The organism is Bacillus sp. JJ1533 (assembly GCF_036965045.1).
Lineage (GTDB): Bacteria > Bacillota > Bacilli > Bacillales > Bacillaceae_L > Ferdinandcohnia.
The window spans coordinates 57,672-115,342 of sequence record NZ_JBALOV010000036.1 but is presented as its reverse complement, the minus strand read 5'-3'; the positions used below and the strand labels follow the sequence as shown (position 1 = coordinate 115,342).

The window sequence follows — 57,671 nt, the reverse complement described above, 5'->3', positions numbered from 1 at the left end:
AAGGCGAGGTCACTCCTGAAACAAAGCTTCGTTTAGGGGCAAAGGTATTCCGTCATACTGCTGCATATGATGCAGTTATTGCTGAATTTTTAACAAATGCTGCAGGTGAGGAAAGTCCAGAAACCTTAACGGTGACGTATGAGAAGAAACAAGACCTCCGTTATGGAGAGAACCCACATCAAAAGGCTGCATTTTATAAAAAGCCACTGGGCTCGCACGTTTCGATTGCGTCTGCTACACAATTACACGGAAAAGAGTTATCTTACAATAACATTAATGATGCGAATGCTGCTCTTCAAATCGTTAAAGAATTCAATGAGCCAGCAGCAGTTGCTGTTAAGCATATGAACCCATGTGGTGTTGGGGTTGGAAATACGATAGAGGAAGCGTATCAAAAAGCATTTGAAGCGGATTCTACCTCTATTTTTGGCGGTATTATTGCCGTTAACCGTGAAGTTGACGCACAAACTGCTCATAAAATGCGTGAAATCTTCCTTGAAATTATTATTGCACCATCCTTTAGTGAGGAAGCTTTTGAGATTCTCTCTTCCAAGAAAAATTTACGTTTACTCACTGTAGATTTTTCAGATGATGGGAAGATTGAGAAGAAGCTTGTGTCTGTATATGGTGGTTTGCTCGTGCAAGATGAAGATGAATACAGCTTAGATGATGCAACAATTTCGATTCCAACCAAGCGCGAACCAACTGAACAAGAATGGGCAGATTTAAAGCTTGGCTGGAAGGTTGTAAAACACGTTAAATCAAATGCGATTGTATTAGCAAAAGACGATATGACAATTGGAATTGGAGCAGGGCAAATGAACCGAGTCGGCTCGGCGAATATTGCGATTAATCAAGCCGGTGAAAAAGCAAAAGGCTCAGCACTTGCATCAGATGCCTTCTTCCCAATGGGTGACACAGTAGAGGCTGCAGCAAAAGCAGGCATTACAGCCATCATCCAACCAGGTGGATCAATTCGTGACGAAGAGTCCATTCAAAAAGCAGACGAATACGGAATCGCAATGGTCTTTACCGGAGTACGTCATTTTAAACATTAATGTAATGAGGTGAATAAATGAAAGTACTAATTGTCGGTCGCGGTGGCCGTGAACATACACTTGCCTGGAAGGTTGCTCAAAGTTCAAAAGTAGACACAGTTTATGCCGCACCGGGTAATCCGGGGATGCAGACAATCGCAACCTTAGTCAACATCGATGAAAATGATTTTGACTCTCTAATTGATTTTGTAAAGAAAGAACAAATCGGCCTAACCCTTGTGGGGCCTGAGGTTCCATTAATCAACGGGATCGTAAACCGATTTCAGGCAGAGGGCTTAGCTATTTTTGGACCAACAAAGGAAGCAGCCCTCCTGGAAGGTAGCAAATCGTTTGCGAAGGAAATTATGAAAAAATACGATATCCCAACTGCGGAATATGAAACATTTACATCTTATGAAGCGGCCAAACAATACATCCTAAAAAAAGGTGCACCTATCGTAATCAAAGCAGATGGCCTAGCTGCCGGTAAAGGCGTGACAGTTGCTCTTACTTTAGAAGAAGCCCTATCAAGTGTGTATGAGATGCTGGAAGCGAATAAATTTGGCGAAGCAAGTGCTCAGGTTGTCATTGAAGAGTTTCTTGCTGGGGAAGAGTTCTCCTTAATGGCTTTTGTGGACGGAAAAACAGCTTATCCAATGGTCATATCACAGGACCATAAGCGTGCATTTGACAATGATGAAGGTCCTAACACTGGAGGAATGGGCGCCTATTCTCCTGTTCCGCAAATTTCGGAGGAAGTAGTGCAAACAGCAGTTGAAACGATTGTTAACCCAACCGTTAAAGCAATGGAAACAGAAGGACGATGTTTTACAGGGATTCTGTATGCAGGGTTAATTTTAACGCCGGATGGACCAAAGGTTATCGAATACAACGCTCGCTTTGGTGACCCTGAAACACAGGTAGTTCTACCACGTTTAGAGTCTGATTTTATTGAAGTCATCGAAGGGCTTCTTAATCAAAAAGAGATTACCCTCGAGTGGTCAAACCATGCAACTCTTGGTGTCGTCCTTGCCTCAAAAGGCTATCCTGAAAGCTATGAAAAAGGAGCAGTCATTGAAGGGCTCAATCACTTAGATGAAGAAGTCACCGTGTTCCATGCTGGAACAGATGTGGTCAATGGCCAATTTGTGACGAATGGCGGAAGAGTTCTAACCGTTGTTGCAAGCGGTGAAAGCTTGGAAGATGCACAGAACCTTGTCTACCAAGAAGCGGAAAAAATTCAGTGCTCCAATCTATTTTACCGAAAAGATATTGGAAACAAGGCTTTAGCTTATAGCGCAATTCCTATTGGTTAACGCGCAATTTCATATGATTAAAAAAGGTAAGAGGCTAGCCCTCTTACCTTTTTAACATTTATGATGGATTAACAGGAGGTAGCTCCTTTAGTGGTTCTAGATTTTCTTGCTTTCTTTCAACATATTCATAAAAGAGAGCTGTAAGCGGGCAAAAACGAGTGATCCCCTCAGCTACCTTCATTCCACCGAGCATTGCGACCACAATAAAGCTTTCGCGCCATGGCCGTTTCACCATTTTTGCCGTTGCCCACGCAAGCATCGTAAACCCACAAGTGATTCGGACAAGCGCATTTATAAGTCCTATGTTTGGTTTCATACGTTACCTCCATTCACATATCTTTTACAAATGTTAAAGACCTGCATTTTTTAATCAAATACGCTGAAGCATATTTGATTTAACTTTTACAAATTTTCACAAATTCTTTAATGCAGTAAATCGATTAATATGGTACTATAATGTAAAGCGCTTCCATTATGCTTTATGGAAGAGATTGGAGAGATGGTTAATGATTGGGCAACGCTACCGCTGGAAAAATAAGCAACTCCGAGAACATGTTGCTGTCATAGATGGAAAAAAATCACCAACAATTCTATTGAAAAATGTCACATATCTAAATCAAATGTTAAAAAAGTGGATCAACGCAAATATTTGGATTTACCAAGACCGCATTGTGTACGTTGGTCAGCAATTACCATCAAAACTAAATGACTGTGAAGTAATAGAGTGTGATGGGAAATTTGTGGTGCCGGGTTATATTGAACCACATGCACATTCTTTTCATTTATATAATCCCCACTCATTTGCTCAATATGCATCCCAAACAGGGACGACAACAATCATTAATGATAACCTAGTACTGGCACTACAAACGACTAAAAAGAAAGCGTTTTCTTTTCTTGAGGAAATGAAGAAACTTCCTGTTACGATGTACTGGTGGTGCCGATATGATCCTCAGACTGAGATTCACCATGAGGAACAAGCTTTCTCAAATGGGAATGTGTTAAGCTGGATTGAACATGACTCAGTTGTGCAAGGTGGAGAATTGACAGGATGGCCTAAGTTACTGGATGGCGATGACCTTATGCTCCACTGGATTCAAGAAACGAAGAGGGTTGGGAAAAAAGTAGAAGGCCATTTTCCTGGGGCTTCGGAAAAAACGTTGGCAAAATTGATGCTTTTAGGGGCTGATTGTGATCATGAGTCCATGACCGGAACTGATGTATTAAATCGTCTGCTTCAAGGATACACAACTTCCTTGCGCTATTCATCGATTCGTCCGGACTTGCCAAAAATTTTAGACGAAATCCATGAAATTGGTATTGAGGAGTATGATCATTTCATTTTTACGACAGATGGTTCGCCACCGGCATTTTACGAGCAAGGTATCATTGATAACATGATCAAAATTGCAATTGAAAAAGGCGTTCCAATCATTGATGCCTATAATATGGCAACGATTAATGTTGCGCGACATTACAATATCGAAAACCTCCATGGTATGATTGCAACGGGAAGAATCGCAAACCTTAACATTTTATCAGCAAAAGACAATCCTACACCTGAATCCGTTCTTGCTAAAGGTGTTTGGGTGAAACGAGACCATAAAGACATGAACGCATTTCCGGAATTCCCATTTAAGAGTCAAGGCTTTTCAAATTTGGCGACAAGCTGGGAGCTGACGCTTGATGATCTTCAGTTTTCAATGCCATTTGGAATGAAGATGGAAAATGCCGTCATTATGAAACCTTATTCCATATCTATCGACGCATCCTATGATGAACTTTCAATGGAACATGATGAGAGTTTCTTGATGCTAGTGGACCGGGAAGGAAAATGGCGAGTAAACACGATGGTAAAAGGTTTTGCGAATAGTATCTCAGGATTTGCAAGTTCTTTTTCAAATACGGCTGATTTTGTATTAATTGGAAAAAATAAAAAGGATATGCTTCTAGCCTTCAATCGGATGAAAGAAATGGGAGGTGGAATGGTCCTAACTGAAAAAGGTAATATACTGCATGAAATCCCATTAGACATAGGCGGACTGACGTCTTCCAAATCCGTGGCAGAATTAAGTTCGCTTGAAAAAGAATTCGTTCGTTTAGTGCGGGAACGCGGATACAATCATAGTGATCCAATCTATACACTGACGTTTTTGTCATCTACCCATTTACCCTATATTCGTATCACACCGCAAGGGATTTATGATGTCATGAATAAAATAGTACTCTTTCCGTCAATAATGCGTTAAAATATAAAAGGATTTAACTTTGGCGTATTAGATTTTTGCGAACAAATCCGCTTAGGCGCATTTAATTTAATTTAATAAAGGTTGTGTGCTCGATAATGAAAAAGATTGTATTCATTCTAGGAATTTTCCTATTACTTCTTACCACAGCATGTAGTAATAAAGAAGAAGCAGCGAAACAGCAGGATGAGCATGAACCAAAACAGTCTGAGCCTGTTGCTAAAGGGGAACCAAGCCAAAAGTTTGAACATGTTTTTCCACTAACCGGAATGGGAACAAACGACGACATCAACAATCGTCCATTTGCTGTTATGATAAATAATCATCCGCAAGCACGTCCACAATCTGGATTACACATGGCAGATATTGTGTATGAAGTATTAGCTGAGGGAGATGTTACTCGCTTCCTTGCCGTGTTTCAAAGTGAGAAACCAGAGATTATTGGACCTGTTCGTAGTGCGAGAGATTATTATATAGAGTTGAGCAAGGGCTTTGATGCTTTATATGTGGCACATGGATGGAGCCCAGAGGCCCAACAGATTTTAAACAGCGGCAAGATCGATAATATAAATGGAATGGTTTATGATGGCACTCTATTTTGGAGGGCTAATCATAATGTTGCCCCACATAACTCGTATATTTCTTTTGAAAATGTCGAGGAAGGGGCAAATAAACAAGGATATTCGATGAAAGAAGAAGTGCCAAGTTTTCAATTTTTATCGGAAGACGAAGTCGGTGGAATTGAAGGGACACTAGCTGAACATGTTCGTGTTTCCTATTCATCAAGAGACATTTTTGCGGCGGTTTATGACTTTAATCAAGATAAAGGAAAGTATGAGCGTTATAGCGGAGGCAATCAAACAGTAGACCGAGAAACGGATACACCGGTTTTACTGGATAATGTGCTTATCGTTGAAATGAATCATCGCTTTATTGATGAATATGGTCGACGTGAGATTGATGTAACTTCTGGAGGAAAAGGCTATTTACTTCAGAAAGGGAAAGCACAGGAAATTGAATGGAGAAATGTCGATGGACGAATTGTTCCTTTTGCGAATGGTGAAGAAATCGGCTTTGTTCCAGGAAAAACATGGATAAATATTATACCAACTTCACCAGGAATCGCAGGCTCCGTTTCGTTTGGAAATTAGATAACATTTTAAAAAGGGAGATACTAACGATATGCAAATTGATAAATTACGTGGGAAAGAACTCGATCAATTATTTAATGCAGTCCTCTCGCTCAAAGATCTTGAAGAGTGCTATCGATTCTTTGACGATTTATGTACCGTAAATGAAATTCAATCGCTGGCTCAACGCCTTGAGGTTGCAAGAATGCTTCAAGAAGGTAACACCTACCATAAGATTGAAACAGAAACAGGAGCTAGCACCGCAACAATTTCACGTGTAAAACGTTGTTTAAATTACGGTAACGATGCCTATCAAATGGCACTTGACCGCGTGAAGGAATTGAATAAATAATAAAGTATGGAGAAGTCGGAACCTTGGGGTTTCGGCTTTTTTATTTAAAAGATAAGAAAGTATAAAAATTTATTACATATTTTCGATGTCTAGCTCCAGGCGCCATCGGCTCGAGGTCATAAGCCAATCGCTTCGGAAGGCAAGAAGCGCCTTCTGTCAGCGCTCGTCTTATGCTTGTCGCCGATAGGCAGGCGCCTTGCGCTTTTCTTAAGGATAAGTACGAAAAACAGTATTCTTTGATTAACGACAGTATGTACAAATTAACAGCAGTAAACAGAAATTATGGTGAAATCCTTCAAGGTATTAATAGATGCGTGTAGTTTTGTTATAATGGAGGAATGGAAAGATGAATGGAGGATCTTCATGTACGATTTTAGAGAATGGAGACATGTTTTTAAGCTGGATCCGAATAAGGAAATTAACGATGAACATTTAGATGCAATTTGTGAATCTGGTACAGATGCGATTATAGTTGGTGGTACTGATGGAGTGACACTAGACAATGTCCTTCACCTAATGTCTCGAATCCGACGTTATACTGTGCCTGTTGTATTAGAAATTTCAAATATTGAGTCAGTCTCACCTGGCTTTGATTTATATTTTATTCCAACTGTTTTGAATAGCAGTGACACAAGATGGATGATGGGTCTGCATCATGAGGCAGTTAAGGAATATGGGGATGTAATGAATTGGGAAGAGATGATTATGCAGGGGTATTGCATCCTGAATGAAGACTGCAAGGCTGCTAAATTGACAGGTGCCGATACATCCTTGAGCAAGGATGATGTGGTAGCCTATGCGGCAATGGCAGAGAAAATGTTCTCGCTCCCTATCTTTTATTTAGAATATAGCGGGACCTATGGCGATAAGGAGATTGTCGAGGCCGTAAGCGACAATTTACAAACAACGAAATTGTTTTATGGCGGTGGGATTAAGACACCTGATCAGGCAAAAGAAATGGCTGGTTGTGCAGACACAATTGTCGTTGGAAATATTATTTACGAAGACATAAATACAGCTTTAAAAACAGTACAAGCTGTTAAGGGATAAGCATGGAATTTTTGTTACAACTCAGGTAAAATAGAACGTATGTACGACTTCGAAAAGGGACGGTGAAGAAATTGCAATTTCTCAGCAATAAATTGTTAACGGGATTAAACGAACAACAACAAGAAGCGGTTAAAGCGACAGATGGTCCTCTGTTAATTATGGCAGGTGCGGGGAGTGGAAAGACACGCGTTCTAACACACCGTATTGCGTATTTAATGGTGGAAAAGGAAATCGCGCCATGGAATATTTTAGCGATCACTTTCACAAACAAAGCAGCTCGAGAAATGAAAGAGCGTGTTCAAGCGATTTTGGGTGGTGCAGCCGAGGATATTTGGATTTCAACATTCCACTCCATGTGTGTGCGAATTTTACGAAGAGATATCGACCGCATGGGCTTCAGCCGTAATTTTTCAATTTTGGATACAACAGACCAGCTTTCGGTCATCAAGAATATCTTAAAAGAAAAGAACATTGATCCGAAAAAATTTGATCCACGTTCAATTCTTGGTAGTATTAGCAGTGCAAAAAACGAGTTACAAACACCTGAAGACTATGAGAAAACAGCGGGTGGCATGTATGAGCAAATTGTAAGTGATGTTTATACATTGTATCAAAAGCGGCTTCGCAAAAACCAAGCACTTGATTTTGATGATCTCATTATGATGACCATTCAACTATTCAAGCGGGTTCCTGAAGTATTAGAATTCTATCAACGTAAGTTTCAATATATCCATGTGGACGAGTATCAGGATACGAACCGTGCACAGTATATTCTTGTTAAGCTCCTTGCAACGCGTTTTAAAAACTTATGTGTCGTAGGTGATTCCGATCAGTCCATCTATCGCTGGCGTGGGGCTGATATCGCCAATATTCTTTCATTTGAGAAAGACTACAGTAATGCAAAAGTAATTCTGCTTGAACAAAATTACCGTTCAACGCAACGAATACTAAAGGCAGCCAATCAAGTCATTCAAAACAATATGAATCGTAAGGCAAAAAATCTTTGGACAGAAAATGATGAAGGAAATAAGATTTTCTATTACCGTGCGGACAGTGAATCCGGAGAAGCGCAATTTGTAGCTGGAAAAATCCGAGAACTCGTAGATGGCGGAAAACGTTCCTATAAAGATATCGCGATTTTGTATCGAACCAATGCACAATCCCGTGTAATGGAGGAAGTATTGCTCAAATCCAATATCAACTATCAAATTGTCGGCGGCATTAAGTTCTATGACCGTAAAGAAATTAAGGATATTTTGGCATACTTGCGCGTGATTGCAAATCCTGATGATGATATTAGTTTAACGAGAATTATTAATGTGCCAAAGCGTGGAATTGGTGCTACCTCCATTGATAAAATTGCAAATTACGCGAATGCTCAAGACCTTTCCATATTCCAAGCTTTACAGGAAGTTGAGCAAATTGGTTTAAGTGCGAAAATAACCAATTCATTACGTGAGTTTCGTGATTTAATCAATAATTGGGATCAAATGCAGGATTATTTATCGGTTACTGAATTAGTGGAGAATGTGTTAGAGAAAACCGGTTATTTAGAAGCATTAAAGACTGAAAAGACGCTAGAAGCTCAAAGCCGAATCGAAAACATTGAAGAATTTTTATCTGTTACCCAAAACTTTGAGAAAGCCAATGATGATAAGAGTCTGGTTGCGTTTTTAACAGACTTAGCATTGGTTGCAGATATCGATAAGCTTGATGAAGATGAAACTGATAAAAATAATGCAGTTGTCCTCATGACATTGCACTCAGCAAAGGGACTCGAGTTTCCTGTTGTCTTTTTAATGGGAATGGAAGAAGGAGTCTTCCCGCATAGTCGTTCCCTCATGGAAGAGGCTGAGATGGAGGAAGAACGCCGACTTGCGTATGTAGGAATCACTAGGGCGGAGGAAGAGTTGTATCTATCGAATGCTCAAATGAGAACTTTATATGGTCGTACTTCAATGAATCCAGTATCACGATTTATTGCCGAAATTCCAGAAGAACTACTTGAAGATTTAGGTGCCCAGCGCAGACAACAAATGCGAACTCCATTTTCTTCTACTTCCTCACCTTCAAGGCAGCCTGAACGAAGAGTATTCTCAAAACCAATTGCACAGTCAACTGGTGGAGATGAAATTGGCTGGAAGGTTGGCGACAAGGCCGAGCATAAAAAATGGGGAATTGGTACGGTTGTCAGTGTAAAAGGAGAAGGGGAATCGAAGGAATTAGATATTGCATTCCCTAGTCCAACAGGAATCAAACGATTGCTTGCAAAATTTGCTCCAATCACAAAGTCAAATTAGGAAAGCGAGGATTGGATGTATGGACAAAATGGTAGCGCAAGAAAGAGTTCAGGAACTCCATAAGCTTTTAAATCAGTACAATTATGAATACCATGTGTTGGATAAGCCCTCTGTACCAGATGCGGAATATGATCGGTTAATGCGCGAATTGATTCAGCTTGAGGAGAATTACCCAGAATTAAAGACAGGGGACTCTCCTACAGTCCGCGTCGGAGGACAGGTTCTTGAATCCTTTCAAAAAGTAGAGCATCGAATTCCGATGCTCAGTCTAGGAAATGCCTTCAATGAACAGGACTTACGTGATTTTGATCGCCGTGCGAGACAAGCAGTGGGTGATTCAATTTCCTATGTGTGTGAACTAAAAATTGATGGTCTTGCGGTGTCGCTTCGCTATGAGCAAGGGCGTTTTGTCCAAGGTTCAACACGTGGTGATGGAACAATTGGCGAAGATATTACGGTTAACCTAAAAACGATTCGTTCCATACCTCTTCGTTTAAAGAAGCCACTCGATCTTGAGGTTCGCGGGGAAGCATTCATGCCGAGAAATTCATTCGAAAGGCTAAATGCTGCAAGACTCGAGAAAGAGGAAGAGCCATTTGCGAATCCGCGGAATGCAGCGGCAGGGTCATTAAGGCAGCTTGACCCGAAAATTGCTGCAAGTCGTAATCTCGATATCTTTTTATATGCGATTGCTGACACAACCAATCTAGGCGTCGATTCACATAGCGAAGGCCTTAATATGCTTGATGAAGTAGGCTTTAAAACAAATCCGGAACGCAGAAAATGTGCGACTATCGAGGAAGTTCTCGAATATATCTCGGAATGGACAGAAAAGCGTCCAGCACTTATGTATGATATTGATGGAATTGTCATAAAGGTTGATTCATTCGACCAGCAGGATGAACTTGGTTTTACTGCAAAAAGTCCACGTTGGGCGATTGCTTATAAATTCCCAGCAGAAGAAGTTGTTACAAAACTAATAGATATAGAATTAAGTGTGGGTAGAACTGGTGTTATAACGCCGACTGCAATCTTAGAGCCGGTTCGAGTTGCAGGTACAACTGTTCAGCGGGCATCTCTCCATAATGAGGATTTAATCCGTGAAAAGGATATCCGAATAGGGGATTCAGTTGTTGTGAAAAAGGCGGGCGACATCATACCAGAAGTTGTAAATGTTCTTGTTGAAAAACGGACTGGCGAGGAGTCAGAGTTCTTCATGCCAACACATTGTCCTGACTGTGAAAGTGAGCTAGTTCGCTTAGACGGAGAGGTTGCTCTACGCTGTATCAACCCGAAATGCCCAGCGCAGATTAAGGAAGGCTTAATTCATTTTGTCTCTCGAAATGCAATGAATATTGACGGCCTCGGAGAAAAGGTTATTTCACAATTATTTGACGAAAAAATGATTGCCGATGTTGCCGATATTTACACATTAACAAAGGAACAGTTAATTAACCTTGAGCGAATGGGTGAAAAATCAGCTGATAATTTGGTAACTGCCATTGAAGTATCAAAATCAAATTCCTTAGAAAAGCTTCTATTTGGTTTAGGCATTCGCCATGTTGGGGCAAAGGCTGCAAAGACCTTGGCACAACATTTTGGAACAATGGAGAAGCTCCAGATTGCAACTCGAGAAGAACTGACGGAAATCAATGAAATCGGTGAAAAAATGGCTGATGCTGTTGTCACCTATTTCGAGCAACCAGAGGTGCATGAACTTTTAAATGAACTGCGTGAATATGGCATAAATATGGAATATAAAGGACCTAAGCTTGTATCAGTGGAAGATAGTGATTCCTACTTTGCCGGAAAAACCATCGTCCTAACAGGTAAGCTTGAGCAATTAACAAGAAATGAAGCAAAAGCAGAAATTGAGGCACTTGGTGGAAAAGTGACAGGAAGTGTAAGTAAAAGCACAGATCTTCTCATTGCAGGCGAAGCAGCAGGATCAAAACTAACAAAAGCACAAGATTTGCAAATTGAGATTTGGGATGAGGATAGACTGGTACAAGAACTAAGGAAGTAAGAGGTGTTCGAACTTGAGAAACCTAATCATTCTAGGTTTGGCTTTGTTGCTTCTCTTATCTGGATGTGCACCGAAATTTGACCAAGAGACAGAGGTTGTTCAAGATTCAGATAAAAAGGCAGAGAAAGCGATAATACCTAGATATAATATTTCAGATTCTTATTATAAAGCAGTAATCCCTTATAAAACGGGAAAGGCTAGGGGAATTGTCTCAGCATATATAAATAATCGTTTGGATATAGATGAATTTGAGACAGGATTGATGCGAATTGCTCAGGATTCATTTCCGTCAAATAAATACTTTTTCCAGGAAGGTCAGTATTTAGAAAAAGAAACGGTTCAAGACTGGTTAAAGCGAAAAAGATCCGATGCTCAACAAAAAGCGTACGAAACAGCAAAGAAGGCAAAAAAGGAATTACCAAATGAAGGATTAAATCCTGTTTTTGATACACCAGATACTGACGCAGGATATGAAGCAGCAATGCAAAAGAGTCCAATTTATATCGGAGCAATTACGGAGCAGAATTATTTAATCAAAAATAATGAGGATAAATTAGAACTTGGGGGGATAGTCATTGGGATTGGCATGAACTCCCATCACTATTATAACCTTCCTGCTTCAATGGGTGGTTACCCAAGAGATATTGAGATTTCAGATGCTGAAATCGAAAGAGAAGGAAAAAAAGCCGCCGAGGAAATCATTAACCGAATTCGAACACAGAATAAATATGAAAGTATTCGTGATATTCCAATCGTTATCGCTTTATTTAAACAAGAGGCAGCTAGCTCTGTAGCCCCTGGGAACTTTATTATGCAGGCGAAAGTAGATGCAAACTCCTCCAAAATTGGAAAGTGGGAAACGCTGAATGAAAAATATTATTTCTTCCCATCAAATGAGGCAAAAAACAATTATCGTGAAGATTCGTTAATGGTACAAAACTTTTCGGATGCAATTGCGGATTTCTTCCCGAATTTCACAGCAGTTGTCGGAAAAGGCTTTTACAAAGATGATGAATTACAAGAGCTGACGTTAACCATTCCGATGCAGTTCTATGGAAAAGCAGAGGTCATCGGATTTACTCAATATGTAACGGGCCTCATTATGGAGCATTTTGATAACTATATTTCACTTCAGGTCTATATTGAATCTGAAAGTGGTGCAGAAAGTGTCATCGTACGGGAAGCCGGGGAAGATGAACCAACCGTACATGTTTATAATTAAACTGAAAAACAAGACCTAACCATTTGCGGTGGGTCTTGTTTTTTTCGCTAACAAACAGGATAGAAAATGAAAACTTTTTCATTTGATGTAAGCGTTTTATTTTAGTAGAATGATATTGTCTAAGACTACAAGGGAGGCGAATGTAAAATGGTAGTACCTTATAAACATGAACCATTTACGGATTTTTCAATTGAACAGAACAGGAATGCGTTTGAGGCCGGCCTTAAAACTGTTGAAGGTTATTTAGGCAATGATTATGATTTAATCATTGGTGGGGAACGCATTTCAACAAAGGATAAAATCGTCTCTGTTAACCCTGCAAACAAGGAAGAAGTAGTGGGACGTGTTTCAAAAGCTAACCGTGAATTAGCCGAGAAGGCCATGCAAGTTGCGTATGAAACGTTCCAAACTTGGAGAAAATCGAGCCCGGAAATGCGTGCGAATATACTTTTTAAATCTGCGGCGATTGTTCGTCGTCGCAAGCATGAGTTTTCTGCCATTCTTGTAAAAGAAGCGGGTAAGCCCTGGAATGAAGCAGATGCGGATACTGCCGAAGCGATTGATTTCATGGAGTACTATGGACGTCAAATGTTAAAATTAAAGGATGGAATTCCAGTCGAAAGCCGTCCGATTGAACATAATCGATTTACTTACATCCCACTAGGTGTCGGAGTTGTCATTTCCCCTTGGAATTTTGCGTTTGCGATTATGGCCGGCATGACAACAGCTGCCTTAGTTTCAGGTAACACCGTCCTACTAAAACCAGCTAGTACGACCCCAGTCATTGCTGCAAAATTCATGGAAGTTCTTGAAGAAGCAGGACTGCCTGCAGGGGTGGTTAACTATATCCCAGGAAGTGGCTCTGAAGTTGGCGACTACTTAGTCGATCACGCAAAAACTCGCTTCATAAGCTTTACAGGTTCACGTGATGTGGGTCTGCGAATCTACGAACGTGCATCCAAACTAAATGAAGGCCAAATCTGGCTAAAGCGCGTTATCGCAGAAATGGGCGGTAAAGATACGATCGTCGTTGATAAAGAAGCAGATTTAGAATTAGCTGCTAAATCGATTGTTGCATCTGCCTTTGGATTCTCTGGACAAAAATGTTCAGCGTGTTCGCGAGCAGTTATAGTTGAAGATGTCTATGATGAGGTTTTAAATCGTGCTGTAGAACTAACAAAAGAATTAACAGTAGGTGACCCTACACAGAAATCAACTTATATGGGACCTGTTAATGACCAAGCTGCTTATGACAAGATTATGAGCTATGTTGAAATCGGGAAGAACGAAGGAAAACTTCTTCATGGTGGAGGAGGTGATGACTCCAAAGGGTGGTTCATCCAACCAACTATTTTTGCTGATGTTCGTGATGACGCACGCATCATGAAAGAAGAAATCTTTGGACCGGTTGTGGCATTCTGTAAAGCACGCGATTTCGACCATGCCATTGATATTGCCAATAATACTGAGTATGGTTTAACAGGCGCAGTCATCTCCAATAACCGTGCAAATATTGAAAAAGCAAAAGAAGATTTCCATGTCGGCAACCTTTACTTCAACCGCGGATGTACAGGTGCAATCGTCGGCTATCAACCATTTGGTGGCTTTAATATGTCTGGAACGGACTCAAAAGCAGGTGGCCCAGACTACTTAATCCTTCACATGCAAGCAAAAACAACTTCAGAAATGCTGTAATAAAAAAGAAACTCCCTCTCTTTTCGTAGAGTGGGAGTTTTAGTTTAAGTATTGAATGTATTATATGAAAAATCACTAAGTTGCTTATTCTGTATCCTCTTCTGCTCCATCCTCAGTTTCAGTTTGTTCAGTATCTGGCTGTTCCTGGTCAGTATCCGTATCTTCACTGCTGCATGCTGTCATTAAGAAAATTGCTAGTAGAGAAGCTCCAATTTTAAACAATAAATTCTTTTTCATTGTTTCCATACCTCCAGATAATTAATGTATTGATTGGTTGACTAAGCTCCAATCTAGTAACAATATACAATAGAAAATGTGCTAAATGACGTCATTTACAGTAAACGAACAAACTATTTACATNNACATTTTATAGAAAAGGATAATGGAATTGTTATTTAAAGTGGTAGAAACGTCTCTTGACTTTTTGAAAGAAATAAAAAAAGCGCGGTGAATACTCCGCGCCTAATATCCTTGCTTTTAATGGTGATGATGCCCTTTTTTCGGATTTGTAATTACAAATTGTTCTTCGGGAACATAGAAAAATTGAATCCAAATGCCATCTAAAAATTCTGCATCCCTCGTATCAAGAAGAACTTCAATGTCTTTATCGGTTTTAACAATCTCATCATGCTCTGTTGGGTTATCAAATTGCAGGGCATAATGGGCATGGTTGCCGTGGTGTTCTGTGATGACGACACGAAGCATTTTTCCTCCGGATTCTTCACTTTCAAGCATTTTCTTCATTACCTTTGCTGCATTACGATTAATTTTTACGTTCATACTGATTCTCCCATTTCCAATTAAAAATTTACGTTACTTATTTTCTCAGTATTTCTGAAAAATAACAAATATATAGCCTTTTTCTGAAAAAAGTTCGTTTTCATAAAACTAGATTTAAAAATCATAGAACAAAAGATTGAAAGCAAAAATAAAAGGCCGTTCCTTTTGCAGGTAACGGCATTCTTAAAGATAAGAAAGTATAAAAATTTATTACATAGTTTTCGATGTCTAGCTCCAGGCCCATCGGCTCTCTGGTCTAAGCCAATCGCTTCGGAAGGCAAGAAGCGCCTTCTGTCAGCGCTCGTCTTATGCTTGTCGCCTAAGGCTGCGCGCCTTGCGCTTTTCTTATGTTTAGATCCCTAAACCTTCAAGGTATTCATTTACTTGTTCAGGAGTTTTTGCGTTTGCACTGTGTAAGTGACCAAGCTTTTCCCCGCCTTTATAATAAAGGAGACTTGGTATTCCCATAACATCATATTTTTCTGCGATTTCAGGGAACTCGTCCTTGTCAATGCTGTACCAAGGAACACGGTTATGAGTTTCAAGAATCTCACCAATAAACGCTTCTAGGCGTCGGCAATCTGGACACCATGTTGTATCAAATTTTACAATTGCCCCTTCAGACTGAATAATTTCATTAAACTGTTCGACAGAAGTAATCCTTTCCATCTCTATCCCTCCACATCCTGTAATTGCAATCTTACTATAACAAATTACCTATCCAAAAGAAAAATAATCTGCCCGGCTGCATTCTTGGCTATGATTCTTGTCGAATTCGGGAAGAATGAGGGAGGAATTGTTGCCGAAAGTGAGTTATTTTTGATATTATCAGTATATTGTATGGACGGTGGAGGTGAAGGGAAATGTCGAGGATTTCGATTGAAGAAGTAAAACATGTTGCAAATTTAGCACGTTTAGCTGTAACGGAAGAAGAAGCAAAGATGTTCCAACAGCAGCTGGATGGCATTATATCGTTTGCAGAGCAATTAAATGAATTAGATACAAAAAATGTGAAGCCAACTTCACATGTTCTTTCCGTGAAAAATGTTATGCGAGAAGATGTCGCAAAAGAAGGATTACCTGTTGAGGAAGTATTAAAAAATGCACCAGATGCAAAAGATGGTCAATTCCGTGTGCCATCTATCATTGAATAAAGGGGGGAGAAAGGTTGTCACTTTTTGATCATAAAGTCTCAGAATTACATTCACTTTTACATAAAAAAGAAATTTCAGTATCTGACCTTGTTGATGAATCATTCAAAAGAATCAACACGGTTGATGATAAGGTACAAGCTTTTTTAACATTGGATGAAGAAAATGCAAGAGAATATGCAAAGCAATTGGACGAAGCACTTGGAAACAACCATGATTTAGGTCTATTATTTGGTATGCCAATTGGTGTCAAAGACAATATCGTCACAAAAGGCCTTCGTACGACGGCTGCGAGTAAGATTCTCGAAAATTTTGACCCAATCTATGATGCAACAGTTGTCCAAAAGCTTAAGTCAGCTCAAACGGTTACGGTTGGTAAACTTAACATGGACGAATTTGCAATGGGTTCATCAAATGAAAACTCTGGATTCAAGGTAACCAAAAACCCATGGAATCTTGACCATGTTCCTGGTGGTTCGAGTGGTGGATCTGCAGCAGCAGTAGCAGCAGGCGAGGTCCTCTTTTCACTTGGTTCCGATACAGGTGGTTCAATCCGTCAACCTGCAGCCTTTTGTGGAGTGGTTGGGTTAAAACCTACGTACGGAAGAGTTTCACGTTTTGGTTTAATTGCTTTTGCATCATCATTAGACCAAATTGGACCAGTTACCCGTACTGTGGAAGACAATGCCTTCCTTTTACAGGCGATTTCTGGTGTGGATCAAATGGATGCAACTTCTGCAAATGTTGATGTGCCAAGTTATGTATCTGCACTTACTGGTGATATTAAAGGATTAAAGATTGCGGTACCTAAGGAATACCTCGGTGAGGGTGTGAATGAGGAAGTACGCCAATCTGTACTTGATGCTCTTAAGGTTCTTGAAGGACTTGGAGCAACATGGGAAGAAGTTTCACTCCCACATTCCAAATATGCACTTGCAACTTATTATTTACTTTCATCATCAGAGGCTTCCGCAAACCTTGCGCGTTTTGATGGAGTTCGTTACGGGTACCGTACTGACAATGCAGAGAATTTGATTGAAATGTACAAACAATCAAGAAGTGAAGGCTTTGGTGATGAAGTCAAGCGCCGTATTATGCTCGGAACGTTTGCGCTCAGCTCAGGTTATTATGATGCTTATTATAAAAAAGCACAAAAGGTTCGTACATTAATTAAGAAAGACTTTGAAGATGTATTTGAAAAATACGATGTGATTATTGGACCTACCACACCAACACCAGCATTTAAGCTTGGTGAAAACATGGATGATCCACTTACAATGTATGCAAATGATATCTTGACCATCCCTGTAAACCTAGCAGGTGTACCAGGAATATCAGTTCCGTGCGGTTTTTCAAATGGGTTACCGCTAGGACTCCAAATTATCGGAAAGCATTTCGATGAAAGTACAATTTATCGTGTTGCAGATGCGTTTGAAAAAGCAACTGATCATCATAAACAAAAACCACAATTGTAAGGGGGGAAATCAGAAATGAAGTTTGAAACAGTAATCGGGTTGGAGGTTCACGTTGAACTTAAAACCGAATCAAAAATATTTTCAAGCGCGCCAAACGAATTCGGAGCTGCTCCAAATACATTAACAAGTGTCGTTGAATTAGGATACCCTGGTGTTCTTCCGGTTATAAATAAAAAAGCGGTTGAATGGGCGATGAAGGCCGCGATGGCTTTAAACTGCGAGATTAACCAGGAAACAAAGTTTGACCGTAAAAACTATTTTTATCCGGATAATCCAAAGGCCTACCAAATCTCTCAATTTGATAAGCCAATTGGGGAAAATGGCTGGATTGAAATCGAAGTGAACGGTGAAAAGAAGAGAATTGGGATTACTCGTCTTCACCTGGAGGAGGATGCAGGTAAACTCACACACTCTGGACGAGGCTATTCGTTAGTTGACTTGAATCGTCAGGGAACTCCATTGATTGAAATCGTATCAGAGCCAGACATCCGTACACCCGAAGAAGCCTATGCCTATTTGGAAAAGTTAAAATCAATTGTCCAGTATACGGGTGTATCAGACTGTAAAATGGAAGAGGGTTCACTCCGTTGTGATGCCAACATCTCATTGCGCCCAGTCGGTCAAAAAGAATTTGGAACAAAGACCGAGTTAAAGAACCTAAACTCATTTGCATTTGTGAAAAATGGTCTTGAATATGAAGAAATTCGTCAAGCGGAAGTTTTATCTGCAGGTGGCGTGATTGAACAGGAAACACGTCGTTACGATGAATCATCAAAATCAACAATTCTAATGCGTGTGAAAGAAGGTTCAGATGACTACCGTTACTTCCCTGAGCCAGATTTAGTAGAGCTTTATATTGACGATGAGTGGATGGAGCGGGTTCGTGCAGAAATTCCTGAGCTTCCAGATGCTCGTAAAAAGCGTTATATTGAAGAACTTGGTCTGCCTGAATATGATGCAGCTGTACTTACTGTGACGAAAGAAACATCTGATTTCTTCGAAGAAACAATAGCAAATGGTGCAGATGCTAAGCAAGCATCCAACTGGATTATGGGTGAAGTTTCCGGTTACCTCAATGCAGAACAGAAGGAATTACATGAAATTGCCTTAACTCCAGCAAGTCTGGCAGGCATGATCAAGCTAATCGAGAACGGAACGATTTCCTCTAAGATTGCAAAAACGGTCTTCAAAGAGCTAATTGAAAAAGGCGGAGACGCAGAAGCGATTGTGAAGGAAAAAGGACTTGTTCAGATTTCAGATGAAGGTGCCTTAACAAAAATTATCGTTGAGGTTATCGCGAATAACCCACAATCTGTAGAAGATTTTAAGAGTGGAAAAGGTAAAGCGATCGGCTTCCTAGTCGGTCAAGTCATGAAACAAACAAAAGGACAAGCAAACCCACAAATGGTGAACAAAATCCTTGTTGAAGAAATGAATAAACTGTAATTTTAGATAGAGACCTGCTGTAGAGTGGGTCTCTTTTTTTTTTGTTTAGTAGGGGGATGGCTAGTTGGTACATGTTTGAGGTCAAAAAGCTTTGGGCATGTGCTGCAAGATGGTTCTCCTGGTACACGCTCGTTTGAAAAAGTGGGGAGCATGTACTGCAAGAGTGATCTCCCGGTACATGCTCTGCAAAAAAAGCGTTAAGCGTGTCCCACAAGAGTAATCTCCCAGTACACGCTCGATTTACAAAGCGTTGAGCATGTCCCTCAAGAGGATTCAACCAGGACACGCTCAGCAAGGCATTGCTACCTAGCGATGCCTTTAATCAATAATTACATATAATATTCAACTAATTCATAGCATCTTTCCTCTGTTAGGTTTGCTGAAACAGCTGAATATTCTAAATGTTCCTGTGTACCACCATTAAATTTATGCGATGCTTCTAATGCAGTATCATCTCTAAATTTTATCCAATTCCGTTGCTCTTGCCTCAATTGGTCCATCTTCTCAGTTGGAAGTTGCTCATTTAGGACCCCATAAATTTCATTTAATAGTTCATCCCAAATATCCCATCGATCGTCTTCCACCTTTTTCAAAGCGTAGGTAGATGTATCGGTTGCTTCCATTTCATCCATCATTTTTTTAGTATCATTTAACCTTTGTAGATATTCAACCTTCAAACTTTCTGTTGCATTCGTAGATGAAGTTTCTTCTTTTTTAGGTACATTGTTTGATGTAATTGTTTTTTCGTTTGTTTCATTTTTACTTGTATCAATGGTAACTTTTTCAGTGTTGTCAGCGTTTGAAGTATTTTCTGTAGAACCCACATTAGAAGAATCGTCATTATTACTTTGAGATGTTTGCTTATTTTGGGATGGCTTGTCTAATTTGGCACTTGAATCTTCAGATGAGTTTTGACAAGCTGCCAATAAAATGACAGATACCATTGTAAGTATTGCTATTAAACTTTTTCTATTCATAATACGGCTTACCTCCTATGGTCAAAATATCTAATTTATACATATTTTAGCATAATATTTTATTATACCTTGTAAACTTGTCGTATATTGTTTGTAAAAAACTGAAGTTTTTTTGCTAACACATGAAACCTTCTCCGGGTACTATACGTAAACGAAGTATAAGTTGTTAAACTAAGGGGGAAATAATGATGGAAGACGGTTTTCTGTTTTATGTAATCGGTGGCATTCTTCTTCTTTATGTATTAGTGATGATTCCGATTCAGTACCGGAACATAGCCGCAACAAAGGAAAAATTCAAGAAAACGAAAAAAACACATAACGAAACCTATGAAGATATGTCCTTTGAAGAACAGCAATTACAATTCAATCTTCAAGGTAGCCTCATAAATTTACCATCAACCTTAATCGCAACCCTAATCTATAAAATCGTTCATCGTAATAAATAACTGATTCATCAGACCTTCGCTTATTGGAGGTCTTTTTTTCATGTTAAAAACTTTTTAATCTTTTTTTCATAAAACTGTAGGGTATAGTAGGTGTTAGTTCGTCTATATAGGTAGACAGGAGAGAAAGGGGGAGAGTGCAATTCAAGATGAGGTTCTAATTGAGAAGGCAAAAGCAGGGGATGAGCATGCTTTTCGCTTAATCGTTGAAAAATATAAGAATCTAGTATTTAAGGCTATTTATCCGGTTCTACGTCATGAAAAGGATGCTGAGGATGCTTCGCAGGAAGTATTTCTCAAAATCTATTATGCACTCCCCCAGTACAGTGCACAGGGCTTTAAGACGTGGATTACCCGAATTGCAGTGAACCATGCAATTGACCTGAAAAGGAAGCAGCAGAGACAACAGGAAGTAGTTTTAGAGCCAAATGACATTCCTGCACTCTCTTCGTCCGAGGAAATTGTCGTAGTCCCACTTTTACGAAAGGAACAAAGAGAACTTGTGAAAAACCGGCTAGACGATATGCCAGTGAATTATCGTAAGGTGATTGAGGCCTACTACATAGAAGAAAAAAGCTATAAACAAATCGCGCAGGAACAGCAAGTGGAGCCAAAAACGGTGGAAACGAAGCTGTACCGAGCGAGAAATTGGATGAGGAAACATTGGAAGGAGGATGATTTTTAGATGAGGCATTTCAGCAATGAAGAGTGGTTGTTGTATATAAAGGATGAATTAGAAGAATCAAAGCGGGAAGAACTCGAAAATCACCTGTTTTCCTGTGACCAATGTTTAGAAATCTATATGGAATTAATCGAAGTTCAGGCTGAAGAGGTACCTAACCTTGAAAATGATAGCTTTACAGATGAGGTTGTCACAAAGCTTCCGGAGAAAAAGGGAAAGCAAGGGAAAAGGTTTTTACAAAGTCCTATATTCCATTATGGTGTTGCTGCAGCTGTGACGTTGACTTTGATGTCGACAGGGGTATTCCAAAGTATGACAGGAATTCTCGGTACGGTAGAGGCCTCAAGTTTTTCAGAGCAGAAACAATCTGTTTCATCTAATTTAATGGAAAAGGCGTTATCGCTATTTGATATAGGAACAAATCATGAGGAGGGAGAACAATGAGCTATAATCCAGTGCTGGCATTTTTTCTATCATTCATCCCAGGTGTTGGACATTTTTATGTGAATCGAAAAATAAGAGGGTTTTTCTATGGAGTGGGTACGGTTGGTTCTATCTTAATCGGAATCCTTGGAACGTTTATGGTTGGGTATGAGGATCCGCTATTAGTAGGGCTGATTTTTGCATTTTTTATTGCGGTCATTAATGTACTTGATATGATTATCTTCCTGTTGCGAAATAACAAACATAATCAACGTCAACAAGCGATTCATACAGAAGAAGGTCAGGTCGTTGCCGTGCAGAATGATGAATCAGATCGATTCTATACGATTATTCTTTCATTTATCCCTGGATTAGGACATTTTCAACTTGGCTTGATTAACCGGGGTTTGACGTTTCTAATTGGTTTTTTTGGATTAGGAACAATGGTTGTGTTTATATCTGTTTTTACGAATCAAGGGGCATTCATGGTGTTTCTCGGGATCCTGCCAGTTATTTGGGTATACAACATGTTTGATGCGGTACAGCTTGTAGGTAAAAAACAGCGCGGGGAAGAATTGGTTGATAAGACAATTTTAGAGGATTTTGAGGAAACGAGACGTGAGCAAGGGCGTAAAAGCAAAACACTCGCAACTGTTCTAGCGATATTCCCAGGTGCTGGCCACTTGTATCTGGGATTACAAAAACGCGGAATTCAGCTAATGGCTGCCTTTTTATTCGCCATCTATATTTTAGATGTGCTTCGTCTGTCACTATTCTTATTTCTAATCCCAATCATATGGTTTTATAGCTTCTTCGATGCCCTTCAGAAGGTGTCAAAGCATGGCGAAGAGGAGCTTGAGGATGTTCCGGTTGTCTCTTACATCGTAAATCATCAAAAATGGGTTGGTTTCGCGTTAATCGCATTAGGACTCTACTATTTACTTGTGAATGTTGTATTACCAACAGTTGGGCCAATGGTTGCAAAAGTATTGCATTTTGACCTGCAGCACTTCTACTACACATACTTCCAAGGTACAATCATCTGTATCTTATTAATCGGTGGTGGAATCAAGCTAATGGTAGGAAGTAAAAAACGGAAGGAGAATGCGTAATGAGAAAATGGCGTGTGGGTTCTGTATCAATGGGTTTGTCGTTGATTTTACTGGGTGTTCTCCTTTTCGTCTCACAAATAAAAGGGATACAAATGATGGAGCCACTGCTTGTATGGTGGCCAATCATTTTGATAGTGTTAGGCATTGAGATTGTGGTTTATCTCTTTTTATCAAAACAGGAAAATCCGATTGTAAAATATGACTTTTTAAGTATTATCTTTGTAGGGATGATTGGGACGATTGGGATTGGATTTACCCTGCTGTCGTCTGTTGGTTTGGTTGCTGAAGTTCAAGATGTGATTGGAGCAGAGCATCGTTCCATGGACCTGCCTGTAGTCGAGGAAAAATTGGCGGATAACATCAAACGTGTCGTCCTTGAAACAAATGGGGTAACAAGTAAAATTGAAGGCTCCACCGCCAATGAATTACATGTATTTGGCATATACCGCGCAACGGTTCATCCGAAAGCAGAACCTATTATTTCAGAAGCAAAAGATTATGTATTAAAGAAGGTTGTAGGGGACACCATTTACGTGACATTGAAGGAACCTGTTGACCAAGCTGGACCTTTTTCTTCATCCGCAACAATAGAGCCAACGATTATAGTTCCGAGTTCAATTCAGTTAGAGGTTCGTGGCCAACATAATCAAGTTTCCCTCTACCCAGGGTCACTAGAAAATAATTGGGTCGTAGATGGAGCATCCAATGTATCGGTTCATGTAATTGAAAAGAGTAACATTCTGTTATCTGCTGTTTCCAATAATGAACTGAATGGAAATATGGCGTGGGATAACATCGATACAACCAATCGAGGTGGTATTGATGAGGTGTATGAGGAAAGCACAACAGAAAAATTGTATAAGGGCACGAAAAAGCTGGGGGAAGGTACATATAAGCTTTCCATTTTTAATAGCGATCTTGTTACAGTGAATCTTGTTGAAAAAATGTAGTAGTATTAAAAACGTGCGCTTTGGTTTTTGCCAAGCGCATCTTTATTAAAATAGGCAAGTTGAAGCAAATTAAAGAGATAATTGTGAAAAAATGGATTTTTTTGTTAGTGTCAAAATTGATTAAATCAAATGGATGAGCTATGATGGAACATAGATGATTGATTATCTTTATTATAGGATGATGAAAATGAAAAGGGCACGTATCATATATAACCCAACCTCTGGGAGAGAATTATTTAAACGACATCTACCAGAGGTGTTAGAAAAATTAGAAAGAGCAGGGTATGAAACCTCATGCCATGCTACAACCGGAGAGGGAGATGCAACAAATGCTGCCCGAATCGCGGTTGAAAGAAAGTATGATCTTGTTGTAGCGGCAGGTGGCGATGGGACCATCAATGAGGTTGTTAACGGCTTAGCTGAGCAGGAATATCGTCCAACCTTAGGGATTATTCCGGTTGGCACAACAAATGACTTTGCGCGCGCTATCGGGGTACCTCGGAATATAGAGGGTGCTTGTGACGTGATTATCGAAGGAAACTCTGTCCCGATTGATATTGGTCGGATAAATGATAAATATTTTGTCAATATTGCTGGCGGAGGAAGGTTAACCGAGTTAACGTACGAGGTGCCCAGCAAGCTGAAAACAATGCTAGGGCAGCTTGCGTATTATTTAAAAGGGATGGAGATGCTACCATCCATTCGTCCAACCGAGGTTAGCATTGAGTATGATGGAAAGCTGTTTGAAGGAGAAATTATGTTATTCCTTGTTTCCTTAACGAATTCCGTCGGCGGCTTTGAAAAGTTAGCACCAGATTCATCGCTAAATGATGGGTTATTTGATTTGTTAATTTTAAAAAAGGTAAACTTAGCGGATTTTATCAGAGTGGCAACGCTTGCGATTCGTGGAGAGCATATCAATGATCCGCATGTGATTTACACAAAAGCAAATCGCGTTAAGGTAAATCCGACTGAAAAAATGCAGATTAATCTTGACGGGGAGTACGGTGGTTTGCTCCCGGGAGAATTTGTAAACCTATATCAGCATATTAATGTATTGGTTTCGAAGGAAAAAGCGGAGAAGATGGATAAAGAGTAAGAAAAAAACTGGAACTATATTAAGAATGTCAATGCCAACATGAATAAGAAACAGATTTCTTAAGGGGTATCCATTACTGGAACTCCTTTTTATTGTGTTTATCACCCTAAGATTTGCCCCTTAAGATTGAAAAATATCAATAGGACTTGATGCAGATTGGCACAATACTCCGCCAGTATGTTACAATCAGTTCAGCATTTTGAACGTAAAGGAAGAATACATAATGACAAAACTGAAACCGCCAGTTGAAAAAAATACATACTATGATGTCACATTTGAGGACCTTACACATGATGGAGCGGGTGTGGCGAAAATCGAAGGCTTTCCTATTTTTGTTCCGAACGGTCTCCCAGACGAAAAAGCAAAAATCAAGATTACAAAGGTTCAAAAAAGCTACGGTTATGGGCGGCTAATTGAGCTCTATGAAAAAAGCAAATATCGAGTGGATGCACCATGTCCGATTTATAAAGAATGCGGAGGCTGTCAGCTTCAGCATCTTAGTTATGAGGGTCAATTGGTAGCAAAACAAAGACAGGTTCAGGAAGTGTTGACTCGAATCGGTAAGCTGCCACATATCGAGGTGCATCCCGTTCTTGGAATGGAGAATCCATGGCGCTACAGAAATAAAGCACAGGTGCCGGTAGCCGATAGAGAAGGCGGTCTTGTTGCAGGGTTTTATCAGCAGCGAAGTCATGAAATTATTGATATGCAAGCATGTCTCATTCAGCAAGAGAAGAACGATTTGGTCGTGCAAACAGTTAAAACAATCTGCGAGAAGTATGGAATTCAGGCCTATGATGAAAAAAACAAAAGGGGAACACTTCGCCATATTATGGCACGATATGGTCTTGTCTCAGGTGAAATAATGGTCGTTCTTATCACGAGAACAAAGGAGCTACCACATAAAAATCACATCATCTCAGCGATAACTACCGAGTTACCTGGTGTTAAGTCTATTGTACAAAATATAAATCCCAAACAGACAAATGTGATATTTGGAAAAGAAACAAATGTCCTTTGGGGAGAAGAATATATATACGACAATATTGGTGATATCAGGTTTGCAATTTCTGCTCGCTCCTTTTATCAAGTTAATCCAGAGCAAACAAAGGTACTCTATGATAAAGCGTTAGAATATGCGGAATTATCAGGTGAAGAAACCGTGATTGATGCATATTGTGGGATAGGAACAATTTCACTCTTTTTAGCTCAAAAAGCAAAAAAAGTGTACGGGGTTGAAATTGTTCCTGAAGCGATTGAGGATGCTAAGCGAAATGCAACATTAAATAATATCGATAATGCAGAGTTTGCGGTAGGAGAGGCTGAAGTCGTTATTCCTAACTGGTACAAGGATGGAGTTAAAGCGGATGTAATCGTGGTTGATCCTCCACGTAAGGGCTGTGATGAAGCGTTATTACAAACTATTTTGAAAATGAAGCCAAGGAAAGTTGTGTATGTGTCCTGTAACCCGGCAACACTTGCAAGAGACCTGCGGATACTAGAAGACGGTGGCTATGAAACGACAGAAGTACAACCAGTGGATATGTTCCCCCATACTGTTCATTGTGAAGCAGTCGCGAAGTTAGTGTTAAAACCCTAGTTGCTAATAGGGCGGCAAAATAAAATCTGTCAAAATACTGGAGGAGTAAAAAAAGTGACGAATTTAAAATTAAAATCTAAAATACTTGAAATTGTAGATAATCAAATTAAAATAAATGATCCCAAGTCTACAAAAGAAACCATGGAACGGTTACTCGACTTGGGTTATTCCGAAATAGAGTCTAAGGAAATGATAGGTCGGGTGCTTGTTGAAGAAATGTACGATATCCTAAAAAATCAAGTTCCGTTTAATGAAAAACGATATTCCGATAAATTAAATATGCTCCAATAGGTCTCTGGTTACAAATGCAAAAACCAATCTGTACTAATCGGCCATTTTTAAGAAAACCCATTTTCAAACAATCGTTTGTTTAATGGGTTTTTTCAGTTATATCAATAACTTTCGAATTCAATCATACGTTTGATTGAAATAAATTGATAGTGTTGAGGACAACAAAAAGCACGCTGTACTAGTCGATCTCCTTTAGCAAAGTTTCGTTTTTTACTCTATTCAATAATATAGGAAGAAAACGATTGATACTGGATTTATTTTCACATTTTACATAGAATTAAGCGCCTATCTACGGGAAATATAGTACCAAAGGAGGCTATATCATGGAATCACCTTACAAAGGTACAAATAAAATGATTATCGGGATTGTGTTCGGAGTTATTACATTCTGGCTATTTGCTCAAGCAATGGTGAATGTTGTACCTGCTGTACAAGAAGATTTAGGGATTTCACTGGGGACACTGAACATTGCAATCAGTTTATCAGCTTTATTTTCAGGCATGTTTATCGTTGCGGCGGGTGGTCTTGCGGATAAAATTGGGCGCAAGAAAATCGCCAATATTGGGTTTGTTTTAAGTATTATTGGATCGCTTTGTCTAGTCATAACGCAAGGATCTGCACTGCTCATTATTGGCCGTGTGATTATTGGTCTTTCAGCTGCTTGTATTATGCCTTCCACCATTGCATTAATGAAAGCATACTTCGAAGGGGCAGAACGACAACGAGCATTAAGCTATTGGTCAATCGGTTCTTGGGGAGGTTCGGGCGTTGCTTCTTTTGCAGGTGGTGCAATTGCCACATCATTAGGGTGGAGATGGATTTTCGTTTTCTCCATTATCTTTGCGGTTGTTGGGATGTTTTTACTAAAGGATACACCAGAAAGTAAGCAACCATCCTCGGGTAAGTTTAAATTTGATTACACGGGATTAGCTATTTTTATTGTGACGATGATTGCCTTGAATGTATTTATTACTTATGGATCAGATTTAGGATGGACAAGCCCGATTTCACTAGTTCTTGTAGCTGTAACGATTATAGGTCTACTTGTTTTCATTAAGGTAGAAAAGAGCAAAGATATTGTCCTTATTGACTTCGCCGTGTTTAAAAATGCACCGTATACAGGTGCCACCGTCTCGAATTTTTTACTGAATGCCATTGCGGGTACCTTAGTCGTCGCAAACACGTATGTACAAGTAGGACGTGGCTTCAGTTCATTCCAATCCGGAATGTTGTCATTAGGCTATTTAGTTACTGTTCTCGCCATGATTCGTGTCGGTGAGAAAATTTTGCAAAAAGTAGGCGCAAAAAAGCCGATGATTTGGGGTGCGCTCATTACCACGGTTGGTGTAGGGTTAATGGGCTTAACATTTTTACAAGGCTTTTCTTATACAATTGCTGTTTTTATTGGATTTGCTTTATTTGGATTAGGACTTGGTATTTATGCGACCCCATCAACAGATACATCTGTATCAAATGCCCCGGCTGATAAAGTTGGCGAAGCAGCTGGTGTTTATAAAATGGCAAGTTCGCTAGGTAGTGCATTTGGTGTTGCGATTTCCACAGCAGCTTACGCGGCAATAGCAGCAACGGGCAACCTTGAATGGGCAGCTACAGTAGGTATCATTGTTAATGTAATTTTTGGTATCCTATCAATTATCTCGATAATGGTTATGGTTCCTAAAGATGCAGGTAAAATAACCAAAGAAGTAAAACCAAATCTTACTTCTAAAAAAACAACAACTCGCGAGCCTGTTCCAGAATAGTTAGTGAAAAGGAGTATAGGACAATGAAAGATCAATTAATGGAAATGTTAGAGTCACGTAAGGATGAAATGATTGAAATTCGCAGACATCTTCATGAAAATCCAGAGCTTTCCTTCAAAGAAGAAAAAACAGCTCAATACATCCTGGACTTTTATAAAGGGAAGGACGTAGAAGTTCAATCGAATGTTGGAAATGGCTACGGAATAGTTGTGACAATCAAGGGAGGAAAGACTGGAAAAAAAATTGGGTTGCGTGCAGATTTTGATGCACTTCCAATTGTAGAGGAAGCGGATGTGCCTTTTAAATCAAAAAATGAAGGTGTCATGCATGCTTGTGGTCATGATGGCCATACCGCATATTTGTTGGTATTAGCGGATTGCTTAATTCAATTAAAAAATGAAATACCAGGGACAATTAAGATTATTCACCAGCACGCTGAAGAGGTTCCGCCAGGCGGGGCAAAAAGTATTGTAGAATCCGGCGTTTTGGATGATTTAGATAATGTTTTTGGGATTCATCTACTTCCACTAGGCCCTGCAGGGGTGGTTGGGTATCACGCAGGATATTCTTTCAACGGCAGGGCTTATATGAAATTAAAAGTTCAAGGTAGAGGCGGACATGGCTCATCACCACATCTGGCGAATGATGCGATAGTGGCTGGCGCTCATTTTGTAACTGCTGCTCAAACAATCATTAGTCGTCGTTTAAGTCCATTTGAAAATGGCGTAATAACCATTGGTTCATTTGATGGAAAAGGAACGTTTAATGTCATCAAGGATAGCGTAGAGCTTGAAGGTGATATTCGTTATATGACAGATGAAACAAAGAAAAAAATTGAACATGAAATTAAAAGGCTGGCAAAAGGTCTTGAAGAAGAATTTGGGGTAACCTGTGAGCTAACATATGAAAATGATTACCCACCTCTATACAATGACCCTGAAATAACCCAAAAAGTTGCAGAGTATCTAAAAAATGCAAATGACAAAGACATTAAAGAAGTGAAGGAATTCCCTGCAATGGCTCCTTCTGAAGATTTTGCTTATTATGCAGAAAAATTCCCTTCCTGTTTCTTCTACATTGCGTGTACACCAAAGGGTGAAAAGGATCCGTATTTCAATCACCATCCTAAATTCGATATTGATGAAGATGCACTCCTTGTTGCAGCAAAAGCGGTAGGACATGTTGTTTGCGGCTATTATGAGTTAGATTAAAAGAGGATGAAGCAGGTCATTTTTATGTTCATTAATCTGTACTAATCGGTCGATTTTCTGAAAACCCATTTTCAAACAATCGTTTGTTTAATGGGTTTTCTCAGTTCCATCAAGGGTTTGCCAATTCAAACAATCGTTTGATTGAAATGAAATGGGAGTTTCGTGAGGGACGAAATGCGAGCTGTACTAGTCGAAAAAATGGTCGAAAAATCGATATCCAAGCCAACTCATTCTCTTTTTGAAAATCTTGTTCTATAATGAGGGTGGGGTGAAAGACATGGCTCGTGAACGTAAATTTACGAATGAGGAGTTATTTCAGGTAACTGAGGAACTTCTTCTGACATATAATTATGAAGGATTCCAGTTTAGTTTGGTGGCGGAGCATTTAGATGTTTCCCGCGGGGCAATTTATAAGTATTTTGAAAACAAGGAAGAATTGATTACGGAATATATGCTTTTTAAAATGAACCAATTTCTCGATGAGTTAAAGGAAATCAACTCAATAGAAGGGTTTCATGCCCAATTCGATTTTTTGTTGAATCTCATGTTTAAGAACCCGGAGCTTCCTCATCTTATCGAAATTGGAAAACGTGTTCCGGTTACTATCAATGCTAAGGTTAAAGAAAATAAAGAGAAACTTGAAAAGCTCCATATTGAAATGTACCGTAATGTACAGGGTTTAATGGATTCTGGTAAGAGAGAGAAATTATTGAGTACGAGAATACCTGAACCGGTTGTATTAGGTTATATTTTTCAGTCCGTCGCGATCCCTAATCATTTTGGCATACCGCATGATGTATGGGTTCATTCAATTAAGGAAATAATTTGTCATGGAATTTTCAATGATTTCTAATTGACACATTTGTCACTTTCAAAGATAATTATTGTGACATTTGTGTCATTTTTTTAAAAGGAAAGTGACGCGAACGTTACTTTGGAAAAGTAGAGGTGAATAAATCTTGAAAAAGATGTTACTGGCCATTACAGATAGAGTTACCACAAAAAGAGGCATGTGGATTACATTAACTACATGGCTTATGATTACAGTTTTATTGGCGGTTTTTGCGCCGAATGCAAAGGATTATGAGGTTTCGAGGACTGACTCTTTACCTGATGATTCACAATCAGTTATTGCACAAAGCAAGATTGATGAGTACTTCCAGGATAGTAATGGTACTCCTGGTATTTTAGTCTTTCAATCAAATGAAGAAAAACTTGAATTTCAGGAACTTGTAGATGTATTTAATCTAATTGAAAAGGCTGAGATTCCTGGAGTAGAGCAGGTAGTTCCATTAACAAGCTTACCCCCACAGGCAGTAGCTGGATTCTTTTCAGAGGATCAAACGACTGCTTTGCTTCCGATTATCTTTGATGAATCATTAGAAACAAAGGAAATTCGAGATTCAAAAGAAGTAATCATAAAGGTGGTTGAAGAAAGCTCGAATTTAACCTTGTATGTCACAGGACCCGCCGGAATTGCAACAGATTCACTTGATCTGTTTTCTAGAGCAGACCTAGTCTTAATTTTTTCAACGGTTGGGTTAATCTTACTTTTATTAATTGTGATCTACCGTTCGCCATTATTAGCGTTAATACCATTATTAGCAGCTGTCTTTGTATATGAGGTGGTTCTGCAATCGCTAGGTATACTAGGGAAGGCTGGTTTACAATTAAGCAACCAAACGATATCAATCATGTCGATTCTTTTATTTGCGGCAGTTATTGACTACTCATTATTTGTGTTCTCTCGTTTTCGTGAAGAACTTAAGAGTTACGAAAATAAATACGATGCTATGAGGGCCGCGATGAAAGAGGTAGGAATGCCAGTCTTCTTCTCAGGTGGAACGGTTTTGGCAGCGATGCTCGTGTTATTCTTCGCAGACCTTGGAGATTATCAAAACTTTGCTCCAACCTTTGCCACAACAATGGTGATTATCATGATTGCATCCATTACATTAGTGCCTGCATTATTTACACTCTTTGGCAGAAAATCATTCTGGCCAAAGGTTCCAAAGGTTGGGGATGAAAAAGTTAAAGATCATTCCTTCTGGAGCAAAATTGGAAGACAGGTTGTGAAAAAACCTGGATTATATGTCAGTATTGTAGGTATATTTCTCTTTGTTTCAGCAGCCAATATGTTTAACCTGACGTATGAATTTGATACGATGAAGTCATTTCCAGAAGATATGCCATCGCGACAAGGTTACGAATTAATTGAAGAGAAATTTGCAAAAGGTGAACTAGCACCATCAACCGTATTATATGAAGGAGAAAATGCTATTTCTCAAGAAGAACAGGAGTCATTACGTAAAGAGTTATTAGCGCAGGACCTTGTTACCGAAGTAAGAATCAACGGAACGGCTGAAGATAACCGAGTTTTAAATTTCTCCTTGACCTTTGAAGAAGGGCCATATGACGTTAAAACAATGGATGCAATGGAGAACATGATAAATAACTCCGAATCCATTTTAGCAAATACAAATCTAGACGGAGACCTTTATTTTGCCGGAGAAACGGCAACTAAAGTAGACGATCGTTCAACCAATAATCGCGATGTTATTTTGATAGTCATTCTTGAAACAATCTTAATTTTTGGTTTGCTAATCGTCCTTACAAAGTCATTTAAAATGCCTATCTATATGATGGGTACAATCTTAGTTTCATTTTTAGCAGCATTAGGATTGGGTATTTTCTTGACAAATCTCTTCTTTAATATCGATACAGTAGCTAACCGGGTGCCATTGTACGCATTTGTTTTCCTAGTTGCACTTGGAATTGATTATAATATTATGCTTATCTCAAGATTCCAGGAAGAAAGAAGAAACCATTCAGTTAATGAGGCGGTCCAAATAGCTGTTGCTAAAACAGGCGGAGTCATTTCATCAGCTGGTATCATTTTAGCCGCAACCTTCGCAGTTTTAATGACACAGCCAGTTCAATTATTATTTGTTTTCGGCTTTATAGTAGCGGTCGGAATTCTGTTAGATACCTTCCTGATTCGAGGAGTGTTATTACCAGGGTTGATTGTCTTATTGGAGAAGGATAAAGCAGTAAGTACAGAAAAATAATTCTCAAAAGAAAGAGACGCATGAACAAATGCGTCTCTTTTTTAACTCTTCATTTTTGGATCTAGTGCATCACGCAGACCGTCACCCATTAGATTAAAGCCGAGTACTGTCAACATAATGGCTAGCCCTGGGAAAATAAGTGTCCAAGGTGCTTGTTGAATATAGCTTCTTGCATCACTTAGCATTCTTCCCCATTCTGGCTCTGGTGCCTGTGCACCTAAGCCCAGGAACCCTAAAGCAGCTGCCTCGAGTATGGCTGTTGCTATTCCAAGTGAGCCTTGAACAATAATGGGTGTTATGCTATTTGGAAGAATATGCTTTAAAAGAATTCGAGAATCTTTCATTCCGATTGCTTTTGCAGCCATGATAAATTCTTCTTCCTTAATACTGATGACCTTTGAACGGACGAGACGTCCAAAATTAGGTACATTTATAATGGCAATTGCAATTAGTGCGTTTTGAAGGGAAGGTCCTAAAATAGCGACAATCGCAATCGCTAATAGGATACTTGGGAATGCTAGTAAAATGTCAAATGTTCGTGAAATAAGCATATCCACCCATCTTCCATAATAACCAGCAAGAATTCCAAGTAAAGAACCGATAATTGCAGAGGCTAATACCGCAAAGAAACCAACCCATAACGAGATTCTTGCTCCATAAATAATTCTTGAAAAAATATCTCTCCCTAAATCATCTGTGCCAAACCAATGATCTGCAGAGGGAGGTTGAAGACTATCGGCTAGGATAGATTCTTTATAGCTTTGTGGTGCTAGAACGTCTGCGAAAATTGCTACTAAGATAAAAAAGGCAACAATTCCTGTACCAACAAGTGCTAAGCGGTTCTTTTTAAATCCCTTCCATGCATCTTTCCAGGGAGAAACCACTGTATCATCATTTTGTGTCACTGCTATGTTAGATTCTTGTTGAGGAGCTATTTCACCCATACAACTCCACCTCTTTTCAATTATTGATATTTAATTCGTGGATCAAATACTGCGTATAGTAAGTCAACGATTAGGTTAATAAATACGAAAATTGCTGCAATGAGCAGGACGCCAGATTGAACGACTGGGTAATCTCTAAAAGAAATTGCTTCATAAATATATCTTCCGATGCCAGGCCAACTAAAAATCGTTTCGGTTAGGATGGCTCCGCCTAGCAGAAGTCCCATTTGAAGTCCAATGGTAGTTAAAACAGGAATAAATGCATTTTTTAAGGAATGCTTATAAACCACCCAAAACATTCTTTGACCTTTTGCTCTTGCTGTTCGGATATAGTCAGAACGCATAACCTCTAGCATACTTGATCTTGTCATTCTAGCAATAATCGCCATCGGGATGGTTGCTAATGCAATACTAGGTAAAATTAAGTGCTTTAATGCTACAACAAATTGATCAAAGTTCCCTTGAATCAATGTATCTAGTAAAAATAAGTGTGTGATAGGTTCAATTGGGTCACGAATATTCTCTCTTCCAAGAGACGGTAACCAGTTAAGCTCAAGGGCAAAAATCCATTGCTCCATTAACCCGAGCCAAAAGATAGGGATAGAAACACCGATAAGAGCGAGGATCATCGCTGTGTAATCGAACCATGAGTTTTGGAACCAAGCGCTAATGATTCCTGCATTTACACCAATCACGACTGCAATAATTATGGCAACGAGAGCAAGCTCAAAGGTTGCGGCTAAAAATGGCCAGATTTCTTCAGAAATTGGAGTGCGGGTACGAAGTGATTCTCCTAAGTCACCTTGGAATAAATCACCGATATACGAAATATATTGTGTATACCAGGGCTCGTCCAACCCAAGTTGCTGAGTTAATGCTTCTTTGGCAGCAGGAGATGCTTTTTCACCCAAGATAGCATCTGCTGGGTCACCAGGGATTAGCCGTAGCATAAAGAATACGATAAGAGACATTCCGAATAAAACCGGAATTAGCATGAGTAAACGGCGAACCGTATATGAGAGCATTATGTTCACCCCTTTTGATGTTTAAAGGGGAGTAACAAGACTCCCCTTCTTAACTATTAGATGATGTTCAAAAAGTCCGGTGAAAATGACGCATCAGCAGATGAACTTCGACTAAATACTGACACTTCCTGTGTCGAACGTCGAAGTCACCACATCCTGTGGAAGCGCGTTGGCTTGCTTCTCCGTTCCTCACGTATTAACTGCATACGCTCCGGTCTCAAAGCTGCGCCGCCTTGAACTTTCGACGCACAAGGATGTGCTAGTGTCGACAATGCCACAGGACGTGGCGTTTTTGTCGACTCGGTCCTTTTCATCCTCCTTTTTGAACACGACTATTATTCAAAATATACGTTTGTAAATTTATCTACACCTGTAGGATGTGGAATGAATCCTTTTAGGTTGCTGCTAGCAGCTAAAGCAGCACGTGCATGTGCAATTGGAATCCAAGGACCATCATTATGAATGATAACCTGAGCTTGTTTGTACATGTCATTTCGTTTTGCTTCATCTGTTTCAGTTTGTGCTGAAATTAGGAGATCATGAAGCTCTTGGTTTGCATAACGTGAATAGTTATTTCCATCAATGCTGTCTTGATCTAATAATACATATAAGAAGTTATCTGGGTCACCATTGTCACCAATCCATCCAGCAAGATATGACTGAGCCTCACCGTTTTGAACTTTTTCAAGGAAGGTTGTCCAATCGTATGTTACAATCTCAACATCTACACCAATTTTTGCAAAGTCAGCTTGAATGGCTTCAGCAATTTTTTGTGGTTCAGGCATGTAATCTCTTGGGTTAGTGAAAGTCCAAAGCTCCATTTTGAATCCATCTGGATATCCAGCTTCTGCAAGAAGTTCTTTTGCTTTGTCTAAATCATATGCATAGCCTTCGATTTCGTCATTATATCCTGGCATAAATGATGGATATGGGTTAACTGCAACATCCGCATTTCCAGCATAGAATGTATCGATGATCGCTTGTTTATCTACTGCGTGGTTAAGTGCTTGACGAACCTTCACATTATTGAATGGTTCCATTTCAGTGTTAAAGCCAAAGTATCCAATATTCATACCTGGACGTAATAATACTTGTAATGAAGAATCACTTTCAATTTGTGAAACATCACTTGGATTTACTCCATCCATTAAGTCAATTTCACCTGTTTTTAATGCTGTTAGTCGTGCTGAATTATCAGGAATGACTCTGAAGATGACCTTTTCAAGCTTTGGAGTGCCTGCCCAATAATCTTCGTTTCTTTCAAGAGTAATTGTGTCATTACGTTTCCATTCTTTGAAAACAAATGGACCAGTACCAACTGGGTTTTCACCAAATTTATCGCCTTGTTCTTCAATAGCCGTTGGACTAGCAATTCCAAATGGACCCATTGCTAGGTTGTTTAAAAATGGTGCTTGTGGGCGTTTGAGAGTGAATTTTACAGTATAGTCATCCACAGCTTCAATAGATTCAATGACATGGCCTTCGTCATCCTTATAGCCGCCGAACATAGCAGCGTAATATACGAATGCGCCATCTGTGCCGCCGCTCATCCAACGCTCAAAGTTGAAAACAACAGCATCTGCGTTAAAGTCTGTGCCATCATGGAATTTTACGCCTTCTTGTAATTTGAATGTATACTCTAAAGAATCATCAGAGATTGTCCACTCAGTTGCTAATGCAGGCTTAACCTCTGTAGTTTCCTCTTCATAATCTAAAAGAGTATCAAAAATGTTTTCTGTAACTTTTAGTGATTCACCATCAGTTACAACACCTGGGTCTAGAGAAGTTGTATCAGCTCCACGACCATAAATTAATGTAGTTTGCGCTTCATCTTTAGCTGATGATGAAGAATCGCCGTTATCTGACTCTTTGCTGCCACAAGCCATTAATAAGGCAGAAAGTACAACAAATAGTACTAACGTTAGTAAGAAACGTTTTCTCATAATTTTCTCCTCCAATAATTTTTATCTTTGGCTAGGTAAATCGTATGTTAATAGATATACACTGCCAATTTATTTTTGCTCTTCTCCATAAAGGTGGCAAGCTGTATAGTGACCTTGCTCTACCTCTTGAAGTGTAGGAACAACCTGTTTACAAATATCCATTGCCTTTGGACAACGTGTGTGGAACGGACATCCAGTTGGTGGATTTGATGGACTAGGTACATCACCACTTAGAATAATTCGTTCCTGCTTGTGATCTGGATCCGGAATAGGAACAGATGAGAGCAAGGCTTCCGTATAAGGATGCTTAGGAGATTCATATAAACGATCACTATCGGTTAATTCTACGATTCTTCCTAAATACATAACTCCAACTCTATCACTGATGTGACGAACAACACCTAAGTCATGGGCAATAAATAAATAAGTTAAATCAAAGTCTTTTTGTAAATCTTCAAGAAGATTTAGAACCTGAGATTGGATTGAAACGTCAAGAGCCGAGACAGGCTCATCAGCAATGATTAGCTTTGGTTTAACGGCTAAGGCACGGGCAATACCAATCCTTTGTCTTTGACCTCCACTAAATTGATGTGGATATCGTTTAGCATGATAGGAATTTAAGCCAACAATTTCAAGTAATTCACGGACTCTCTTCTTTCTTTCTTGTCTATTTCCGAGACCATGAACGATTAATGGCTCTTCGATTATCTTTTCGACAGTATGTCTTGGGTTTAGTGATGCAAAAGGATCTTGGAACACCATTTGGATATCCTTTCTCATCTTTCTCATTTCTGAATTAGATAGACTCATTAGATCCCTATCTTCAAAGATGATGTTTCCGCCAGTCGGCTCAAGAAGTCGCATCAGCATACGACCTGTTGTGGATTTTCCACAACCACTTTCACCAACTAAACCGAGTGTTTCTCCTTTATGTAGGCTGAAGGAGACACCATCAACTGCTTTAACAGCACCTGTCTGCTTTTGAAGGACTCCGCTTTTAATCGGAAAATGCTTTTGCAGGTCTTTTACTTCCAATAATGTTTCGGGCATTCGTTTCTCCCTCCTTTACAAACCTTTAATGTGATGCACTCTGAAGGAGTACAGCCTTGCTTTCAGATTCGTGTAGATGACATCTTGCTTGTTGCCCATTTCCAACATCTAGTAAACTAGGAGCAACCTCTCTGCACTTATCAAATGCATAAGGGCATCTTTCTGCAAAATGGCAGCCTTTTTTTATTGACCCTGGGATCGGAACACTGCCTGGTATCGAGAAGAGACGGTCTTTTTTAGTTCGAACATCTGGAACAGATTCAATAAGCCCTTTTGTATAAGGATGTTGAGGGTTTTTGAAAAGGGACTTAGTATCACCTTCTTCAACAACCTTTCCCGAATACATAACTGCGATCCTGTCACACATTTCAGCAACGACACCAAGGTCATGTGTGATCATTATGATAGAAGTATTTGTTTCCTTATTTAGCTTTTTCATCAATTCTAAGATTTGGGCCTGAATGGTCACGTCAAGTGCAGTTGTTGGCTCGTCCGCGATTAAAACTTCAGGTTCACAAACCATTGCCATCGCAATCATGACCCTTTGACGCATACCTCCCGATAATTGATGAGGATATTCATCTATTAATTCGTCAGCTCTGGGGAGACCAACAAGGTTTAGCATCTCAATTGCTCTCATTCTGGCATCTTTTTTCGAAATCTTATTATGTATTAAAATGGCTTCGATTAATTGATTGCCGATTGTGAACACAGGGTTTAATGATGTCATTGGCTCTTGAAATATCATTCCAATTTTATTTCCGCGAATTTGTCTCATTCGCTTTTCCTTTGCGTTTACAAGGTTTTCGCCATTAAATAAAATTTCGCCGCCGACTATTTTCCCAGGGTGCTGTACAAGCTGCATGATGGAAAGAGAGGTGACACTTTTACCGCAACCAGATTCACCAACGATTCCGAGGATTTCCCCTTTTTTAAGATAAAGATCAACCCCATTTACAGCAGGAATTTGTCCACTGTCAGTAAGAAAGTGGGTTTTTAACCCTTTTATTTCTAGAATAGTATCTTCCATAAAAATACACCCCTTTCTATATTGGGATACCAACTAAAGTTTTTGTAATATATTAATAACAAAAACTAATTATACACTCAATAAATAGAATTTCAAGAAAAATTGATTGATTTAAAAAGATATAAATCTTTCCATAGACAGAAAAATGGCATTTTTATAACGATGTAATCGCTTTAGTGAAATGCTTTATAGTAATAAAGGAAATTGTTATATTGATATCCAAATTGGCAGGGAAATGTTATAGAAAAAATAATATGGGGAAGGGGAGGATGTAAAACAAAAAACTCCTTATGTTTTTAACTACATAAGGAGTTTGCTTGAATTTTTATTAGTTCTGCGCCATTTTGAATTCTAAGAAAAGCTGATTGTAAATGGCAAGATTCTTTTTCCCTAGATTTTCATAAACCTCGAGTCTTTCGGTTAGCTCAGGTGAAGGATAGAATCGCTCATCAGTCACCATATCTTCAGGCATATATTGAAGAGCCTCTTTGTTTGGAGTGGAGTAGCTAACATATTCTGTGTTTTGCGCAGCTACTTCTGCATCCAACATAAAATTAATGAATTGGTGGGCACCCTCAATATTTTTTGCGGTTTTTGGAATCACCATATTGTCAAACCATAGGTTAGAGCCCTCACTTGGTACCACATAGTCAATATCTTCGTTTTCCCACATAATATCTGCAGCATCACCAGACCATACAATTCCAATTGCAGCTTCGCCATTTTGGATAAGGACTTTTCCTTCGTCACCAACGATAGCTTTGACATTTGGCGTAAGAGTGATGAGTTTTTCCTTTGCTTCGTTTAAGTGATCAAGATTCGTGTCATTTAATGAATAACCAAGGGAGTTAAGTCCCATACCCATTATTTCTCTGGCACCGTCAACTAAGATAATTTCATTTTTTAAGGAAGGATCCCAAAGGTCATTCCAGCTTGTGAACTCTTTTCCATCGAGCATTGCTGGGTTAAACACAATTCCAACGGTTCCCCAGAAATATGGAACAGAGAATTTATTGTCTGGATCAAACGGAAGATCCATGAAACGCTCATCAATGTTTTTTAAATTTGGTAACTTCGAATGGTCAAGAGGGATGAGCAAGTCCTCTTGGCGCATTTTATCAATCATATATTCAGATGGAACCGCAATATCATACGTTGTTCCACCTTGTTCAATCTTTGTCATCATCGCTTCGTTAGAGTCAAAGGTTTCGTAAATGACCTTGATTCCAGTTTCTTCTTCAAAACGGTCGATTAATTCTTCGTCAATATAATCTCCCCAGTTATAAATCGTCAGCGTATTCCCACTTGCAAGACCCTGAGACGAATTTAAATGGTGGATCAAATACAGAAGACCACCGGAAACGAAAATAATGGCTAAGAAAGCACGGATGAGTTTCGTCATTTCCGAACCCCCAATCCACGTGTGCTGCCACGTTGTGCGATAAAGTAGTAACCGACTGCAAGCAGCATTGTAAAAATAAATAATAAAGCGGACAATGCATTAATATTCAGTGAGATTCCACGGCGTGCGAGGGAATAGATTTCAACGGAAAGCGTTGAGAAACCATTACCTGTCACGAAGAATGTAACGGCGAAATCATCAAAGGAATACGTAAGGGCCATGAAAAATCCAGCAAAAATCCCTGGAGTGATATAAGGAATAATGACCTTTGTAAGAACCTGCCATTGGCTTGCTCCGAGGTCCTTTGCCGCATCGATTAAAGTTGGGCTCATTTCCTTTAATTTTGGTAATACCATCAGAACGACAATGGGAATACAGAAGGCAATATGTGAAAGCAACACAGAATAAAAGCCTAATTTAATTCCAGCCATAGTTAGTAAAATTAAGAAAGACGCACCGATGATAACATCAGGGCTCACGATTAATACATTATTTAATGACAATAATGTATTCTGAGTTTGTCTTTGTTTTACAGAGTGAATGCCAATTGCACCAAGCACCCCAATAATCGTTGAAACCAGTGCCGAAAGCAAGGCAATCACAAATGTATTTAACACAATGATGAGTAATCTTGTATCCCCAAATAGCTCCTTATACCAATCCAAGGTGAAGTCCTCGAAATTGTTCATCGTGCCACCGCTATTGAAGGAGTAATAGATTAAATAAAAAATCGGTGCATATAAAATGAAGAAAATAATAAATAGATATACTTTTGAAGATATGGCTAGTTTATCTTTCATTTTTTGCACCTCGTTTCTTGCGGTTTCCAGTCGCCACCATAATTAACACCATGAATATGATGAGGAAGACGGCAATGGTCGAACCCATACCCCAATCCTGTGTGACAAGGAACTGTTGTTCAATCGCTGTACCAAGTGTAATCACTTTGTTACCTGCAATTAATCGTGTCAACATGAACAATGATAGGGCAGGGATGAATACAACCTGACATCCAGATTTTACACCTTGAATCGTCAGTGGAAAAATCACACGGCGAAACGTTGTCCATTTAGATGCACCTAAGTCTCTAGCGGCATCTAATAGACTCGGATTTAACTCATTTAATGAGTTAAAGATAGGTAAAATCATAAATGGTATAAAAATATAAACCGATACAAATACAAAACTGAAATCCGTAAATAACAACTGTCTAGAACCGATACCTAGAACTTCAAGGATTGCATTTGCAGTTCCATAGGCTCCAAAAATCCCGATAAAAGCATATGCTTTTAATAGTAGATTAATCCAAGATGGAGCAATGATGAGCAGTAGCCAAAGGTGTTTGTGCTTTGTTCTTGTGATTAAATAGGCTGTAGGGTATGCCACCAATAAAGAGATAGCTGTTATTAAAAAGGCATACCAAAATGAGCTTAATGTCATTTTTAGATAAATAGGTGTAAAAAATGTTTTATAATTGATTAATGAAAGATTTCCTTCTATATCAAAAAATGAATAATAGAGTACAAGTGTAATTGGTGCAATAACAAATACAAGAATCCATAGTGCATAAGGGATAAAATATAAATTGCGGGTTAGCTTATTTTCCATGGCTTTCCCCGTCCACATAAGCCTCTAAACGGCGATCGTATTCTTCTTCCGTTTCACCGATACGCATAACATGAATCGCCTCAGGATCAAAGTAAAGTCCGATCTCGTCGCCAACCTTCGCTTTCTTTGTAGAGTGAACAAGCCATTCATTTCCGTCCTTGTCAAAACCGCAAATTTCATAGTGGACCCCTCTGAAAAGCTGTGAATCTACAACTACCTGTAACTTTCCTTTTTCAACAGAGGTAATCTCTAAATCTTCAGGACGAATGACAATTTCAACATCCTCATTATCTGAGAAGCCTTGGTCAACACAGTCAAATTTCTTACCAACAAATTCTACTAGAAAGTCTTTGTGCATTTTCCCTTTTACGATATTCGATTCCCCGATAAAGTCTGCAACAAAGCGGTTGATTGGCTCATCATATATATCAATCGGGCTGCCACTCTGTTGAATGTTTCCTTTATTTAAAACAAAAATCTCATCAGACATCGCAAGCGCTTCTTCTTGGTCGTGTGTGACAAAGATAAAAGTAATACCAAGGCGCTTTTGAAGGTCGCGAAGCTCATACTGCATTTCCGTACGCAGCTTTAAGTCAAGAGCAGACAAAGGCTCATCCAATAGAATAATCTCTGGTTCATTCACAATCGCACGAGCAATCGCAACACGTTGTCTCTGACCACCAGACATTTCTCTAATTTCACGATTTTCATAGCCAGTAAGATTGACGAAGCTTAAAGCTTCTTTCACTTTTTTATCGATTTCAGATTGCTTAAATTTCTTTATTCGTAAGCCAAAGGCAACATTTTCATAGACATTAAGATGTGGAAATAGGGCGTAATCCTGAAACACCGTATTAACCTGACGCTTATTGGCAGGTGTGGTATTTACCTTTTTTCCATTAAAGTAAACCTCTCCATCTGAAGGTTCGATAAATCCTGCAATCAAACGCAAGATTGTAGTTTTTCCGCATCCAGAAGGACCAAGAAGGGTATAGAATTTTCCTCTTTCTATTTCAAAACTGACATTGTTGAGGACCGGTGGGTCATTGTCATATTGTTTCGTCACATTTTTAAACTGGATAATAGGTATACTGTTCATTAGCAACCCCCTTCTTTCTATATAGTTTAAGATTATAGTTTTATGTAATCCGGCATAATTATACACGAAACGGTAAAAATTTCAATAACATTCATAATAGTCAAGGTGTAAAAATATGGGTTGCCATATTGGGAATAGTTACTAGGAGGAAAGTAGGGTGTTTGTAGTAGGAAAAAATTCACATTTCTAGAAAAAGGTTAGGTTAAATTCATTGACCTAAAGCAAAAATAGAAATATAATTATAGTACAATTTAAAATACTCTTTCTTTAGTGAGATAATTGAATAAAGTAAAGGCAAATTCATTGAAAGATGAAGACGCAAAACTATAGGGGCTTAGTCCAATGTGTTCATAAAGAAGGGATTCTCCAGAATTATTGAACATCCTTTTGGGACATGCCAGCCAGTTGCCGAGAATAACTCGTATCTAAGGACGTAGATTAATCGGTATATGATTAGTCTTTTTTTATACCATTTTACCATTACTGTTGCTACTATTTTACTAGATTTTTGGATAAGGGAGGGTTTCACTCAATAACTTGAACATCCTCTAAAAAATTTTGGAAGTGATTACACATGGAGAAAACCATCCAGAATCTGAACGTATTAAAAAAATTAAGTGGATTAATCGAAAGAATTGGTTCTGAAAAGAATTTGATTTCTGACGAGACTCGCGGCTTTTTTGATGGGATCTGTCAGGAAAGAGAAGAACAAGAGATTACCAATACCCTTTTAACTCAACTCCAACAAATGAACGAACAAATGGAAAATATGCATTGGATGAACAAGCATTACCGTATCCTTCATGAATTTGCCCAAATTTGCAGCAAAACCCTAAATGAAAGCGTTCTTCTTCAAAAATCCTATGAAATGGTTTCACGTGTTATGCCAGCGGATGCATTTTATATTGCCTTGCATAATCCCGGCGATGCCCATATTCAAATGATTTTTATTATGGATAACGGAGAACCAGCACCTCCAAGTATCGTGGAATTTGGTGAAAATTACACATCAAAGGTTATTAAAACGCGAGAAATTGTTCACCTCAAAAGTCAAAATCAAAACATCGAATTTGATACGAAAATGGGAGAAGGGGACGAAGATACAAGGTCCTGTCTTTTTGTACCAGTTGTAATTGATGACCAAGTAAAAGGTGTCATCTCGACTCAAAGCTTTAGGGACTTCGCCTATCGGAAGGAGCACGAAGATCTTTTACAAATGATCGGTGCACAGGTTATCAATTCGATTGAAACTGCTCGATTGTACGCAAAAATATACACGATGTCCCGTACCGACGAATTAACAGATTTAAAAAACCACCGTGCTTTCCACGAGGATTTAGCCCAGTTAATTCGAAACGAAAATGACGAAATTATCGTTATGATGATCGACTCTGACGATTTAAAGCAAGTCAATGACCGTTTCGGCCATGATGCTGGTGATTTGTATTTAAAGATTGTTGCAGATGGAATAAAAATGCTATGCAATGATAAGGTCGAAGGTTATCGGTATGCGGGTGATGAGTTCATGATCCTCATAAAAACTCAAATCGATATGGGGGTAAACGAAATCTACGATACATTAACAGAGTACTATCGTGCACACCCACTCATTATTGAGGATGAAAAAGTCACTGTTTCAATCAGCTCTGGTGTTGGGATATATCCTTATAATGGAACAACAGTGGATTCCTTGAAAAAGGCAGCAGACCAAGCGCTTTATGCTGCAAAAGAAAGTGGAAAAAACCGAATGGTCGTGGCCAATTAATAAAAAAGCTCATCCAAGTGGATGAGCTTTTTACTCGTTTATATGGGCAATAATGCCTTCTTCATCATCTAATACAAGCTTAATCCCGGCATAGGGGTCTCTGTTCAGAAATTCACCAAGCCATAGACGAATCGCTTCAATTAAGTTCGCCATAATGAGGACCTGTTTTCGATCATTCACATATACTTCTGCGGAGAATCCGTAGTCATCGTCATACATGAGTTCTACTTCAACTTCTTCTGGCTTGACTTGTTTCTTTAAGCCAATATATACGCAGACAGCATTAATGATTTCTTGTTCAGAAAGAATTAGCGACGCCATGGATCCGCCTCATTTTTCTTGCGATCTTTAATCATTACGAAGATTTTTCGAATAACAACAATTAAAACATAAATCGCAAGAACGTTAATCATTAATCCTAAAAATGAACCAAGCATACCCATTCCGCCTAAAAGACCACCGAAGAGGAATCCTGCAAGTCCACCTAGCATTAGACCTTTCATTAACCCACCAGACATGAATCCACCTTTAGGGTTGGTAGGAGTAGTTGATTTGTTGGTAACATTATTTTCTTCCTTTTTCTTTTGTTGTTGTTGGAAGTTGGATTTGTTCGTGTTTCCAATATTATTATTAAAACCACGTTTACCTGATTTATAGCCTTTTGCCTCAACAGTTGTGGTTTGGTCTTGGAAAACAAAGTTCCCAAGTGGCGAAAGAATCAGGGTAAGTGCTACTAATGCTGATAAAACCTTTTTCATATAAATGTGTACCTCCATATGTTAGTATTTATATTTTTACTATTATAACCTATTTCGTTGAAATTCTCTTGTGATTCACCTTCACTCTTATATACGATGAAAATGAGAGAAGGTTTCATTTTATAGATAAAAAAATGCTGGAAAATAGTAACAAAACCTTATATACCCAACCAGGTCAATATCACTATAGATGTAGGTAAAAAGTGGTTTTCTTATCCTAAGAGCTATAAAAATGGTATAGTATATTTGTAGTAATAGAAGGCAGGAGAGAGGATATATAATGAAAACAGAAATAGAGCTACAAAAAACATCCCTCATAGCTGATCTTAGATCTCTTTTTAAGGCAGGAGTTTTACTAGCAAATGTTCTACCTGTGTTTTCAGGATTTTGGTTAGCCATTTACTTTACGGGTGTTTCATTTCAAGATAACTTGGGATTGTTTCTATATACAATGATTGGAAGTACACTCGTCATGGCGGGGGCTTTAATTATTAATAATTGGTATGATGTAGACATTGATACAGTCATGGATCGAACAAAGAAACGACCAACTGTAACAGGCAACTTTTCATTGAAGTTTGTATTGGCCTTAGGCATTATTTGTACAGTATTAGGATTTGTTTTCTTATTTTTCACCACATATCAAGCTGTCTTTTTTACATTTGTAGGCTGGTTCACGTATGTTGTATTATACACGATGTGGTCTAAGCGCAGATTTACGATAAATACTGTGATTGGCAGTGTTTCAGGGGCTGTATCCCCATTAATGGGGTGGGCAGCTGTTGCACCAATCAATCATACCGTCCCAATCGTGCTTTTTTTGATTTTATTTGTGTTTCAAATGCCTCACACGTATGCGATCGCGATCAGGAAGTTTGATGAATATAAGGCTGCAAATGTTGCCATGCTCCCAGTCGTTAGTGGTATTGCAGCTACGAAGAGGCATTTTCTATTCTGGGTTATTTGTCTGTTCCCAATGCCTTTCTTTTTAGGTGACCTTGGAATGGTTTTTGTCATCCTTGCGACATTGCTCAATATCGGATGGATCATCTTGAGTATTAAAGGTTTTTCGATTAAAGAAGATATGAAATGGGCTCGCTGGAATTTCCTGTATTCTGTAAACTATATATTGCTTATCTTTCTATTGATGGTCATTGTGACATTACCTAAATATTTTGGATAGTGTATGGATTAAACCTCGCCGTATTTGATGTGGCGGGGTTCTTTAGTGTCATTTAAAACTGCTTGAGGCAGCATTTAGCTTATAGAAAAGGGAAGTGGGTGTGGTCTCGGGGCGATCTGGAGCCCCACCCAACCTTCCAGCCCAAAATTCAACCCAAACTGTCACAAATTCTACCCCTCAATCGTCTTGTTTATAAATCGAACTGTGGGAGTGAGTATTATGCAACTTAATGAAAAAACATGGGATTGCATCATTATCGGAGGCGGTGTAGCTGGACTAACTGCTTCCATCTACTTGGCGCGAGCTGGAAAGTCTGTGCTTGTGTTAGAAAAGTCGAAAACACTAGGTGGGAGAGGAAAAACGACGAAGAAGCTGGATTCTTATTTGAATCTGGGACCACATGCACTTTATTCGAAAGGAAAATCGTTGGAGGTCCTTGGCGAATTGGGCATTGAAGTAGAGGGGAGCATTGTTCCAACAGAAGGAAAGATTGTTCACAATAACCAAATTTACGATATTCCGGCTACACCAATTGGTCTCATAACTAGCCCATTATTAAATTGGAAAGCTAAGAAAGAGCTATTCTCTTTTTTCATTAAATATAAGAAAATAGATACAAACAAAATTAAAAATATACCATTACGACAATGGTTGCAGCATAGGATAAAGGATGAGGTTGCTCAGCAGCTTATCATCATGTTATCCCGTTTGTCCACCTATTCAAATGAGCCTGACCTGTTAAGTGCTGGTGCAGCATTAAAACAACTTCAATTAGGAAACGCAATTTACCTAAACAATGGCTGGCAAAATATGATAGATACCTTAGGAAAAATGGCTACCGAAAAAGGGGTCCACTTTCAAACAAGTAAAAGTGTTACAAAGGTTAATGGTACTTTTCCGCAATTCACGGTGCATACAAATGAAGAAACGATTACCGCACACAATGTACTTTCTACTTCAAGTCCTCATGAAACAGCTAACATGCTATCAGAAATGAAAAACATCCCAAATATAAAAGAATGTATTCCAGTACGTGTAGCCTGTATGGATCTTATTTTGTCAAAGTTACCTCACCCAAAAGTTAATTTTGCGATGGGGTTGGAGGAACCATTTTATTTTTCGAATCATTCCAAGGTAGCGAGATTAAGCGACCGGGATTTCCAAATTGTTCATGTGATGAAATATAGTAACACTAATGAGGATACAGAAAGAGAATTAGAGAATTTTATCGAAAAAGTTCAGCCGGGTTGGGAGAAGTATGTAGTCTATAAACGATATCTTCCTAGAATGACAGTTACAAATAGTTTAGTTTTAGCAGCCCAAAGCAAAAGACCCTCGCCATCTGTTGAACAGATACCTGGATTTTATATTGCGGGGGACTGGGTGGGAGATGGAATGCTTGTAGATGCTTCCTTTCAAAGTGCTAGACAGGCTGCTCTACTTATTCTTGAAAATACATGATCAAAGGAGGGGTATCAAAATGTTGGATGAACATTTATATCGGGAATATAAGCCTCTCTTATTTTCGATTGCCTATCGCATAATGGGTACAATAACAGATGCCGAGGATATTATTCATGATGTTCTATTAGATTTTGAGAAGTCTAGTCGTGGCCAAATCGAAAATATCAAAGCCTATCTTTGTAAAATGGTGACCAATCGTTCCATTGATCAGTTAAAATCAGCCAGAAAGCAAAGAGAGGTCTATATAGGTCCTTGGCTGCCAGAACCAATAATTATCCACGATGAGGGTCCGGAGCATGTGGCCATAATGAAAGACACTATTTCGTATGCTCTCCTGTCTTTGATGGAACAACTAAGTCCTGTTGAACGAGCGGTATTTGTCTTAAGAGAAGCATTTGGATATGAGTATGATGAAATTGCTTTTATGATAGATAAAGAGGTAACAAACTGCAGGAAAATCTTAAGTAGGGCAAGGAAAAAGCTAGATTATAAGGATGACATAAATGACTTGCAGGTAAGTCAGGAGAAAATGGGAGACTTGATTCACTCTTTTTTACGTGCTGCAACAACTGGGAATATAGATGGTCTGCTTAGTTTACTAGCAAATGATGCAGTGCTCTACTCAGATGGCGGAGGTAAGGTGAAAGCTGCAATCGTACCTATTAAAACGAAGGAACGAGTATCTCAATTTATTTTAGGGATTATTCGAAAGTTTGGACAGGATGATAAATTGGAGATTGAAGTAGTCAACGTCAATGGTCAAATTGGGATATTGATTAAACGAAATCACAAACCAGAAAATGTGGTATGCTTTGAAATAGAAAACAATCAAATCAACCAAATTTTTTCAATTCGCAATCCTGAAAAGCTAACATATGCCATAAGTGGTGTGACATTTTAAGTAGCAGCCATCGTTATAAGGAGACTACCAATGGACGATAAGTATTACGATGCAATTTTACAAGTGAAAACAGGCGGAGGTCAAAAAGGGTTTAGTTCATCTGTTCACTATCATCGCTATGAGCCGACTCCATACGTAGGACTGGCGGCTTTGTTTGAACATTATCATTTGAAGGACCGTGATCGGGTAGTTGATTTTGGCTGTGGAAAGGGACGGCTTCTTTTTTATATTCATCATCATTTTAAGTCAACCGTTGTTGGCGTTGAGATTGATAAAAGCTTATATCATGTTGCTGTTCAAAACCGAGAACGTTATGCAAAAGGTGCGGGTATTCGTAAAGCGGATATTGAGATTCACCATTGTGCCGCACAGGATTATAAAGTCCATCCACTCGACAATCGATTTTATTTTTTTAATCCATTTTCAATCCAGGTTTTTAAGCATACGGTTTCCAATATTCTACAATCGTACGAGCAGGATCCGCGTGAAATGGAGGTTATTCTTTATTACGGTTCAAATGATTACACTTATTTTTTGGAGAACAATACTCCTTTTCAATTGAAGAATGAGATAATCATTCCAGAGTTGTTTGAGAAAAACACATATGAGAGATTTATGGTGTATCAGCTTGCATAGGCAGCTTCCGAAGAATGGAGGCTGCCTTTTTTTTATGTGAATATATGTAGTTCACCAATTTGTCATTTTTGAAGTTGGGGTAAAGACAAAAATGATAAAGGGTATATGGAATCCAGTAATGATGCAGTTTTGGTGCATTTAGAGGGAGTTTTTAGGGACAGAAAAAAGTCAATTTTCTAGTCCTTTTTTTATTGGGTGTATTAAAAATTACACCTTAAGTGTGATTCAGTTCACAACATTGAGAATGGTTCCTAACTATGATGAAAGTAAGAAGAACATAAGGAGGTTGAGTTGGATGGGAGCTTCAAAGGTTAACCAAAACAAAAAGATAGACGGAGAATATCAAGGTCCATATATAGGAACTTGGATTTCTGTCGGTGTGGTTGGAGCAGTCATTCTTTTCACGTATATAGTACTATTCGGCCTATTCATGTCTAGATTCTAGGAGGGGAAAAAAATGAAAATGCATCTTGATGAAAAAATATGGCTTACAGTAAGTTTCGGTATGATCATGGCTTTCATGCTTATCACTGGTTACCAAACCTTCGCATTAGAAATGGGGCCGCCAAGTCATATGGAAACAATCGATCCTCAGAAAGTGGACGAAACAGCTCCATTTGACAAACCTGGTGTTTATAAAATTGGCGAAAACGAATATGAAGTTGTCATGACATTAGAAATATTCTCTTTTAATCCAGGGAAAATCGAAATTCCTGCTGGTTCAAAGGTTCACTTTACAATGACATCTAAAGATGTTGTACACGGATTCGAAGTTGCAGGCACAAACTTAAACGCAATGGTAATGCCAGGACATATCCAAAAAATCACTCAAACGTTTGATGAGCCTGGTGAGTATTTAATTTTATGTAATGAATATTGCGGTGCTGGTCACCAATTAATGGCCACTACAATTACAGTGAAATAAGGGGGGGAGACCATTGGCAACGGTATTAAAAAACTCAGATTTGACCTTTAAGGAAAAAGCAAACAAGGTTTTAGGTGTAAATACACAGGACGCAAAAATTTCTAAATCCTATTTATCAGTAGCATTTATCGCATTATTATTAGGTGGACTTTTTGGACTATTACAAGGTTTAAACCGTGCAGGTCTTTTAGAATTACCAGGCTGGCTTAACTATTATCAAGTATTAACAGCACACGGTCTATTACTGGTAGTTGTAATGTCAGCATTCTTTACAATCGGTTACTTCTACGCAGCTCTTTCACATACATTAGGTGGTTTATTACCTAATGTAAGGAAAATGGCATGGATTGGTTTCTGGACGAAGATGGTTGGTATCGTCCTAGTTGTAATACCAGTCTTAATGAATGAAGCATCTGTTATGTACACATTCTATCCACCAATGGCGGCACACCCAGTATTCTATATCGGGCTAGCACTAGTGGTAGTAGGTATCTGGATCTTAGCAGCTGGAGCATTTATGCAAGTAGCAAACTGGAGAAAGAATCACAAAGGTCAACATCTGCCAATCCTTTCTTTCTTCGCGACAGGTGTATTCATCCTATTAGTTGGCGCTACTGCATTTGTAGCAGTTGAAGTATTATTCTTGATTCTACCATGGTCACTTGGATGGGTAGACACAATTAACGTCATGGTATCTCGTACATTATTCTGGGCTTTCGGACATACAGCAGTTAACATTTGGTATTTAACAGCAACATCTGCATGGTATGTAATCGTACCGAAAATTATTGGCGGAAGACGCTTTAGTGACACACTCACTCGTGTTGTTGTTATCGCATTAGTTATCATGAACATCACTGGTGGATTCCACCACCAAATTATTGACCCTGCAATTCTGCCATCCGTTAAATTCTTACATGTATTCATGAGTTTAGCGATTGGTTTCCCATCTTTAATGACAGCATACGCAATGTTTGTAGTATTTGAGCGTACAGGTAGAGCAAAAGGTGGAAAAGGCGCACTAGGCTGGTTGAAAAAGTTACCATGGAGTGACGTCCGCTTCCTAGCACCATTTATCGCGATGGCTGCTTTTATCCCAGCAGGGGCAGGGGGTATTGTACAAAGCACAAACCAGCTTAACCAAGTGGTTCACAACACAATGTGGGTCGTAGGACACTTCCACTTAACACTAGGTATGTCAGTCGTAATGACATTCTTCGGAATTAGTTACTGGTTAATCCCATTTATTTCAGGTCGTGTCTTAACAAAAGGAATGAATAAATTAGGTGTTGTTCAAACCATCATCTGGACAATCGGTATGGTATTAATGTCAACTTCAATGCATACGGTTGGACTATTCGGTTCTCCACGTAGAACATCCTACTCAGACTACTTTGGAAGTGCTCAAGCTGCAAGCTGGGAACCGTATATGATGGTTGTTGGTATCGGAGCAACATTATTATTAGTCGCAGTCATCATTCAAGTATATGCAGCATTTAACATGATGTTCTTTGCACCAAAGGGCCAAACAGAATTCCCGATTGCAGACGTAGCAGAAAATGCTTCAAAAACTCCACTATGGACAGAGCGTTGGGGACTTTGGGTAGTGCTTATGGTTCTAGTAATCGCAATGGCATATGTATTGCCACTAACAGATATGATTGTAAATGCACCTCCAGGATCACCGCCATTTAAGACTTGGTAATCTCGAGGGAAGAACTTAAATAGAAAGAGATAGCGAAAACAACGGCTATCTCTTTCTATAATTAAAGGAAAAAAAGAAATAGGATGTGATCTTCATGATCCAAAAAAATCGGAAGACATTCGCTAGCATTTTTATATTATTATTTGGATGTGTACTGTTCTATACGGGAACCGATGGATTTCAGGCATTTACTGCAGAAACAGCAAGAGTCAACCAATTAATAGAGGAGAAGCCGACATTTCCAGATGTAACATTTGAAGATAGCGAGGGACGAACATATCCTATTTCTGAGTTTCAAGATAAATACGTATTTATCACATTTTTATATACATCCTGTACAACTGTTTGTCCACAATTGGAAATGAATATGGCACAGGTCTATGAGCAGATCCCGCAAGAATACATCGGCAAAGATATCGTCTTTCTAAGCATTAGCTTTGATCCAACGAGAGATGACCCAGCAACCTTAAGTAAATATCGAACCTTCTTTGGAGCAGACGGAGAAACATGGAGAATGGCTAGGATTTTAGATGAAACTGAATTACAGGCCCTTCTTGATGAGTTTGGTGTAATTGTCATCCCGGATGGAAGAGGAAACTTTGCACATAACTCAGCCTTTTATTTAGTAGATGGGAACGGTGCATTAATGGCTGTCATGGATTATCGAGAAATCGATGAAGCGGCTGCCAAAGTCATTAGCATCTTAGAAACTGAAAAGGGGGAATAGGCTATGAAACAATTTTTGATCGGACTAGGACTTTTATTCGTATTAGCACTTCCCCCGGTTGCTAATCTCTTGGAGTCTATCATGATTATCCATATGCATATGCAAATGCCTTCAATCGTAATTGCAGGATTCCTAATGGGAAAACTATTTCAACAAAAATTCCCTCGTTTTTTTGAAAAATGGAATCAAGACGGAATCCCCGGGATATTGTTATTCATTGTAATCATGGTGTATTGGACTATACCGAAAACGATGGACGAGACCTTAACCATAACAAGCATGGAAGTTTGGAAGTTTTTAAGTCTATCTTTGTTAGCAGGTGTTCCGTTACGTGATAGCTGGAAGAAACTCACAGATCGTGCAAAAAACCTAGTGTTTATCTTTTTCACCGTGAAGTACTTAGGTATGGGTGTATTATATATCAATATAAATAATCAATTATGCAATAATTATCTCGTAATCGATCAAATTACCCTAGGGTGGGGATTTATTACAACAGCGATTTGTATCATAATCTATCTGGTTTATACTAATTTTACAGACCAATCAATATATAAGAATAGTTAAGAGAAGCTGCTGGTGTGGCTTCTTTTTTTGAGGATAAAACTCTTTCGAGCGACGAGATATTAATTGACATCTCAAAAAATAAGGTTCAGAATAATACCAATATAGACAAAAAGAGGGTGTAAAAGTTGGCAAAACGATTTGAGACAAAATTAATTCATAGTGTGAAAAAAGGTAATCTACCCATACGCAGTAAGATTACTCCAATTTATCAAACATCCGCTTTTACCTTTGATAACCTTGAAGATTTAGAGGGTTACTTCCAAGGTGAAGGAAATTATTTATATTCCCGTACTGGAAACCCAAATCCGGATGAGTTAGGCCAAATGGTAGCAGCCATTGAAGGTGCACCAGCAGGTATTGCAACTTCTTCGGGATTATCAGCCATTTTAGCGGGGATCCTGTCTGTTGTGAAGAGTGGAGACCATATTGTCGCAGCAGATGATGTATATGGTGGAAGTTTCCATCTTTTACATGAAGAGCTAAGACAATTTGGAGTTGAAACAACCTTTGTTTCTTTCGCAGACCTTGAACAAGTAGAGAATGCGATTCAGTCAAATACTAAATTACTCTATACGGAGTCCATTACCAATCCGCTTTTACGTGTAGAAAACCTACCAGCAGTTACCGAACTTGCAAAACGTAACGGTTTAATCACTGTGGTAGATAATACGTTTGCCACACCGTATCACTGCAACCCCTATGAGCTTGGTGTAGAGCTAGTCGTACATAGCGCAACTAAGTATATTGGGGGACATAGTGATGTAACCGCCGGAGTAGTTGTAGGAAGAGAAGATTTAGTAGAAAAAGCCCGTGCAAAAGTTACTAATCTTGGTGCAAATGTGAGTCCATTTGAAGCATGGCTAACGACTCGTGGCTTAAAAACATTAGCCGTTCGTATGCAAGTGCAATCTTCAAATGCACGTAAGCTTGCAGACGCTTTTCGCAGCAACCCAAATATTGCAAAAGTATATTATCCGTTTGAGGAAGAAGCAACAGGTTATGGAGCAATGGTAACAGTAGAACTTGCGAAGACTGTGGATGTAAGCCAGTTCTTCAGATCAATAGGTTGGGTTAAACTTGTTCCAACATTGGCAGGGGTGGAGACAACTGTATCTCATCCGCTTAAAACATCGCACCGTGCGTTGCCACCAGAAGCACAGGAAGCTTTGGGAATTACAAATGAACTTGTGCGGATCTCAGTTGGAATCGAACATTACGAGGACATTATCTCTGTCTTTGAACAGGCCATTGAAAAATCCTTAAAGTAGGTAACAAGAGTATCCATGAAGAGTGGGTACTCTATTTTTAAACAAACGATTGTTTGAATGGGCAAGCTCATGGGGCTCAACGGTTAAAATTCAAACAAACATTTGATTAAATTCAAAAAGGGATAGACAAGAAGGATGCAAATTAAGCATCCTTTTTCTATAATAATTTCCCCAGTTCATCAGTTGTATAGTTACCGCTTATTCCCGGTTTATCTTCTAGATAACGCAAGGTTTCTTCCTTAGAATAATATTCTTTTAGACCTGTAATAATTGTTTCTAGATATTCATTAGAAGGTTTATTAAATTGGACATCATTCATATCCCAAGGGGCAGTAAACGTAAATATCGGATAGCCATTCTCATCGCCGAGATATAGGATTTTTCCATACCAAGCCCTTTTTCGGAAAACCATCGCTCCGGACTCTCTTACCTTTGTTAAATCAATATCAAACTGGATTCCGCTATTCTCCTGTTTTAATACATCCAAAAATTGCTCAGAAGTGATCAAATATTTTTTACTATAGGTCATTGCTTTCTCGTTTTTAGATCCATCTATAAAAGCAACACCCTTCGAATCCCATCTTCCGGCTTCCTTTGCAAAATACAATGGGTAAGGAATCGTAAACATTCCTTCATCGATTGGGGACGATGTGTCTCTACACCCTACCTCCGTTTCATTAGAGCCCTTTGGACGGCCACCCTTTATATAACATAGAAATCGGTCTCTGTTGATATTGGATCCATAGCTTGCATACCATACATAATCTTTCATAAAATCACCTACAATCATTTATTATTTATTTAATATCTATCATGATTTAATTGCTGCTTTATTCGACCATTTTCTACTCATTTCCCAAGCAATAATTGTTTATATGTGTGGGAATATGGAGTAGTTTGTAGAATTGAAACAGGTTGAATTTCAGGCTACATGGAACCATGTTGACCGTCCCTTTGGTTCCTAATGCCAAATTTCTTTATTCGGTATTGTAAGTTTTGACGGCTCATTCCGAGTGCCTCAGCAGTTTTTGTGACATTAAAGTTAAATTGCTTTAGGACTCGTTTTATATATAAGATTTCGGCATCCTCCATGTATTTGTTTAACGGTCGAATGTCAGTTATTTCAATGTCTTGAGGGTTTGGTGTCTTTGCAGCATCCGATTTGGAATTTGTCTTTTTTCGAAAATGCAAGGGGAGATGATTATAGGAAATGGTATCCTCATAAGTAATGACATTCAGTGCTCCCTCAATAATATGCTCTAACTCCCGAACATTTCCTGGCCAGTCGTATTGCATGAAAATCTGTAATACTTGATCGTCAATTTTCGTTACATTCATTCCGAATAGATGATTATACTTTTCTACAAAGGTAGACGCAAGCTTACGAATGTCTTCCTTCCGATTCCGTAGTGGCGGGATAAATAGCGTTACAACACTTAGTCTGTAATATAAGTCCTTGCGAAGTCGTCCTTCAGATATTGCATCAATGGGGTCCTCGTTCATTGTTGCAAGGATGCGAACGTCGACTTTTTTATCCTTCGTGTCGCCAACCCTTCGGACTGTTTTTTCTTGGATGACACGAAGAAGCTTAGCTTGTAATGCTGGATTCAATGAATTAATCTCATCTAAAAGTAATGTCCCACCATTTGCTTGCTCAAATAAACCGGGGCGATCAACTGCCCCAGTAAAGGCACCTTTTTTTGTTCCAAAAAGGAGACCTTCGATTAAATTATCGGGCAAAGCGGCACAATTTTGAGAAATAAAAGGGGCGGAAGACCTGCTGCTTCCATTATGAATGCTTTGGGCGAAAAGTTCTTTTCCAGTTCCAGTGTCCCCTATAATGAGAACAGAGGAGCTTGTCCGGGTTGCTCTTTTACTAGCCTCAATTACCTCTGAAATGGCTGCACTGCTTCCGATGATGCTATCAAATGTATAATGGGTATCACTTTTTCGATTCATATTTTCACGAAGTAGCTTTTCGAGCTTTGTGACATCACGAGCAATTTCCATCGCCCCAATTTGCTTTCGTCCATTCATAATCGGGATGGTGTTGTTTATAGTTGTAATTTCCTGACCGCGATTATTGTAATACGTTTGTTTTGCGTTTTTTATAGGCTCACCATTCTTAAGAGCTTGGAGCAATGTACTGTCCTCGTTTTTATCAAACGAAAAGACATCAACAAGTTTTTTGTTCAGTACGTCATGTTGATTCATCCCTTCAATTTGAGCCATTTTTTGATTATAAATAATGGTAGTGCCCTCTAAGTCTACAACATGTATGCCCACGTCAACTTCATTGACTAACTGTTCAGTTGCTTTGTTTTTTAAAAGCTCTACCTGCCTCATGTCATCGCCACCTTTACTTACCTTTATTATAAGAGAAATAAATGAAAGCGCATATCGTTTTTGCGGTTTTTAGTAAACAAGAAAAGAATTTTTGCATAAAATTTAGTGTAAAGCAAATATTTTTTGCGTTTTATGTGTTGCGAATGAACAGCTGTAAATTTTTTTATTATTAATAAGTGGTTTTTGTTAATGCGAAACTTAGTTACCATACGGTATTAAGGCTGAAATAGGGATTTTTTCAAAAAGTTTGGCATGATACTTGCATAAGATAAAAGGTAGGAAGCAATTCTTTAGGGATATACGAAAATAGGAGGATTAATAGATGACTCATACGAAATTGAACTCAAAAGCAATCATTGAACAAACAGAAAAATTTGGAGCAAATAACTATCATCCACTGCCAATCGTGATTTCAAAAGCAGAGGGTGTTTGGGTGGAGGATCCCGAAGGCAATAAATACATGGATATGTTAAGTGCGTA

General features: G+C 38.9%; 55 protein-coding genes and 1 riboswitch (2 of these 56 cut by a window edge). Of the genes, 37 read left to right on the top strand and 18 right to left on the bottom strand.

Translation table 11 applies throughout. The features are described from left to right. Both purH and purD read left to right on the top strand, forming a co-directional pair. Positions 1-1,058, top strand: partial view of a bifunctional phosphoribosylaminoimidazolecarboxamide formyltransferase/IMP cyclohydrolase gene (gene purH / locus V7138_RS19995; RefSeq protein WP_335400832.1) — the 3' portion only. 481 nt of this gene lie to the left of the window's left edge; the window shows 1,058 of its 1,539 coding nt (coding positions 482-1,539); its start codon lies beyond the left edge, outside the window; it ends in the stop codon at positions 1,056-1,058. A 17-nt stretch (positions 1,059-1,075) separates the two neighbouring features. Beyond that, positions 1,076-2,353: a phosphoribosylamine--glycine ligase gene (gene purD / locus V7138_RS19990; RefSeq protein WP_335400830.1), complete on the top strand. Its 1,278-nt coding sequence runs from the start codon at positions 1,076-1,078 to the stop codon at positions 2,351-2,353. 58 nt (positions 2,354-2,411) lie between these two features. Here purD and V7138_RS19985 read toward each other — a convergent pair whose 3' ends face one another. Next, positions 2,412-2,669, bottom strand: coding sequence for a YgaP family membrane protein (locus tag V7138_RS19985; protein ID WP_335400828.1), 258 nt, complete (start codon positions 2,667-2,669; stop codon positions 2,412-2,414). A 190-nt stretch (positions 2,670-2,859) separates the two neighbouring features. Here V7138_RS19985 and V7138_RS19980 point away from each other — a divergent pair, with 190 nt between their 5' ends. The 8 genes from V7138_RS19980 (at position 2,860) to pruA (ending at position 14,374) form a co-directional block, all read left to right on the top strand. Next, entirely contained in the window at positions 2,860-4,602 is a 1,743-nt protein-coding gene (locus V7138_RS19980) for an adenine deaminase C-terminal domain-containing protein (protein ID WP_335400826.1), read from the top strand. A gap of 95 nt (positions 4,603-4,697) precedes the next feature. Next, complete coding sequence (locus V7138_RS19975; protein ID WP_335400824.1) at positions 4,698-5,750, top strand: DUF3048 domain-containing protein; 1,053 nt, start codon at positions 4,698-4,700, stop codon at positions 5,748-5,750. Between the two features lie 31 nt (positions 5,751-5,781). Then, positions 5,782-6,081, top strand: a complete 300-nt coding sequence (locus tag V7138_RS19970) for a YerC/YecD family TrpR-related protein (protein WP_335400822.1) — start codon at positions 5,782-5,784, stop codon at positions 6,079-6,081. A 363-nt stretch (positions 6,082-6,444) separates the two neighbouring features. After that, positions 6,445-7,131 carry a heptaprenylglyceryl phosphate synthase gene (locus tag V7138_RS19965; RefSeq protein ID WP_335400820.1) on the top strand — a complete coding sequence of 229 codons (687 nt, stop codon included), beginning with the start codon at positions 6,445-6,447 and terminating at the stop codon, positions 7,129-7,131. A gap of 71 nt (positions 7,132-7,202) precedes the next feature. Continuing rightward, the gene (pcrA, locus tag V7138_RS19960) at positions 7,203-9,431 is read left to right on the top strand and encodes a DNA helicase PcrA (protein ID WP_335400864.1); all 2,229 of its coding nucleotides are present in this window, start codon (positions 7,203-7,205) and stop codon (positions 9,429-9,431) included. 19 nt (positions 9,432-9,450) lie between these two features. Further along, complete coding sequence (gene ligA, locus V7138_RS19955) at positions 9,451-11,457, top strand: NAD-dependent DNA ligase LigA (RefSeq protein WP_335400818.1); 2,007 nt, start codon at positions 9,451-9,453, stop codon at positions 11,455-11,457. Positions 11,458-11,470: 13 nt separating this feature from the next. Beyond that, complete coding sequence (locus tag V7138_RS19950; protein WP_335400816.1) at positions 11,471-12,679, top strand: CamS family sex pheromone protein; 1,209 nt, start codon at positions 11,471-11,473, stop codon at positions 12,677-12,679. A 147-nt stretch (positions 12,680-12,826) separates the two neighbouring features. Next, positions 12,827-14,374 carry an L-glutamate gamma-semialdehyde dehydrogenase gene (pruA, locus tag V7138_RS19945; RefSeq protein WP_335400814.1) on the top strand — a complete coding sequence of 516 codons (1,548 nt, stop codon included), beginning with the start codon at positions 12,827-12,829 and terminating at the stop codon, positions 14,372-14,374. A gap of 84 nt (positions 14,375-14,458) precedes the next feature. On the opposite strand, the gene V7138_RS19940 is transcribed toward pruA, so the two are convergent. The 3 genes from V7138_RS19940 to V7138_RS19930 all read right to left on the bottom strand — a co-directional run bounded on the left by V7138_RS19940 (position 14,459) and on the right by V7138_RS19930 (position 15,823). Then, positions 14,459-14,611, bottom strand: coding sequence for a hypothetical protein (locus tag V7138_RS19940; protein WP_335400812.1), 153 nt, complete (start codon positions 14,609-14,611; stop codon positions 14,459-14,461). A gap of 240 nt (positions 14,612-14,851) precedes the next feature. Next, complete coding sequence (locus tag V7138_RS19935) at positions 14,852-15,154, bottom strand: iron-sulfur cluster assembly accessory protein (protein WP_335400811.1); 303 nt, start codon at positions 15,152-15,154, stop codon at positions 14,852-14,854. Positions 15,155-15,505: 351 nt separating this feature from the next. Next, complete coding sequence (locus V7138_RS19930) at positions 15,506-15,823, bottom strand: thioredoxin family protein (protein ID WP_335400809.1); 318 nt, start codon at positions 15,821-15,823, stop codon at positions 15,506-15,508. 194 nt (positions 15,824-16,017) lie between these two features. Here V7138_RS19930 and gatC point away from each other — a divergent pair, with 194 nt between their 5' ends. From gatC to gatB, 3 genes are read left to right on the top strand one after another with little or no spacing between them, the layout of a single operon-like run. Continuing rightward, positions 16,018-16,308, top strand: a complete 291-nt coding sequence (gene gatC / locus V7138_RS19925) for an Asp-tRNA(Asn)/Glu-tRNA(Gln) amidotransferase subunit GatC (protein ID WP_335400807.1) — start codon at positions 16,018-16,020, stop codon at positions 16,306-16,308. 14 nt (positions 16,309-16,322) lie between these two features. Then, positions 16,323-17,780, top strand: coding sequence for an Asp-tRNA(Asn)/Glu-tRNA(Gln) amidotransferase subunit GatA (gene gatA / locus V7138_RS19920; protein WP_335400805.1), 1,458 nt, complete (start codon positions 16,323-16,325; stop codon positions 17,778-17,780). A gap of 15 nt (positions 17,781-17,795) precedes the next feature. Continuing rightward, the gene (gatB, locus tag V7138_RS19915; RefSeq protein WP_335400803.1) at positions 17,796-19,226 is read left to right on the top strand and encodes an Asp-tRNA(Asn)/Glu-tRNA(Gln) amidotransferase subunit GatB; all 1,431 of its coding nucleotides are present in this window, start codon (positions 17,796-17,798) and stop codon (positions 19,224-19,226) included. A gap of 329 nt (positions 19,227-19,555) precedes the next feature. Here the strand turns inward: gatB and V7138_RS19910 are convergent, their stop codons facing one another. Then, positions 19,556-20,203, bottom strand: coding sequence for a lysozyme inhibitor LprI family protein (locus V7138_RS19910; RefSeq protein ID WP_335400801.1), 648 nt, complete (start codon positions 20,201-20,203; stop codon positions 19,556-19,558). A gap of 188 nt (positions 20,204-20,391) precedes the next feature. Here V7138_RS19910 and V7138_RS19905 point away from each other — a divergent pair, with 188 nt between their 5' ends. From V7138_RS19905 to V7138_RS19850, 12 genes are all read left to right on the top strand, one after another. Then, on the top strand, positions 20,392-20,649 hold the full coding sequence (locus V7138_RS19905) for a DUF3949 domain-containing protein (protein ID WP_335400799.1): 258 nt from the start codon (positions 20,392-20,394) through the stop codon (positions 20,647-20,649). 139 nt (positions 20,650-20,788) lie between these two features. Beyond that, positions 20,789-21,331 carry an RNA polymerase sigma factor gene (locus V7138_RS19900; protein WP_438824385.1) on the top strand — a complete coding sequence of 181 codons (543 nt, stop codon included), beginning with the start codon at positions 20,789-20,791 and terminating at the stop codon, positions 21,329-21,331. Further along, positions 21,332-21,772, top strand: coding sequence for an anti-sigma factor family protein (locus tag V7138_RS19895; RefSeq protein ID WP_335400797.1), 441 nt, complete (start codon positions 21,332-21,334; stop codon positions 21,770-21,772). Continuing rightward, entirely contained in the window at positions 21,769-22,863 is a 1,095-nt protein-coding gene (locus V7138_RS19890; RefSeq protein ID WP_335400796.1) for a hypothetical protein, read from the top strand. Before V7138_RS19895 ends, V7138_RS19890 begins: the two co-directional genes overlap by 4 nt. Then, positions 22,863-23,813 (top strand): hypothetical protein, encoded by a 951-nt coding sequence (locus tag V7138_RS19885; protein WP_335400794.1) that lies wholly within the window; start codon positions 22,863-22,865, stop codon positions 23,811-23,813. The genes V7138_RS19890 and V7138_RS19885 overlap by 1 nt, the downstream gene beginning before the upstream one ends. 187 nt (positions 23,814-24,000) lie before the next feature. Further along, positions 24,001-24,912: a diacylglycerol kinase gene (locus tag V7138_RS19880; RefSeq protein WP_335400792.1), complete on the top strand. Its 912-nt coding sequence runs from the start codon at positions 24,001-24,003 to the stop codon at positions 24,910-24,912. A 223-nt stretch (positions 24,913-25,135) separates the two neighbouring features. Further along, entirely contained in the window at positions 25,136-26,512 is a 1,377-nt protein-coding gene (gene rlmD, locus V7138_RS19875; protein WP_335400790.1) for a 23S rRNA (uracil(1939)-C(5))-methyltransferase RlmD, read from the top strand. Between the two features lie 54 nt (positions 26,513-26,566). Further along, on the top strand, positions 26,567-26,803 hold the full coding sequence (locus tag V7138_RS19870) for a hypothetical protein (protein WP_335400788.1): 237 nt from the start codon (positions 26,567-26,569) through the stop codon (positions 26,801-26,803). Between the two features lie 323 nt (positions 26,804-27,126). After that, on the top strand, positions 27,127-28,566 hold the full coding sequence (locus V7138_RS19865; RefSeq protein WP_335400786.1) for an MFS transporter: 1,440 nt from the start codon (positions 27,127-27,129) through the stop codon (positions 28,564-28,566). A gap of 23 nt (positions 28,567-28,589) precedes the next feature. Further along, positions 28,590-29,777: an amidohydrolase gene (locus tag V7138_RS19860; RefSeq protein WP_335400784.1), complete on the top strand. Its 1,188-nt coding sequence runs from the start codon at positions 28,590-28,592 to the stop codon at positions 29,775-29,777. Positions 29,778-30,054: 277 nt separating this feature from the next. Then, the gene (locus V7138_RS19855; RefSeq protein ID WP_335400782.1) at positions 30,055-30,630 is read left to right on the top strand and encodes a TetR/AcrR family transcriptional regulator; all 576 of its coding nucleotides are present in this window, start codon (positions 30,055-30,057) and stop codon (positions 30,628-30,630) included. A gap of 106 nt (positions 30,631-30,736) precedes the next feature. Continuing rightward, positions 30,737-32,845 (top strand): MMPL family transporter, encoded by a 2,109-nt coding sequence (locus V7138_RS19850; protein WP_438824383.1) that lies wholly within the window; start codon positions 30,737-30,739, stop codon positions 32,843-32,845. A 41-nt stretch (positions 32,846-32,886) separates the two neighbouring features. Here V7138_RS19850 and nikC read toward each other — a convergent pair whose 3' ends face one another. The 9 genes from nikC to V7138_RS19805 form a co-directional block, all read right to left on the bottom strand. Then, positions 32,887-33,789, bottom strand: a complete 903-nt coding sequence (gene nikC / locus V7138_RS19845; protein WP_335400780.1) for a nickel transporter permease — start codon at positions 33,787-33,789, stop codon at positions 32,887-32,889. 20 nt (positions 33,790-33,809) lie between these two features. Continuing rightward, positions 33,810-34,814 (bottom strand): ABC transporter permease, encoded by a 1,005-nt coding sequence (locus V7138_RS19840; RefSeq protein WP_335400778.1) that lies wholly within the window; start codon positions 34,812-34,814, stop codon positions 33,810-33,812. Between the two features lie 335 nt (positions 34,815-35,149). Then, a complete protein-coding gene (locus V7138_RS19835; RefSeq protein WP_335400776.1) occupies positions 35,150-36,757 on the bottom strand; it encodes an ABC transporter substrate-binding protein in 1,608 nt (535 codons plus the stop codon). A 69-nt stretch (positions 36,758-36,826) separates the two neighbouring features. Beyond that, positions 36,827-37,807: an ABC transporter ATP-binding protein gene (locus V7138_RS19830; RefSeq protein WP_335400774.1), complete on the bottom strand. Its 981-nt coding sequence runs from the start codon at positions 37,805-37,807 to the stop codon at positions 36,827-36,829. 25 nt (positions 37,808-37,832) lie between these two features. Next, complete coding sequence (locus tag V7138_RS19825) at positions 37,833-38,837, bottom strand: ABC transporter ATP-binding protein (protein ID WP_335400772.1); 1,005 nt, start codon at positions 38,835-38,837, stop codon at positions 37,833-37,835. Between the two features lie 328 nt (positions 38,838-39,165). Further along, positions 39,166-40,239, bottom strand: a complete 1,074-nt coding sequence (locus V7138_RS19820; protein WP_335400770.1) for an ABC transporter substrate-binding protein — start codon at positions 40,237-40,239, stop codon at positions 39,166-39,168. After that, positions 40,236-41,039: an ABC transporter permease gene (locus V7138_RS19815; RefSeq protein ID WP_335400768.1), complete on the bottom strand. Its 804-nt coding sequence runs from the start codon at positions 41,037-41,039 to the stop codon at positions 40,236-40,238. The genes V7138_RS19820 and V7138_RS19815 overlap by 4 nt, the downstream gene beginning before the upstream one ends. Then, entirely contained in the window at positions 41,029-41,847 is an 819-nt protein-coding gene (locus V7138_RS19810) for an ABC transporter permease (protein ID WP_335400766.1), read from the bottom strand. Before V7138_RS19810 ends, V7138_RS19815 begins: the two co-directional genes overlap by 11 nt. Continuing rightward, positions 41,837-42,946 (bottom strand): ABC transporter ATP-binding protein, encoded by a 1,110-nt coding sequence (locus V7138_RS19805; protein WP_335400764.1) that lies wholly within the window; start codon positions 42,944-42,946, stop codon positions 41,837-41,839. The genes V7138_RS19810 and V7138_RS19805 overlap by 11 nt, the downstream gene beginning before the upstream one ends. Before the next feature lie 283 nt (positions 42,947-43,229). Further along, positions 43,230-43,357, top strand: a riboswitch (cyclic di-GMP riboswitch). A 163-nt stretch (positions 43,358-43,520) separates the two neighbouring features. Between V7138_RS19805 and V7138_RS19800 the strand changes: the two genes are divergently transcribed. Beyond that, on the top strand, positions 43,521-44,711 hold the full coding sequence (locus V7138_RS19800; protein WP_335400762.1) for a sensor domain-containing diguanylate cyclase: 1,191 nt from the start codon (positions 43,521-43,523) through the stop codon (positions 44,709-44,711). 30 nt (positions 44,712-44,741) lie between these two features. On the opposite strand, the gene V7138_RS19795 is transcribed toward V7138_RS19800, so the two are convergent. Both V7138_RS19795 and V7138_RS19790 read right to left on the bottom strand, forming a co-directional pair. Beyond that, positions 44,742-45,032: a YxcD family protein gene (locus tag V7138_RS19795; protein WP_335400760.1), complete on the bottom strand. Its 291-nt coding sequence runs from the start codon at positions 45,030-45,032 to the stop codon at positions 44,742-44,744. Further along, entirely contained in the window at positions 45,020-45,469 is a 450-nt protein-coding gene (locus tag V7138_RS19790; RefSeq protein ID WP_335400758.1) for a hypothetical protein, read from the bottom strand. The genes V7138_RS19795 and V7138_RS19790 overlap by 13 nt, the downstream gene beginning before the upstream one ends. A gap of 280 nt (positions 45,470-45,749) precedes the next feature. Between V7138_RS19790 and cyoE the strand changes: the two genes are divergently transcribed. The 10 genes from cyoE to V7138_RS19740 all read left to right on the top strand — a co-directional run bounded on the left by cyoE (position 45,750) and on the right by V7138_RS19740 (position 54,845). Next, the gene (cyoE, locus tag V7138_RS19785; protein ID WP_335400757.1) at positions 45,750-46,652 is read left to right on the top strand and encodes a heme o synthase; all 903 of its coding nucleotides are present in this window, start codon (positions 45,750-45,752) and stop codon (positions 46,650-46,652) included. 219 nt (positions 46,653-46,871) lie between these two features. Further along, positions 46,872-48,113 (top strand): phytoene desaturase family protein, encoded by a 1,242-nt coding sequence (locus V7138_RS19780; protein ID WP_335400755.1) that lies wholly within the window; start codon positions 46,872-46,874, stop codon positions 48,111-48,113. Between the two features lie 19 nt (positions 48,114-48,132). Beyond that, positions 48,133-49,017, top strand: coding sequence for an RNA polymerase sigma-70 factor (locus V7138_RS19775; protein ID WP_335400753.1), 885 nt, complete (start codon positions 48,133-48,135; stop codon positions 49,015-49,017). Between the two features lie 30 nt (positions 49,018-49,047). Next, on the top strand, positions 49,048-49,653 hold the full coding sequence (locus tag V7138_RS19770; protein ID WP_335400751.1) for an SAM-dependent methyltransferase: 606 nt from the start codon (positions 49,048-49,050) through the stop codon (positions 49,651-49,653). A 295-nt stretch (positions 49,654-49,948) separates the two neighbouring features. Next, a complete protein-coding gene (locus V7138_RS19765) occupies positions 49,949-50,098 on the top strand; it encodes a cytochrome c oxidase subunit 2A (RefSeq protein ID WP_335400749.1) in 150 nt (49 codons plus the stop codon). Positions 50,099-50,110: 12 nt separating this feature from the next. Next, positions 50,111-50,578: a cytochrome c oxidase subunit II gene (locus V7138_RS19760; RefSeq protein ID WP_335400747.1), complete on the top strand. Its 468-nt coding sequence runs from the start codon at positions 50,111-50,113 to the stop codon at positions 50,576-50,578. Between the two features lie 13 nt (positions 50,579-50,591). Further along, complete coding sequence (locus tag V7138_RS19755) at positions 50,592-52,283, top strand: cbb3-type cytochrome c oxidase subunit I (protein WP_335400745.1); 1,692 nt, start codon at positions 50,592-50,594, stop codon at positions 52,281-52,283. A 94-nt stretch (positions 52,284-52,377) separates the two neighbouring features. Continuing rightward, complete coding sequence (locus tag V7138_RS19750; protein ID WP_335400743.1) at positions 52,378-53,010, top strand: SCO family protein; 633 nt, start codon at positions 52,378-52,380, stop codon at positions 53,008-53,010. Positions 53,011-53,013: 3 nt separating this feature from the next. Beyond that, positions 53,014-53,577 carry a hypothetical protein gene (locus V7138_RS19745; protein WP_335400741.1) on the top strand — a complete coding sequence of 188 codons (564 nt, stop codon included), beginning with the start codon at positions 53,014-53,016 and terminating at the stop codon, positions 53,575-53,577. Positions 53,578-53,702: 125 nt separating this feature from the next. Further along, positions 53,703-54,845 (top strand): trans-sulfuration enzyme family protein, encoded by a 1,143-nt coding sequence (locus tag V7138_RS19740; RefSeq protein WP_335400740.1) that lies wholly within the window; start codon positions 53,703-53,705, stop codon positions 54,843-54,845. Positions 54,846-55,002: 157 nt separating this feature from the next. Here the strand turns inward: V7138_RS19740 and V7138_RS19735 are convergent, their stop codons facing one another. Both V7138_RS19735 and V7138_RS19730 read right to left on the bottom strand, forming a co-directional pair. Continuing rightward, on the bottom strand, positions 55,003-55,617 hold the full coding sequence (locus tag V7138_RS19735; RefSeq protein ID WP_335400738.1) for a hypothetical protein: 615 nt from the start codon (positions 55,615-55,617) through the stop codon (positions 55,003-55,005). Positions 55,618-55,772: 155 nt separating this feature from the next. After that, positions 55,773-57,191 carry a sigma-54 interaction domain-containing protein gene (locus V7138_RS19730; protein ID WP_335400736.1) on the bottom strand — a complete coding sequence of 473 codons (1,419 nt, stop codon included), beginning with the start codon at positions 57,189-57,191 and terminating at the stop codon, positions 55,773-55,775. Between the two features lie 322 nt (positions 57,192-57,513). Between V7138_RS19730 and V7138_RS19725 the strand changes: the two genes are divergently transcribed. Further along, positions 57,514-57,671, top strand: the 5' portion of a protein-coding gene (locus tag V7138_RS19725; RefSeq protein WP_335400735.1) for an ornithine--oxo-acid transaminase. 1,045 nt of this gene lie beyond the right edge of the window; the window shows 158 of its 1,203 coding nt (coding positions 1-158); it begins with the start codon at positions 57,514-57,516; its stop codon lies beyond the right edge, outside the window.

Bases quoted from the DNA above. Each gene is read 5' to 3' on its own strand.
- V7138_RS19795 (WP_335400760.1), bottom strand. From the start codon at position 45,032: ATGGCGTCGCTAATTCTTTCTGAACAAGAAATCATTAATGCTGTCTGC.
- V7138_RS19805 (WP_335400764.1), bottom strand. From the start codon at position 42,946: ATGAACAGTATACCTATTATCCAGTTTAAAAATGTGACGAAACAATAT.
- V7138_RS19940 (WP_335400812.1), bottom strand. From the start codon at position 14,611: ATGAAAAAGAATTTATTGTTTAAAATTGGAGCTTCTCTACTAGCAATT.
- V7138_RS19930 (WP_335400809.1), bottom strand. From the start codon at position 15,823: ATGGAAAGGATTACTTCTGTCGAACAGTTTAATGAAATTATTCAGTCT.
- nikC (WP_335400780.1), bottom strand. From the start codon at position 33,789: ATGGGTGAAATAGCTCCTCAACAAGAATCTAACATAGCAGTGACACAA.
- V7138_RS19935 (WP_335400811.1), bottom strand. From the start codon at position 15,154: ATGAACGTAAAAATTAATCGTAATGCAGCAAAGGTAATGAAGAAAATG.
- V7138_RS19745 (WP_335400741.1), top strand. From the start codon at position 53,014: ATGAAACAATTTTTGATCGGACTAGGACTTTTATTCGTATTAGCACTT.
- V7138_RS19810 (WP_335400766.1), bottom strand. From the start codon at position 41,847: ATGGAAAATAAGCTAACCCGCAATTTATATTTTATCCCTTATGCACTA.
- pruA (WP_335400814.1), top strand. From the start codon at position 12,827: ATGGTAGTACCTTATAAACATGAACCATTTACGGATTTTTCAATTGAA.
- purD (WP_335400830.1), top strand. From the start codon at position 1,076: ATGAAAGTACTAATTGTCGGTCGCGGTGGCCGTGAACATACACTTGCC.
- V7138_RS19905 (WP_335400799.1), top strand. From the start codon at position 20,392: ATGGAAGACGGTTTTCTGTTTTATGTAATCGGTGGCATTCTTCTTCTT.
- V7138_RS19975 (WP_335400824.1), top strand. From the start codon at position 4,698: ATGAAAAAGATTGTATTCATTCTAGGAATTTTCCTATTACTTCTTACC.
- V7138_RS19730 (WP_335400736.1), bottom strand. From the start codon at position 57,191: ATGAGGCAGGTAGAGCTTTTAAAAAACAAAGCAACTGAACAGTTAGTC.
- V7138_RS19735 (WP_335400738.1), bottom strand. From the start codon at position 55,617: ATGAAAGATTATGTATGGTATGCAAGCTATGGATCCAATATCAACAGA.
- V7138_RS19855 (WP_335400782.1), top strand. From the start codon at position 30,055: ATGGCTCGTGAACGTAAATTTACGAATGAGGAGTTATTTCAGGTAACT.
- V7138_RS19815 (WP_335400768.1), bottom strand. From the start codon at position 41,039: ATGAAAGATAAACTAGCCATATCTTCAAAAGTATATCTATTTATTATT.
- V7138_RS19840 (WP_335400778.1), bottom strand. From the start codon at position 34,814: ATGCTCTCATATACGGTTCGCCGTTTACTCATGCTAATTCCGGTTTTA.
- cyoE (WP_335400757.1), top strand. From the start codon at position 45,750: ATGAAAACAGAAATAGAGCTACAAAAAACATCCCTCATAGCTGATCTT.
- V7138_RS19780 (WP_335400755.1), top strand. From the start codon at position 46,872: ATGCAACTTAATGAAAAAACATGGGATTGCATCATTATCGGAGGCGGT.
- V7138_RS19890 (WP_335400796.1), top strand. From the start codon at position 21,769: ATGAGCTATAATCCAGTGCTGGCATTTTTTCTATCATTCATCCCAGGT.
- gatC (WP_335400807.1), top strand. From the start codon at position 16,018: ATGTCGAGGATTTCGATTGAAGAAGTAAAACATGTTGCAAATTTAGCA.
- V7138_RS19770 (WP_335400751.1), top strand. From the start codon at position 49,048: ATGGACGATAAGTATTACGATGCAATTTTACAAGTGAAAACAGGCGGA.
- V7138_RS19790 (WP_335400758.1), bottom strand. From the start codon at position 45,469: ATGAAAAAGGTTTTATCAGCATTAGTAGCACTTACCCTGATTCTTTCG.
- V7138_RS19800 (WP_335400762.1), top strand. From the start codon at position 43,521: ATGGAGAAAACCATCCAGAATCTGAACGTATTAAAAAAATTAAGTGGA.
- V7138_RS19750 (WP_335400743.1), top strand. From the start codon at position 52,378: ATGATCCAAAAAAATCGGAAGACATTCGCTAGCATTTTTATATTATTA.
- rlmD (WP_335400790.1), top strand. From the start codon at position 25,136: ATGACAAAACTGAAACCGCCAGTTGAAAAAAATACATACTATGATGTC.
- ligA (WP_335400818.1), top strand. From the start codon at position 9,451: ATGGACAAAATGGTAGCGCAAGAAAGAGTTCAGGAACTCCATAAGCTT.
- V7138_RS19760 (WP_335400747.1), top strand. From the start codon at position 50,111: ATGAAAATGCATCTTGATGAAAAAATATGGCTTACAGTAAGTTTCGGT.
- V7138_RS19820 (WP_335400770.1), bottom strand. From the start codon at position 40,239: ATGACGAAACTCATCCGTGCTTTCTTAGCCATTATTTTCGTTTCCGGT.
- V7138_RS19775 (WP_335400753.1), top strand. From the start codon at position 48,133: ATGTTGGATGAACATTTATATCGGGAATATAAGCCTCTCTTATTTTCG.
- V7138_RS19910 (WP_335400801.1), bottom strand. From the start codon at position 20,203: ATGAATAGAAAAAGTTTAATAGCAATACTTACAATGGTATCTGTCATT.
- V7138_RS19825 (WP_335400772.1), bottom strand. From the start codon at position 38,837: ATGGAAGATACTATTCTAGAAATAAAAGGGTTAAAAACCCACTTTCTT.
- V7138_RS19970 (WP_335400822.1), top strand. From the start codon at position 5,782: ATGCAAATTGATAAATTACGTGGGAAAGAACTCGATCAATTATTTAAT.
- V7138_RS19830 (WP_335400774.1), bottom strand. From the start codon at position 37,807: ATGCCCGAAACATTATTGGAAGTAAAAGACCTGCAAAAGCATTTTCCG.
- V7138_RS19985 (WP_335400828.1), bottom strand. From the start codon at position 2,669: ATGAAACCAAACATAGGACTTATAAATGCGCTTGTCCGAATCACTTGT.
- V7138_RS19860 (WP_335400784.1), top strand. From the start codon at position 28,590: ATGAAAGATCAATTAATGGAAATGTTAGAGTCACGTAAGGATGAAATG.
- V7138_RS19835 (WP_335400776.1), bottom strand. From the start codon at position 36,757: ATGAGAAAACGTTTCTTACTAACGTTAGTACTATTTGTTGTACTTTCT.
- V7138_RS19880 (WP_335400792.1), top strand. From the start codon at position 24,001: ATGAAAAGGGCACGTATCATATATAACCCAACCTCTGGGAGAGAATTA.
- V7138_RS19895 (WP_335400797.1), top strand. From the start codon at position 21,332: ATGAGGCATTTCAGCAATGAAGAGTGGTTGTTGTATATAAAGGATGAA.
- V7138_RS19980 (WP_335400826.1), top strand. From the start codon at position 2,860: ATGATTGGGCAACGCTACCGCTGGAAAAATAAGCAACTCCGAGAACAT.
- V7138_RS19765 (WP_335400749.1), top strand. From the start codon at position 49,949: ATGGGAGCTTCAAAGGTTAACCAAAACAAAAAGATAGACGGAGAATAT.
- gatB (WP_335400803.1), top strand. From the start codon at position 17,796: ATGAAGTTTGAAACAGTAATCGGGTTGGAGGTTCACGTTGAACTTAAA.
- V7138_RS19885 (WP_335400794.1), top strand. From the start codon at position 22,863: ATGAGAAAATGGCGTGTGGGTTCTGTATCAATGGGTTTGTCGTTGATT.
- V7138_RS19965 (WP_335400820.1), top strand. From the start codon at position 6,445: ATGTACGATTTTAGAGAATGGAGACATGTTTTTAAGCTGGATCCGAAT.
- V7138_RS19865 (WP_335400786.1), top strand. From the start codon at position 27,127: ATGGAATCACCTTACAAAGGTACAAATAAAATGATTATCGGGATTGTG.